This is a genomic window from Clostridiaceae bacterium (genome assembly GCA_012840395.1).
Lineage (GTDB): Bacteria > Bacillota > Clostridia > Acetivibrionales > DULL01 > DULL01.
Genome location: DULL01000034.1, coordinates 57672 through 104704 on the forward strand (window position 1 = coordinate 57672; position 47033 = coordinate 104704).

Sequence of the window (47033 nt, forward strand, 5' to 3'; positions counted from 1 at the left end):
TTATTGCCATTACTGCTGATGAAGACGGAAGCACCAAATATACATCACAAGTTATAAGTTCAATAGTTTCCGAAGGTGATCCCATAGGGGCAGTAATATTACTGTCAACTGACCCACAGATAAGCATGGGTGAAGTTGAAGAAAAACTGGCCCGTTCAGCAGCAGGTTTTCTGGGCAAGCAAATAGAACAGTAAGGAGGCAGGTGATAGGGATAAATTAAGGATATAATACAAAAGACAAAATAATGACATATCACATATGATATAACATATATTATAGTAAAAAAATGGCAGATACTTAAAAGCAATCTGCTATTTTTTAATGGAAAGTATTATGGTATTATAAAAAAGTAATAAATTTTTCATCATGTTAAGTTATTTATATGAATCTATTTAGATTGCAGCATTTTTTAACTGCTGCAATCTATTATTGATTCATGGGGGTAAGTATTATAATTGGGGTACATAGAAGATAGAGTAGAAAGAATAAAAGATGATAATGAGTGCATTGACCTCTTTGTAGAGGAATATAAGCCATTTATAGCTTCTTGTACACAAAATGCTATAGGTCGGTATGTGAAATTTGGAGAAGATGACGAATTAAGCATTGGACTAAGTGCTTTTGTTGAGGCCATAAAATCTTTTAACAAAGAAAAAGGTGCTTTTCTGAGTTTTGCAAATGCGGTTATAAGACGAAGGCTTATCGACTATTACAGAAAAGAGAAAAGGCATGAAAAGTCTGTTTACCTGAATGATTTAAAGGATGACTCAGGAGAAGAAATTGATCTAACAACTCAGATGTCTATAGAAAAGTATTCCATTGACGAAATTAGTTATTACAGGAAACTGGAAATTGAGGAACTAAAAAAGGAATTATCTGAATGGGGGATTTCTTTTTTTGATTTGGCCAGGTCTTCCCCTAAACAGGAAAAAACCCACAGAATGTGCGAAAAAATAGCCAGATTTATTTTATCATCTCCTGAACTGGTAGATAAGATAAAGAAGAAGAGATATCTACCAATAATGGAAATTGAAAGTAATTTAAAAATACCCAAAAAAAAAATAGAGAGAGTACGAAAATATTTAATAGCGCTAATAATAATCTTGACAGGGGATTATCAGTACATAAGTGATTATATAGACATAGGACGGGATTGAGGTCATGAAAGCTGTAGTTGTGGAAGTAGAAGAAAGGTATGCAGTTGTTTTAAACCAAAAAGGTGAATTTATAAAAGTCAGAAATAACGGAAAGTACCAGGTAGGATATGAAGTGGACATACCTGCACAGGTTACTGGTGCCGGTATGTTTGCTAAAATTTATAAAATAGCTGCGGCGATAGTAATAATGGTAAGCATAAGTACGGGAGCATACTGCTATGCCACTCCATACAGTTATGTAAGCATAGATATTAATCCAAGTATTGAAATCCAGGCTAATATTTTCGACAGAATAATAAATATTGAGGCTATTAACGATGAAGGGAACCAACTGATTTCCAATAGAGATTACAGGAACAAGAATTTAATAAAGGGTATTGAGGAAATACTTCAGGTTGCTAAGACTGAAGGATATATAAACGAAGGTTCTAATAATGCCATCGTATTTGGTGTGGCAGGAAAAAACCAAAGAAGAATTGGCAAAATTGAAGAAGAGATTTGCTCTGCAAGCTCAAAGGAGCTTGCCAGAGAAGAGGCTGATGTAGAAATTATAGTAGAAAAGGTTCCCCTGGAAAAGAGGAAAGAAGCCCAGGAACTTGGCATCTCAACAGCAAAACTTAATTTGATAGAAAAAATGCTTGAGAATGAACAGGCAAATTTAGAGAACCAGGATGTATTAGGTATATTAAACGAATCAGATAACTCGAAAAAATCAGAAAGTTCAGATAAATCAAATGATTCAGCTAAGACGAATAATTCAGATAAGCTAAATAGTTCCGGAGAGAAAGACAGAAAAAATCCTGATAAAGAAACCAAAGTGGAAAATAAAGAAATAAAAGAAAATAAGGATAATATCAGCGAAAGGGTGCTTAAACAGAGAATTTTAGAATTTATTAATTCACCTATAAATGAAATAATTAAGAAATCTAATGAAATAGCAAACAATAACAATAAAGAAAAGAGCAATAATGGAGAAAAGAATGTTAATAAGAACAAAGATAATGGCAAGGATAAGGACAAAAACAAAGATAGTGAAAAAGTTAAGGACCAGGTAAAAGAAAAGGAGACAAATAAGAACAATATAAAAGATACAATAAAAGATAAAGAGAAAAATGAGAGAGAGAACAAAAACAATAGCAATAAGACAGGTAACAGTAAAAATGAGATAAAATATGAAGGAGTTCTAAACAGAAACGACATAAAGGAAAGTGAATTTAATCAGAATCTGAAAAATAATAAGAATAATGAAGAAAATAAAAAAGATAATAAGATAAAAAACAATAGTAGCAATATGAAAAACAGTGACAAAAATAAAAATTATAAGGAAAACAATAAAGAGGACAGCCAAAGCAAAAAGAATGAAAATAAAAATAAGAATGAAAATGTGAAAAAGAAAGAAAACATAAAAAAGAGCGAAAACAGAGAAAAAACTGAAAAAGACAGCAATAAAGATTATAGTGAAAATTATAGCAATAGTAAAAACAATGGCAATAAGAATAACAAAAACAACAAGAACAATAGTAATAAAAGTAATAATAGTAATAAGAATGATAAGAACAGAAAATTACATACAGTAATAATATAAGATTATAAAGAAAAAATGCCGGTATATTACAAAAATATTACAATTTAAAAATACCCCTAATATTTTACCGATGCATTTCGAATATTTATTACAAAAAGGAAAAGTAAAAAACTAAATATCTGTCAAACAGCGATAGCTAATAGTGCCCCATATAAGAGAAATGAAAATGCTAACCAGACATTGCTCAAAGAAAAGAATCTGCGGTATTAAATACGCAGATTCTTTTCTTTATCGCCCATTCTTTCTATCATTCTTTCTATCCATGAATCTTATCAATAAATTTTAACTAAAAAAAAGTAAATTTATGTCATAAGGTGCTCAGAATTTAGTAACTAAAAGCGACAAACATTTTTTGGAAATTAATTTATAATAGTTACTGCGCTGTAAAATACATGCCTGGGGGTACAAAAGATGAAAATGAACACTTTAGAATACGGAAAAAACAGAAATTTTGAGAGTATCGCAGTTAGTTCTAAAGCAAACAAACGTCTGAGCTTAAGGATTACAGGAAAGGATTTATTATTAATGATTTCAGCATTTCTAATGGGAAGAACACCAATAGCCGCAGAAGCGTTACCACTTGGGGTTATTTTTTTTACCTCATCACGCAGGCAGGATATTAATAGATTTTTCCTTGCAATAATGATTTCTATAGGAATGCTTGCAGGGGGAAAAGGCAGACAGGTGTTTACTGCGCTTGCAGGTATAATACTTTTCAGCTTCTTTTCATTATTTATTAAGTGGGAAAAATCTAAAAAGGGATATATTTACTCTATTCTTGCATCTGTGAGTATACTAATTCCTCAAATAATTTATATATATTCACAGGGATTTCTGCTATATGATTTGCTAATGGCTTTATTATGTGGAGTAGCAGCATTTTTTCTTAATCATATCTTTAAGAACGCCTTTGATATTATAGAAAATATTAGCAGTAGTAGAATATTTAAGGGTGAAGAAATCATATATGTTGCTATTTTAGGTGTATTAGTATTTTCAGGATTAAGCGGTATAAAATTATTGGGCTTTTCCTTGGACAATATAATATGCATACTTTTTTTGCTTATGATGTGCTATAAATTTGGCGGTGTTATCGGTGCAGCAGTTGGACTGGTTTTCGGATTAATAACGGTTATCACTACAGATATTACGCCAATGGCAATAGGTTCATATGCTATTTGCGGGCTACTTTCTGGTTTGTTTAATAAGATGGGCAAAGTAGGTTCAAGCCTTGGCTTTGTGATAGGAAACACGCTGCTGACAGTCTATTTGAGTGGATCTGCTCATGCACTGAGTTTTCTAAAAGATCTTGTAGCAGCAACAGGTTTATTTCTGGTACTTCCTGTTAGATTTATTGAAAATCTGGTTATTCCATTTAAATCTGCATATACATTAAATGAAGGCAGTCTGGGTTATGAAATGCGCATCAGGGAGGCTACTGTGGACAAGCTCAATAAATATGCCAGCGCTTTTAGAGAAATGTCAAAAACTTTTGATGAAATCTCTGATTTAAAAACTACAATAGATAAGGAAGATTTATCTGCAATGTTTGACAGGGTAGCAGAAAAGGTATGCAAAGATTGCAGCCTTTGCAGGCACTGTTGGGACAGAAATTTTTACAGTACATACCAAGTTCTCTTTAAGATTATTGATGCCCTGGACAGTAAAGGAAGAATTAGTGAAGAAGATATACCACAATACTTTATTGACCGGTGTGAAAGGATACAGGAATTTGTAGAAGCAGTAAATAATACCTTTGAAATATTTAAGGTTGATCTGGTATGGAAAAATAGGATTGGAGAAAGCAGGGGACTTATATCACAGCAATTGTTTGGCCTTTCCAGAATCATTGAAAATTTATCCTCTGAAATTGCTTCAGACATTCATTTTAAAAAGGATTTGGAAGAAGCCATTGCTAAAGGATTGAAGAATAGTGGAATAGTAAAGACCTGCATTGTAAATGTATTTGAAAGCAAAGGAGGCAGATACAATGTAGTTATATCACACAAAGGTTGTGCAGGAAAAAGGTTATGCACGACTTCAATCATCAGGCAGGTTGAGAGAATTACAGGCAGAAGGATGGCTAAAGAAAGTGAAAATTGTAAATACAATCATAAGAATGGATATTGTAATCTCAAATTGGTTGAGGAAGAGCCCTTTGGAGTTATAACAGCAGTAGCAAGGGCACCTAAAGCAGGTTTTACAATATCAGGAGATAACTATGCTTTCTTGAATAACGGCGAGGGCAAATATTTTGTGGCACTAAGTGATGGAATGGGAACAGGTCATAAGGCACATCTTCAGAGCAAGGCAACGGTGAATCTACTTGAACAGTTTATTGAATCTGGTTTTGACAAGGATATATCTGTAAGGCTGATAAATTCTCTATTGTTATTGAAATCAGGAGATGATTCTTTTGCGACTATAGATTTATCTGTTATTGACCTTTATAGCGGGAATGTAGAATTTGTAAAAGTTGGAGCAGTACCTACATTTATTAAGAAAGGAACAAAAGTTGAGATTGTAAGGTCAGCATCCCTTCCTGCTGGAATACTAAGCAATATTGAATATGAATTAATCCATAAAAACATGGATGATGGTGATATCCTTATAATGATGACTGACGGGGTATATGATTCTTTTAAAGATGATGATAATGACAATGATAACATATTGATTGGGTATATTCAGTCTTTAAACAGTATTAATCCACAGGAAATTGCAGATAGTATTCTTGATCAGGCATATTACAGGAGTGGGGGTACTCCTGATGATGACATGCTGGTGGTTTCAGCCAAAGTATGGAAAAAGGCAGTCAGATGAAATAATATAACTTTTTTAATGATGCATAGTATATCATATTTTATCACAAACTATCTATGAGCTTACAAGTTTTACATGGAGGGCTTTATGGTAAGTAGTGGTACAAAGAGAGTAGTTGTAATTAAGGAGATACCTTCAAATATAATTGAAGAGGCAATTTTTATTCTCAAAAATGATACAATGACTATACCTGATAAAAGTAAGGGTAGAACGGATTCTAATATAAATAAGATCCGGGAAGATTTTTTGTTCAAGGAAGCAGAGCTTATTATTAATAACTACATAAAAGAATGTAAGCTTTTAAAGGAACGTTACTCTGAAAAGGATAAAGATTTAAGTATTATTAAGAATAAGTTTTATACAGGAGTAGCTATCAATCTTGCTCTTATTGGCAGCCTTGCCCTTTTTGTATTCCTACTTCTTCAAATAATTTAGCAGCCTTCTCTTAGGGTTATTTTTTTTTGAGAACATGATATTACATCTCGGGTGAAAAGTACATGTGAATTTATTCATGATTTTTTTATAATTCATGATATAATAAATAACTATAAAGCAGTATAATTTGAAAGCAGCATTATTTATTACGATATTTGCAGGAACGGAGAAGGATATGCTATGGAAAAGTTGCTGAATATTTTATTACTGCCTAAAGAATTATACAAAAAACTAACAGATAACAAATTTTCCCTTATAATGGGAATAGCAATAGTGGGACTTATAGATATGTTTTTGCCTGATGTGACAGGAACTTATACTAAATACTTCGTAGAGAAACCTGATAATGTTCTGCTCAGAAACATTGTGTTTTTTGTAGTACTGGTAGCACTAATAGGTTTTGTAGATGTGCTGGTTATTTCTTTGCCTTTGCGGGATATTTTTAAATTTTTTAAAAAAGAGTTTAATACTGAAAACAATAATTCAGTAATAAGAATAATGAAGATATATATTATATCTCATTTCATAATTATTCCTGTTAATATAGTGCTGTACTACACTGTCTTCAGAAATTTAAATGAATTAAGCAGTCCGGGTTTATTATTATTTGCGGTCCTGTATAGCTATATAATTATTTTTTGGTCTACTGCTATTATGTACAGAGGAATTAATGCAATATATAATTTTCAGCCTTTATTTAAGAGGTTGGTATTTTCGGTAGTACTTTTATGGGGATTTATTTGGAGTACTGTTCTCGACTATATAATTGGAATAGTGGAGCAATTACTTTTAGTTTAATACTATTTTCTTTTTTCATAAAAGGATGTATAATACAATAGAAATAATGAAGCTAAAGATGTAAAAATTTTCTGTCCCGGTAGTCTAATGGATAAGACGGTGGATTCCGGATCCACTGATGCGGGTTCGATTCCTGCCCGGGGCACCATGTTTATTTAGCCATACATATTTATTTAGCCTCAAAATAAAAGCACAGTTTTATTGCATCATGTTTAGTTTTTAGGATGACTATGTATATAGGGAATGTAAAACTTGACAACAATATTTTCCTTGCACCTATGGCGGGCGTGACTGATATGCCCTTTAGGATACTATGTAAGGAAAATGGTTGCGGCTTGGTTTATACTGAAATGGTCAGTGCAAAGGGAATGCACTATAATGATTTACGTTCAAATCAGCTGGCACAGATTTCTGATGGTGAAAAGCCGGCAAGCGTGCAAATATTTGGATCAGATCCGGATATAATGTCTTCAATAGCTGAAAAACTGAATTGTTCTGACGCTTCAATAATTGACATTAATATGGGGTGTCCCACACCTAAAATAACAAAAAACGGGGAAGGCTGCGCATTAATGCTTAAACCTCAGCTAGTAGCAGAAATAGTAAAAAAGGTTTCAAAAGCCTCAGTTAAGCCTGTTACTATAAAAATAAGAAAGGGATGGGATGAAAATAATATCAATGCGGTTGAAATAGCAAAGATTGCAGAAGAGAATGGAGCTGCAGCAATTGCTGTCCACGGGAGGACAAGAGAACAATTTTACAGCGGAAAGGCTGACTGGGAAATAATCCGTAAAGTCAAGGAAGAGGTATCAATCCCTGTAATTGGGAATGGTGATATATTTACGCCTGAAGATGCAGAGAGAATGTTGAAAGAAACAGGTTGCGACGGAGTTATGGTAGGAAGAGGGGCCCAGGGAAATCCGTGGATTTTCAGAAGGATAATACATTACCTGAAAACAGGAGAGTTACTGCCAAGTCCGTCCCCGGAAGAGAAACTTAATACTATTTTAAGGCATTTAAAAATGCTGGTGGATTTAAAAGGAGAATATATAGGAACATGCGAGATGCGAAAACATATTGCATGGTACATTAAAGGAATGCAGAATTCAGCGAAAATAAAGGAAAAAGTTTTCAGACTAAATTCCAAAGATGCAATTATTGAATTATTAAGAGAATATTTTGCTTCATTTTAAAAAGATTATAGGGAGGATCATATGGAGAATTCATTAATAAACTCCAATAAATTACCTGGCAAAACCCCAAGTGAGTCACAGGTGGAAATGACAGAGCTTGTCCTGCCCAATGACACAAACCTTCTTGGAAACCTGCTTGGCGGAAGACTTATGCACTGGATCGACATAGCAGGAGCTGCCGCTGCCTCCAGGCACTCAAACGGAGTTGTAGCTACAGTGGCTCTTGACAGCCTGGACTTTAGGCATCCTGCGCGAATGGGAGAACTGGTAATACTGAAAGCAAAGCTGACCTGGGTTGGCAGGACTTCAATGGAAGTAATGGTTAAGGCCTTTTCAGAAAATATAAAAACCGGCAAAATAATATTAACCAACAAGGCATATATTACTTTTGTAGCTTTAGATGATGAGGGAAGACCAAGGCCGGTGCCGTCTCTTATACTTGAAACAGAGGAAGAGAAGAAAGAGTTCCAGGAAGCTGAAAAAAGAAGATGTGAACGCTTAAAAAGAAAAAATCAGTAATAAATTATATAAATATCCCTACTTTGAGGGGTATTTATTTTTTCGGAAGTAATAAGTCAAGCTTTCTGAAAATAGTATTATTAAGGATTATTTTTGATACTATTCTCAGGAGCTGCCATGAAAAAGAAGTCATTTATTGGAAGTGCCATAACACTTATGATCGCAGGACTTATCGTAAGGGTTCTGGGATTTGTATACAGAGTCTATTTGTCAAATCTTATCGGCGCAGAAGGAATGGGACTTTTCCAGCTAATTTCGCCTGTATATTCCTTGATAATACTTACACTTACTTCAGGAATGTCCATTGCCGTATCAAGAATGGTTGCAGCTCAAACTGCAAAAAATAACAATATTAATTCCAGAAGAATAACAATTTGTGCTTTGCTCATAACCTGTGCGGCAGGTACTATAATTTCCCTTTTTCTATTAATGAACATAAATTTTGTTATAAATCAGATTATGAAAGACACCAGAACATATTATTCTTTCTTGCTAATACTCCCGAATATACCGATAATTGCAGCTTCATCAGCCTTAAAGGGATATTTTTACGGAATGCAGGACGTTACTCCCACTGCTGTTTCACAAGTTGTGGAACAAGTGGTGCGAATCAGTCTCGTTATGATTATTTCATCCCGTTATATAGGTTTAGGTATTGAATATGCCTGTGCATTAGCTACTATTGGTATGGTATTGGGTGAGATATCTAATTTATTGGTTCTGATCATTGTCTATAATCTCAGAAAGAAAGATGAATATAAGCTAAGGACTCAAAGGAATTTAATGAGAAAACGAGTTATTGTAAGTCAGTTGTTAAAAATTTCTGTACCTATATCTATGAACAGGTTTATTACTTCAATGATGTCCACAGTTGAATATATAATGATTCCCAGGATGCTACTGATGGGAGGAATAGATTATAAGGCCAGTATGGAACAATATGGCAGGTTAACTGGTATGGCTATGCCCCTGATTTTTTTTCCTTCCCTAGTAACCTCTTCTATAGCTACAACCCTTATACCTGCAATTGCCGAAGCAGTATCCAAAAAAAACATGAGAAGCATCAATTACAGGATAAATCAATCCCTGCAAATAACATTTGTTCTGGGATTTCTGTTTTCTTCTATTTTTATGGCCTACTCAAATGAAATAGGAAATTTGTTTTACGCCAGGGAGAATATTGGAAGCCTTCTATATACTTTATCTTTTACATGTATATTCATCTATCTCCAGCAAACCATGACAGGAATATTAAATGGTCTTGGAAAACAGGCAGTATCCCTGAGAAATGGAATTATAGGAAACGCTATAAGAATATGCCTGATATATTTTCTAATGCCGGCCTATGGAATTGAAAGCTATATATGGAGTATTATCGCCAGTTATTTAGTTGTAGTTTTAATGAATTTTTATGTTGTTGTAAAAACTACATCCTTAATTTTTAATATTAGGAACTGGATACTAAAGCCAGGACTTATTGGAATAATATTACTTATGACCAGTAAATACGTAAAGAGTTTTTATGAAATATTTTTATTGAATACAAAAATCACTGTATTGCTTTCTTTAGGGACAACTATTTTTGTAGGAATATTCCTGATGATAACCGCAGGAGTTATATCTAGAGGTGAAATAAAAAAGATTATAGGACTGAAATAATGATGTTTATGGTTTATAAAATGTATAAGAATGAGCAATTTTGAGTATTGGTAAATAAAAGCATAATATTACAATTTAATGCAAAATAATAGTCAAAGAAAGTCAAAATCAAGGATTGATTAATAGATAAATTACCTGTAAAATAAAGCTAAAGTCAAAGATAGTCAAAGACAAAACATTATAGAAAATATTAGCTTAACATAAATGTTATTAAACATAAAAAATTTTATGGAGGTGTTTGTATGTTCTATCTAACTCCTTTTAGAAGAAGTAGGAGCAGCTTGGTACGCGAAAACAACTGGTTCGATATGGACAAATTATTTGAGGACTTTTTCAGCGACAGTTACTTTCCTGTATTCTTACCGGGAAGCAATGCCATAAGAGCTGACATTCGTGAAACCGATAAGGAATACATTATTGAAGCAGAAGTTCCGGGAGTAAGTAAAGATAATATAAAGATTGACTTGAGAGATGACGTTTTAACAATTGCAGTAGATTACAATGAAGAGACTAAGATAGAAGAGAAAGGATACATCAGAAAAGAAAGAAGATCAGGATCTTTCTGCAGGAGCTTCCATGTAGACAATATTAAACATGAAGAAGTTAAGGCTAAATACAATGACGGAATACTCACAATAGTATTACCCAAAAAAGAGGAAGGAAGAAGAAACGGCCGCACCATAGAGATACAGTAGGATATATTACAACATGGTATAACAACACAGCTTCTCAACAAAGTATTACGACATGGTATTACAACTTGGTATTACAACATGGATTCACAACTAGATATTGCAACATGCTATATTGAGGCAGCTCTGGCTGCCTTTTTTTATGCGGCTTTTAAGCAATCAGGGATTTATAAATGAGAAACAATCAATGAAAATCTTATGCAGATATTGACATCATGGATTTTGATAACATGATAGCCAATACAGAGCACAATAATCCTGAAGTACCCACAAAGGAATGAATTATGTTATTGTTAATGGCTATATCGTTTATGAGCATGGAGAGCTTACTGGAAAAAAGAAAGGAAAAGTAATATTCAACAAGAGTATATTCATGTATGACTGTTAAAAAAAGGAGAGATAAATATTGAGTAGTTTTCTACTGTAAGAGACTGATGAATATTATTGTATTAACTAATTAAATATTATAAAATAATGATTCAAGTATATATAACTTATTTATAGTTTTCTGGAGGCACTAATGATAATATTTGAAGCGGCACAAAGTGTATTAAGTCTTGCAATAATCATTATGATAGGATATTTTCTGGCGTCTAAAGGGTGGTTTGATGAGAAGACCAACAAATTATTCGCAAAGCTGGTTACAAATGTTTCCCTTCCATTTCTTATGATATCCAACTTCGTGGCTAATATTAATAAGGAACAACTGGGGCAAATATCTTTCGGCCTTGTCAGGCCTTTTACATCAATGATTCTTAGTTACATTGTAAGTCTTATGTTTACCAGGTTGCTCAAGATTAAAAAGGGAAGGCAGGGCTTGTTTCAGGTCATGTTTTTTGTTTCAAATACTATGTTCATGGGGCTTCCCATAAACAATGCCCTGTACGGTGAGTATAGTATTCCTTATGTCATGCTTTATTATATTTCAAATACAGTTATTTTCTGGACTTTAGGTACATACTGTTTTCAGAAGGATGATATTAGCAACGCCAAAAGAAGCTTTCTCCAAATGTTAAAAAAAATACTGTCTCCACCTTTAATAGGTATTATAATAGGATTCTTCTTAGTGACTTTGGAAATACAACTGCCGAAGTTTATAATGGATACAAGCCGTTATTTGGGTAATATGACTACTCCCATATCAATGCTATTCATTGGTATCACTATACATTCTGTTAATTTTAAAGATATGAGGCTAACTAAAGACATGTTAGCTGTTATATTTGGAAGATTTTTTGTGTCTCCCTTAATTGCACTTCTTGTATGTTATTTAATGCCTGTACCTGTGTTAATGAGAAATGTGTTTGTAATCCAGGCGTCCATGCCTGTTATGACCCAAGTAGCAATATTATCAAAAGCATATAACTCCGATGATAAGTACGCTGCTGTTATGGTATCTATGACTACTTTATTGAGCATAATATTTGTGCCTGTATATGCTGCTGTACTGAGTCGTATTTAAACTTAAGACAATCCTTTTCCCATTAATATAGTAATATATGCTTAGGAATGGTATAATATTCCCTGATATTTAATACAGGGAGGACTTAGTGTTGCAAAAAAATAATTTTTTCAAATTAATAGTTTATATTGGCGTTATTTTACTGTTGTATTTGACTATTCTTTCAGTTTTTGTGAAAACTCCGGAAATGCTGAATATTCCCTCGTACATAGTTGTTTGTGTTGAGATTGTTTTCCTGTTTATTGTTATGGGATTATTATACTTTTTTTATAAGAAATGCAAACCCTTAAGCAGTAAAATATTTTCTATCGTCCTTGCTCTTGCAGCACTCATTCCAAGAATAATATGGGTTGTATTTATAGATACGGCTCCTACATCTGACTTTTACGGATACAACAATTACGCAATAAATGCAAGTAAAGGTTATTTCCAACTTTATGGGGATGTTTACCCTCTTTTTCCCTTTAAATTTGGATATTCACTTATTCTTTCAGTTTTATACAGGATTTTCGGTACTGATATTATAGTAGCTAAACTATTTAATGTAGCCCTATCCGTGGGCACGGTTTTTTTAGTATATAAGCTGGGAGAAAAGATATTTAATGAAAGATCAGGACGTATTGCAGGACTTATTTTTTCATTTTGGCCTGCACAGATTATGTATAATTCCGTTGCTGCATCAGAACATATTTTTATGTTGTTTTTCCTGTTGGCTGTTTGGTTCTTTATATTAGTAGAAACAAATGAAAAAAATGCAAGAAACTATATTCTGGCAGCGGCTTCAGGTTCCATGATAGCCCTGGCTTATTTAATCAGGCCGGTATCAATGATATTGATTCCTATCTTGATTCTATGCCTTTTTGTGTTCTGGAAAGAGGATAGACGTGGTAAGAGCAGTAAACAAAATAAGCAAAGGGTAAGTCCAGAAATCAATATTAATTCCTCAAAGGCAGCATCAAAGGGACCATCAAAGAGAGCTTCAAATACTGCTGCAAATTCAACCTCAAATAATACTTTAAAAAACGCATCAACAAATACAACATTAAAGAAGACATTAAACACTATATGGAAGCCTATAACCGGCAACAAAATTAAAATATCTTTTGCAGTTTTGGCAAGCGCGGTAATAACAGTAGCTGTAGTAGACCTGACGGTTGGAAACCTATTGGGTGTACGTTTGTGGAGATCATCCTCAGGCTTCTCTTTTTACATCGGAACAAATTATGAATCCTCCGGTATGTATAGCGCAAAGGATGAGGAGATAATTCAGGAGTTTGACTATGATTTCAAGGAAGTCCACGGGCAGGCAACCAAAAGGGCTATAGAAAGGATTGTTTCTCAGCCTATGAATTTCCTCAGGCTGATAGAAAAGAAATTTATTATCCAGTGGACCAATGAAGATTATGGTTATTATTGGAGTATGTATGAGCTTTATAGTACTAATGATATAAGCAGTTTTGTATTGAGCCATCCCAGGGCTTTTTTAGGGACCAGCCAGATTTATTATATAGCGATTATTGTACTTGCTGCGGCAGGAACCATATATATTAAAAGACACAGCATTTATCCCGCGGCGGCAATTCATCTGCTGTTTTTTGCATTTGTGGGTGCTCATACTCTTTTTGAAGTGCAGTCCAGGTATCATTATCCTGTAATACCTTTTCTGACAATATTAGGGGGTTACGGAGGGGAACAGGTCATTGGAAAGTTGCTGGCAAGAAAGCCTTTTAGTCCAAAAAGCTAAAAAAGCTTGTAATATGAATGATCCCAGCGAAGAAAGTTCATATAAGAGAAACTTTCATACAATGTAAACTTCTGATAAAGCAGACTTCTAACAAGAAGATTCTATGAATAAAATTTCTAAACAATAAAGAGGACAGGGAGATTAAAAGTTGGACAGGGAAATTAGCCAAAACATGAAAAGCACTGCCAAATCAATAGGAATAGTAATGATAATAACTGTTTTTTCAAGGTTGTTATCTCTTGTAAGCAGTATGGTATATATCACATACTATGGAATATCTCTTGAAATGGATATATATTCCTATGCCATCCAATTGCCCAATATTATATTTACAAGCCTTGGAAGCGCACTGGCATATATAGTTATTCCAATTTTTGCAGGGTACATTGGAACTGACCAGAAGGACAGAGCCTTTAAATTCGCTGATAATGTTATTACTATATCCTCATTATTTACATTAATACTATCAATAACCGGTATAATCGTAGCACCCGCTATACTGGCACTTACCCGGTTTCGGGACCAAGGATATGATTTTGCACTAATTTCTGTTAGAATTATGTTCCCGGTAATGATTTTCTATGGTCTAAGTTTCATATTCCAGGGGATGCTGCAATCCTTTGGTAATTATAATATGCCGGCGCTTATTAGTGTTCCAAGCAGTCTTACAGTTATATTGTATGTTTATATTTTTGGAAGCAGGTTTGGAATCAAAGGATTACTTGTAGCTACATTCATCGGACTTATGTTTCAGGCATTAATTCTTGTTCCTTCAATATGGAGAGCGGGTTATAGATACAAGCCTTCAGTTCAGTTCGGAAATAAGGATGTAAAAGAAGCATTAAGGCTTGCACCTGCAGTTGTTGTTTCTGCATCGGCCTATCAGCTGAATATGTTGTTTAATACAACTTTATCAGCCAATTTCAAGGATACTGTATCAATTATGACAACTGTACAGAACCTTGTATTATATGCAATTTTAGCTTTTGTATATTCAGTGACTTCAGTTGTTTTCCCGAAACTTACAATGATGGCGGCAAGGAATGATATGGAAGGATTTAAGAATAACCTTCTTAACGTTATTAATCTGATTATATATTTTCTTGTACCAGCAACTGCAGGCTTTATAGCTGTTAGCAGGCAGTTATTTGATTTACTTTATGGCTGGGGCAGGGTAACTGCCGGAAATGTATCCCTTGCGGGGAGTTTTCTGGCTCTATACGCTCTTGGGATAACAGGTATAGGAATAAAGGAGGTTATCGACAGAGCTTTTTATTCTTTAAAAGATACTAAAAAACCTGCTATAAACGGTGTAATAATAATGACAGTTAATGTTATTGCAAGTCTGACCTTGATAAAACTGGCAGATTTTTTCGGGTTGCCAAAGGCCTTTGGTATTCCGGCGGGGTATTCAGTTTCTGCAATTACTGGTGCTATAGTTTTGATACGTATGATTAAAAAGAAAATTGGAAATTTCGGAGGAAAAGAAGTAACTTTAACTTATATTAAGATTGTTGCTGCAAGTGTAATAATGTTTATAGCCATAATACCTATAAGCCATATGGTTAACAGTTATGCGACAGGCAGCACGGTGCTTCATAAAGGAATCCGGCTGATGGTACCAACTGTTGTGGGAGCGCTGGTTTATTTCACAGCTACATATTTTTTAAAAGTACAGCAAGTTACAAATATAATTAGCGGAATAAAGGGGTGGGCCAAAAAGGCACTGATAAATAAAAAAAATTAATATGGGGGTATTAGTTTGAAGAATAATGCTTCATACAGAAAAAGAAAATTAAATGTGCTGCACTTATTAAACTATCCTGGGAAAGGTGGTTCGGAAAGATATATACTGTCTTTAGCTGAGGGTCTGCATAATAAAAACTGTACTTTTTATGTGGCATACTCCCAGAAAGGGCCTATGCTTAAAGAATTAAGAAGTATGGGTATTGAAGCTGTCAGACTTCCTATGTTATGTCCCTATGATTTAAAGGCTGCATTGGGAGTTAAAAAAATCTGCGCTGAAAAATCTATTGATGTAATTCATACACATTTTTTGAGAGAAAATTATATAGGAATATTATCTGCGATAGCCGGAAATAAAGTTCCGGTTATTAACACAGTACATATGCTCCAACCGAAGAACCTTATTACCGGTTTGATTAATTCTATTGTCACCCGCAGGGATAGTGAAATAATAGCCGTAAGCAATGCTGTTAAGAATCAGCTTATTAAGGAAGGTGTTGATGCTTCTAAGATAAAAGTTATTTATAATGGTGTAGATGTAAATTACTGGTCTTCCGGTAAGTCTCGGTTAAAAGTAAGAGAAGAACTGGGTATTGGAAGCGGAGATTTTGTAGTTTGCTCCGTTGCAAGGTTTTCAGAAGAAAAGGGCCATATGTTCCTGATGGAAACAATTAAATATTTTAAAAAGTTGATAGAACATCAGGGAAATAAGGAAGAATTAAATAGGAAAATTTGGTTCCTTCTTTCCGGAGATGGAGAATTGTTTTTTCAGTGCAAAAAATTCACCGAAATGGCAGGAATATCAGATGATGTAATTTTTACCGGATACAGAGATAATATAAAAGAAATACTGCATGCCAGTGATTTATTTGTTTCCCATTCAAAGAGTGAAGCTCTTGGAATTTCAATTCTCGAGGCTATGGCTTGCGGTCTGCCTGTAATATCCACCAATTCAGGGGGTCCGGCGGAAATAATAAATGAAGACAGTAATTGCGGTAAAATTGTAGAATATGGTGATGTGGAGGGCTTTGCTGAAGGAATTTTGGAATTGATGAGAGATAAAAAGAAATATGATATGTATAGTAAAAATTCATATAATACTGTAAAAAATAAATTTAGTCTTGATAGAATGGTGACAGAAACTTATAATCTATATAGAGCTGCAGTTGCAAAAAATGAAATTCCACTTCCCACTTAATACTACTTATGCGTTATGGTTATAGAAAGAATTGGAATATGTCTTATTGAAATTGGGAAAGTGCCATTAATCCGGATCTAGTACAAAGAAAGTGAGATGTATAAAGTGATTATTGATGATAAGGGCAGATTATTTGGAAAAGTAAGTATAATAGATATTATTGCTGTATTAGTTCTTGTAGTGGTAGGAATATTGGCATATAAATTTATTTTACCTTCTTCTTCGGGCTATTTGGCTCCCAAAAATGATACATTACATATCGTATTTTATGAAGAAGAAGTAAACAGTTTTACCGCCAACAGGGTTAAAATCGGGGACGTTGCCAGTGAACGCCTTCAGAATGCTGATTTTGGCAAAGTGATTGATGTGAAGGTTGACAAGTCGGTATCCTGGGGAGAATCAAGCGAGGGAGAATTTATTATTTCCAACAAGGAAGGTTTTTCATCCATTTATATTACAATGGAAGCAAAAGGTATACTTGATCGAAACGGAATAATTATTGATAAAGCTCAGTATTATATTGGTCAGTATATAACATTGTATGTTGGAGATTGTGCATTATATGGAATCATATATAGTGCTGAGAAGAAATAATACGTTAAATAATTTAAGTATAGATAACCGGAATCATCATAAAGCGGAGGGATATTATGGTTGCAAATAATAGCAAAAGCAGGAAAATAGGAATAATAGATGTAGCTATATTAGTTGCTATACTCGCTGTTGTTGTAGGAGTAGGATATAGATATGTTAAGGGTAAGGCTGCTAGTTCTAATACTGTTAAAACACAGGATTTAATAATTGAGTATTACTGCGAAGAAGTTCCTGAATCGGCGGCCAAAGCTATAAAAGTAGGAGACCCGGTAAGAGAATCCCTTCAAAATGCCAGCTTTGGAAATGTTACCGATATTGTGGTTGACAAGTCGGTTTCATGGGCGAGAAATATCAAGGGTGAATTGGTAAAGACAACCAGAGAAGGTTATGCATCCGTTACCATTACAATGAATGGAAAAGGTGTAATAGGAAGCAATGGCGTAACAATAGATAAAGCTAATTATTATGTAGGACAGACGGTAACCCTCTACGTCGGGAATTCGATGATAAGTAATGGCAGAATTAGCGATATTAAGATAAAGGAGTAATTGATTTGAAAGTTGAGAGCGTAATCATAAGCTTTATTTTTTCAATATTATGCAAACTTCAGGATGCATATGAAAAATCATTTACTCATAGTCTCCTGGAGGGTTTTGCCAGTAAGTTCAAAAATTTTCTTGAATATAGTTTAATCTGGAGATTTATACGAAAAAAAGGGAAGATTGCCCAAAGTTGGGAGAATAGCTATACTTTGGGATTACTAAATAAATTAATTAATTTACCTTCAAGCTTATTGAGACGTGTTTACATAAAATATCAGAAAATTTTTGATGCAAGTATTTTTATAAGAGTACTAAAATTTTTTGTCAGCAAATACACTCTAATCTTGGGTGCCTGTCTTATAATAACTGTAATTATACCTGACAGTTACTGGTATAATAAATATAGTGTAATGATGGCTCTGGTTTTAGTCCTGTTATTTTTAATCAAGACGATTTTAGAGGATAAACAAAGTTTCAAAATAAAGACTTTGGAACTGCCAATTTTTATTTTCTGGCTGTCGGTTATCCTGGGAACAGTTAATTCAGTCATACCGAGACTTAGTTTAAGCTATCTTTTGTTGTATGTTATTTCTGCAATATTTCTTATACTCATAATCAGTTCTTCCTCCTTTTTTAAGGAGCTAAATATAATGGTGGATTTATTGCTGGTGGGAGTAACTTTCACAGCGCTTTACGGCATATACCAGTGGAAATTTATAGGGATACCTGTAAATCCCTCGATTACAGATACAAGGCTAAATCCAGGCCTCTCCAGAATATCTTCTACTATGGGTAATGAAAATGTATACGGAGAACTTCTTGTTTTAACACTACCCTTTTTTGTAACGGCAATTATTAATGCAAAAACTCTTATTAAGAGGCTTGTTTTCTCAGCAATGATAATACCTGTTGTAATTGCATTATTTCTAACAGGATCACGTTCTGCATGGATTTCTTTTGCAGTTTCTATATTCGTCTTTGTGTTTTTAATAAATAGAAAACTATTGCCCCTTGCTATACTGGCAGGAGCTTTGGCGGTTCCTTTGCTTCCTGATGTAATTTACAGAAGGATTATGACATTGTTTAACCCGAATGAAAATTCACTAAATTATAGATCTTTGATAATCCGGCATGTCAAGCCTATGCTCATGGACTATTGGGTTTCAGGAGTTGGATTGGGAATAAATGCATTTAGTTCGGTCTTTAAAAGGTACCTTTCTTTTGGACTCACTTCTGCAGTCCATACCCACAATCTGTATCTCCAGATATGGCTGGAAGCGGGGATATTATCCATAGCTTCATTTATCTGGTTTTTATTCAGACTGTTCAAAAACAGCGTGACAAGAATTTTCAAGCATGTAGGACAGAGTGATGCTAAAAATACACTTATAGCCGGAGTATCGGCTTTATTTGGTATACTTGTCATGGGACTGGCTGATCATGTATGGTTTTATAATAGATTAATGCTCATGTTCTGGGTTGTTGTAGGTATTATTCTCACATGTCTGAACATATTGGGCAAAGAGGGAGAGTATAGTGAAGGTAGCCACCCCCAAACAAATGAATCAAATTGACAGGATATCTATTGAGCAATTCGGAATACCAGGAATTGTACTTATGGAAAATGCAGCTTCCTGTGTTGTAAATGAGATTTCATCATTTATAGGTCAATTGCCTGGTAAGAGAGTTATAGTACTGGCAGGAAAAGGTAATAATGGCGGAGATGCCTTTGCTGTAGCCAGAAAGCTATTTAATAAGGGAGCAGAAATCAGGCTTTTTGTTACAGCAAAGAAAGAGGAAATTACAGGAGATGCTGCAATAAATATAAGTATAGTAGAAAAAATAGACATTGAGTATGTAGAGATTATTTCAGAAGAACAGTTAGATCTGTTAAAAGATAGTTTAAATCATGGAGATTTGGTAGTAGATGGTTTGCTCGGAACAGGTTTAAAAGGTAATGTAACCGGAATTGTTGCAAAGATAATTGATCTGGTAAATTTTTCGAGATTACCTGTAATCGCCATAGATATACCTTCAGGTATAAATGGTGAAACAGGAAAAGTAATGGGTGTGGCTGTTAAAGCTCACAGAACAGTTACTTTCGGGCTTCCAAAACCGGGTTTGCTGATACATCCCGGTTGTGAATATACAGGCAAACTGGTGACTGCTGATATCGGAATACCTCGCAAAGTTGTTGACAGCATGAATATTAAATTAAATACCATTGAGGAAAGCCTTGTTTCTAAAATATTGCCTTTAAGGCTTCCTGACACTAATAAAGGGAACTATGGCAGAATTTTTGTAATTGGCGGTTCCAACGGCATGACGGGAGCAGGGGGACTTACAGCAGCCAGTGCTTTAAGAGCAGGGGCAGGGCTGGTATATTTAGGGCTTCCCTCATTAATAGCTAATAAATACAATCCTCCTCTATTGGAAATTATTACAATACCTATTGAAGATAATAAAAGCGGATACTTCACAAAAGATGGTATACCCACAGTAGTAAAACAAATGGAAAACATGACTGTAACTGTTATCGGACCGGGATTATCTACAAAAGGCGACGCGGTTGAATTATTAGATGCAATTGCAGAGCATGCAAAAATGCCTATTATAATAGATGCTGATGGATTAAATGCACTGGCGCTTAATTTAAATATTTTGAAAAAGCTAAAAGTACCGACTGTTATTACACCACATCCGGGAGAAATGTCACGTCTTACAGGAATAAGTGTGCAGGAAGTGCAAAATAACAGAATTGATATTACCCGTGATTTCGCTGCAAAGTGGAAAGTTATTACGGTATTAAAAGGTTCCAGGACAATAGTTGCTTTACCGGATGGGGAGGCCTATATTAATCTTACAGGTAATCCGGGTATGGCAACAGCAGGTTCCGGAGATGTATTAACAGGTATTATTGCCGGTTTGATAGGCCAGGGTATTAAACCTGAAGAGGCTGCCATAGCAGGTGTATATCTCCATGGCTTTGCAGGAGACCGGGTAGCGGATGTTAAAGGAATATACGGACTGATTGCAAGTGATATTATAAATGAACTTCCATACGCCATAAAAGCTGTTAAAGAAGGCACATAGTATGTAATATACTTTTAATTTGACCTATGTATATAAACAAATATATAATTATATACATATTAGTAGGTATGTTAAAAAATTATAAATGAAACATAACCATTGATTATCATTCAACAGTAGTATTATTCATGGAAAATGAAGCATAATAATATGTAATATTATTACTTTATTAGCTTTATTAGTATTTTGCTGTTCGAATGAAGAAAGTGGGGGTTAACATTGTCCGAACTTAAAAAAGTGCTAATCAGTATACCAGATAACTTATTAAAAGAGATTGATTCTATAGTTTCTGTAGAGAAGACTAACAGGAGTAGGTTCGTAAGAGAAGCTATGAAACTTTATATAAGAGAGAAAAGAAAAATTGAAATGAGGGATGTGATGAAGACAGGATACCAGGATATGGCTGAAATAAATTTAAAATTAGTAGAATTATGTTTTGATGCAGATTGTGAACAACAAATAAAATATGAAGAAAGACTTAGGGAGATGGAGAAGTATTGGTTATAAAAAGAGGAGATATTTTTTATGCAGACCTAAGTCCTGTAGTAGGTTCCGAACAAGGTGGTGTGCGGCCTGTATTAATTGTACAAAATGACACGGGTAACAAATATAGCCCTACAGTCATAGCAACAGCGATTACATCACAAATTAACAAGGCAAAACTGCCTACTCATATAGAAATAAGTGCAAAGGAATACGGTCTTGCAAAAGATTCAGTTATATTATGTGAGCAAATTAGAACTATAGATAAACGCCGGCTTCGTGAAAAGATAGGACACCTTGAAGATGATATTATGGAAAAAGTTAATGAAGCCTTAAGAATCAGTTTTGGTCTTACAGATATATAGGTAGGTAAGTTGTTGGGGGTTACATAAGATGAAATTTATAAGAAATACAGATTATATACATAAAATTATAGTATTAGCACTTTTTATCAGCACCTTGCTTTTAATACATATGGTTCAGGTAGTAAGCGCCATACCGGGAGAAGAAGACCCTCTGGTATTGAAAAGTTATCTGGACCAGGAAAATGCTAAATTAAACGAAGAAATAAAGAGACTTAACGATATAATAAATGAGCTTAATGTAAAAGCAGATAATCTGGTCAAAAAAAATGAAAGTTTGTCCGCAAAGCTGGAGGAATTATCTTCTGCAAGACAGTTTGAAGCTATTGAAGTGAAAGCCGGCAGTAAAGTAATGTTAGGAGCAAGTACTGAGATTGTTTTAAGATCGGGCAAAGCCACCGCTATTGCAGGTACATACGGAGGACTGGCAGATTTAGCTGCAGGAGTGGATTTACAGACAGGTGACAATGTTACCCCAAATCATTTGCTTCTCATTGCCAGAGACGATGGTAGGGGAATTGTTGCAGAAACTGATATATGGGTGTTGATTAAAGGAAAGTATACTATAGAAACTGATGAAGAAAAAGAGGAAGAATAATTATTTTCCTCTTATTCTTGTCCAAAGTGTTAGTAAAATAAACTTTGGAAGATCAAGCATGCGAATAAACCTTCTGGGCTCTCTGTATAGCCTGTAAAGCCATTCAAGCCCGTTCCGGCGGAAAAATTCAGGGGCAAGTTTCGCTTTTCCTGCAAATACGTCAAGGGTTCCGCCAACTCCTATACAAACTTTAACTTTAAGTTTTGATTTGTTTTCATGAATCCACTTTTCTTGTTTGGGTGCTCCCAGGGCGACTAAAAGAATATCAGCATTAGAAGAATTAATAGCCTCTATAATATCTGGTTCTTCTTCTTTTTTAAAATACCCATGGTGACACCCCGCAATTCTGACATTTGGATAGAGCTTTAATATATTTATCCCTGCTTCTTCGGCTATACCAGGTTTACTACCGAATAAAAAGACATTGACGGGTGTTTTTCCCGGAGATTCAAAAATATTCTTTACCAGGTCTATTCCTGATACTTTTTCAGGAAGAAAGCGTTTTAATATTTTCGATGCCAAAACCACGCCAGCCCCGTCTGCCACCAGCAGGTCTGCTTCATTTAGAATCTTTTTCAAATATGGGTCTCTCTGAGCCGCCATCATAATTTCTGAGTTGGGTGTATATATAGCATGTACACTAGCTTCTTGCAAGAAAGCTCTGGTTATTTTCAAGGCTTCATCCATTGTAACTTTATCTACAAATACTCCAATTATATCTGCTGTGTTTCTCATAAGCTTAAGTCCTCCTGATTAACTCAACGGCAATTCTGGCATTTTCAAGGGCTTTATCTTTCAAAACTTCTACATTTAATTCAAGCTGCTTTTTAATTTCCAACCTGTTTTCCCATACTTTCTCAGCCAATTCCTTTAAATTACCGAAATCAAGGTTGGTAACATGGCCTGCTGAGGGTTGATTTATATATTCTAAAAAGCCCTTTATTTTAGGTTCATATACCAAGCCAATTATTGGTATACTCAAACTTGCTGCGAATATAAGAGCATGAAGTCTCATACCAATAAATATATCCATTTTGCTAATAATTCCTAAAGTCTGCTCAACAGAATATTTATTCTTAATTATATAGCCTTTTTCTTTCATTTTTGATACAACATCTTCTATTATATAAATGTCATCAGGATAGTGCATGGGAATAAATACAGTTTTAACACTGTACTTACGGGATAAGTGGTCTGCTACCTGAGCAATTACTTCAACATATTTTTCATGCCCTTGCCATTCTCTCACAGAAAAGCCTATATAGGGTCCAGAGGAAGGTATTCCTTCCCTGAAGAAAATATTGTCTGCTTCCTCCAGGGGACATGCTGTTATTGCCAGCGCCGGGTCAGCAGTTACTTCAATTCTTGGTTTATTTATATTTAAAGTTTTAAGTTCCTGTAAGGAAAGCTTTTCTCTTAATGTAATAACATCAACCTGATTTAATATTTTTTGGGTAAGTTTTTTATTTGTTCCTTTGTTTAACGGGCCAATACCATTTGCATAAAACATAACCTGCATATGCCTTTTTTTTGCCATCCAGATTGTACTAAGGTAATAGAGAAGTGATCTGGTGCTTGTGTTGTCCTGGATTATGTTACCTCCGCCGTACAAAAACAGCCTGGCATTTTTCATTATCCGGAATATATGCAATAGGCTTATACGGTTAATGGAATCAACTCCATAAATCATTTTTGTTTCAGCCGGATCCTTGGACAGAACCATGAGCCTTATATTGTTTTTATATTGACGAAGATTGTTTATTACTGCCATCAGCATTGCGTCATCGCCAATATTTCTGAATCCGTAATAGCCTGAAATAATAACATCGTATTTTTGCTGTAAATATAAAGTATTCTTATTATTTTTTATTATGTTTTCGGATTCGGTTCTTTCAAGTATTTTTTTGTAAATATCAAGCTGTGTTTTGCACATATTATCAAGGGAGAAAAGGGTGCTGGCCTTTTGATATATATTCCTGCCCATTTCATCCCTTTTATCTTTATCATCTGCAAGTTCCAGTATATATTCCGACAGCTTATTATAATCTCCCGGATTGAACAGATATCCATTAATATTATGGTCAATAAGATCCGGAATGCCTCCTACGCAGCTGCTTATAGTGGCTTTTTTAAATCTTGCTCCTTCCAGAATAGAATAAGGAAAGCTCTCACTTATTGATGTAAGTACACTTATATCCACATTACTCATAAGTTCATAGGGATCATTCAGCCATCCGAGGAAGAATACATTATTGGTAATTCCCAGAGCCTGGACCTTTTTCTCAAGGGATTTACGGTCTTCACCATCTCCTCCGATGAGGAATTTAACTTTTGGATTTTTTTCTGACACAATTTTTGCCGCGTCAATTAAAGTCCCAATTCCTTTTACTGGATATAGCCTTGCTGCAATTCCTACGAGAATATCTTCGCTGCTTAAGTTCAAATTATATTTCTTTGAAAGTTCTTCTCTGGAATAACTATTTAAGGGTTTATTAAAATCCATTCCATTATATAAAACAAATATTCTTTCAGAAGGGAATTTGCGCCTAATAAGCATGTCTCTGAAATTGCCGGATACTCCTATATAATACCCTATAAACCGCAGCGCCACAGTGTTAATTGAACCAAAAACAAGCCTTTTTACCAGGCTGTGCATATAGTCAAGCTTATAATCACTATGTACTGTGGTTACAGTAGGAACCTTTACAAAGAGCCTGATAATAAGTGAAATCATATTGGCTTTTGCACCATGGGAGTGAATTATTTCATAACCCCCTGTTCTGATAATGTTTAATACTCTTTTTATATCTGAAAAGATGTTTCCGGTTTTAACCACTTCTATATCTATACCCATAGATAGGGCATCTTCTGAAAAAGGTCCTGGCCTGAAACTTATTATTTTAACATCGATATATTTGCTTAACTCCTTGACCAGGGATAAAACGTGGACTTTTGCCCCGCCAATATCCCCACCACCGATTAAATGTAGGACTTTCATTGTACAACCGCCAATCTGCCACTTGCTTTTATAATTGTTTATTATTAATATGGCTTAAAATATTGATATATAAAGTTTAAGTTACCATATGGATATTGTCAATTTAAATTATATTTCAGCAATATTCTGGCCTGAGTACTGCATACGGTAAGTATTTGGCGATTTCCCGCAAATATTTTTAAAAGCGTAATGAAAATTCTGATAATTTTGATAGCCAACCCTCTTTGCAATTTCATTTATTGGTAAAGAGGAGTGGAGTAATAGTTTTTTTGCTTCATCTATACGGACTTCAGTAAGATAGGAAGAGAAATTTTTACCGGTTGTTTTCTTAAATAAATAACTTAAGTAACTGTAATTAATAAAGTTGGCATCTGCTATCTTATTAAGTTTTAAATCACTTTCTGTATAATTTTCACGTATATACAGCTTCACCTGGTTTACTATACGGGTGCTGTCAACGTTGCATAAATTGATTGCTTCTGCAAGAAAGCTTTCTGTCATATCCACAATATATTTATTATAATCTGCAAGATGTCTGAATTTAGGGATCGGAACAGGAATAAATGCGTCCTCATTCTTGCCACTAATCGACATACTGGTACGTTTTACGAAATTAAGTAAGGTGCCGTAAAAAGTATGTACTGCTGCCGGGGTGGTATGATTTTTCATGGCTAATATATATTTATATATATTTTCACAGTAATTGGAATAACTTTCTATATCAAGCTGCAAAAGAACAGGTGGAAGAATCTTTTTTGAATCATTCAATAAGGATGAAAAATCCTCACTTGCATGTTCGCTCCTGGAAGCAATACGGAAAAACGTGGACTCTGTCGTGAAAAAAACTTCCTCCTGGAAACTATTAAATGATTTCAAATAATCGGAGTGTGCTCCTGAAAGACCTGTAAAAGCCTGAGTAAGACCTATAATCACAGGCATACCTGTAATACCTGCAAATTTCTTTGTTAACAGATTGAAATCTATATTATGTATCGGAGAATCCATAACAAGGACAAGACAATCTTCCTGTCTGAAAATATTGGCACATTTTAGTTCATCAGTACAGTAAGAGGCAATTGTATCAATATGGCTCTTAGAACAAGGAGTATAAGTAAAATGTTCATTAAGCTGTGTACATATCTGTATATAACATAAATGAAAACTATAATTATACAATAACTCATCATAAAATTCAGGCTTGTCCTTTCCCTGGCGTATGAACCCGTCACATACGGCTTCTCTTATGATTTGAGATTTCAGAGAACTTAAATGATGCTGGATATCGAGCTGCAACTTGGTACGATTCCTATGTTCTTCCATCATGCTATAAATAGAGGTACGTACTAGTCTGAGGGCTTCTGATAGCTCGTTGTCATCTATAGGTTTTAGTAAATAGCGAAAAACACCTAATTGAAGGGCTTTTTGAGCATACTTAAACTGATCATGGGCAGAAAGGATTACAAACTTGGCATAGGGTAATCTGTCGCGCAGGGCATCAATAAGCTCCAGGCCTGATAAACCGGGCATTTCAATATCTACGATAACCAGATGGGGCTGGAGAGTTGGCGCCATGGCCAATGCCTCCTCAGAATCGGAAAAAGCTCCAGCAACGGTAAAACCATTGGCTTCCCAGTCAATGATTTTTAGTAGTCCTCTAAGTATTAATTCTTCATCGTCAATAAGTATGACTTTTAGCATAATTTCTAGACCACTCCTTCAAGAACTGGGAATTTTAGTATAACAGTGGTACCTTTTCCAGGGGAACTTTCTATTTGCAGTGCATATTTTTCGCCGAATGCCAGTTTTAAACGGTCATTTACGTTTATAATCCCTATGGATGAGCCTCCCCTCGGTTCATAGGGTGAAGCAGAAAGTTCCCTGCGAAGTGCCATCAGTTTTTCTTCAGACATCCCAACACCATTGTCAGAAATAATAAAACAAATATCCTCACCGTCCCGGTAACCGGTCATATGTATTTTACCGCCGGACTTCATAGAACGTACTCCATGGGTAAAAGCATTCTCCAGCAATGGTTGTAATATCAGTTTTAGAGTACGATATTTTAAAATGCTTTCATCAACATCAATTTTTATATCATACCGGTCTTTAAACCTGAAACTCTGGATACTGAGATAGTCGTTAACATGTGCCATTTCCTGGTATATATATACCTGTTGATTCAAGCCGTCAGGACTAATTGTATACCGAAATGTATCTGATAAGGTTTTTATCTGCGTAGCAACTTCCTGGCAATTATTTTCAAGAGCTACCATTCGTATGCTCTCAAGTGTATTGTAAAGAAAATGAGGATTTATCTGGCTTTGCAGGGCATGAAGCTCGGCTTCCTTCTGACGCAGATTCAATTCTGAGATATCCAGTCTCAAATGCTGAATACTATCAATCATATTATTAAGCTCTTTTCCTATCATGCTTATTTCATCATTGTATTTTACCGGGAAACGGCTGTGTAGCTGGCCTTTTTTCACTGCATCCATAGTCTGGCACATTTCACGGATACGAGTATATATACTCACAGTCGGGAACCTGAGAAGCAGGAAAAAAACCAATACACTAAATATTATTAATAGCATGAATAGAGTTTGATAAGGCTTTGCAGGGGCAAGTACTTTTTCCAGGGGAACAGTGATTGTAACCACCCAGCCCATATTATTCATGCGCATATTCATCACCAGGAGATTACCTCTTTTTGAAGATTTTATGTAATATCCTGTTTCAGGAGGTTCGGTGAACACAGGAGTTTTATATTCTTCTGGTGAAGCTGCAGGCATGCTGCATACCAGGTTCCCATTATAGTCTGATACAGTAAAAACTGAATCCACAACTTTTAAATTATAATATTTCTGAAAAATATTTGTGATAAAAGTCGGGCTGACATTGATGACGATAAGGGATTTTTCCAGCGTCACAAGGTCTAAATTCGGTACAGGCATAACATAGTGCAGGATACCATTTCTAATAAAGTTTTCCCTGGAAGGCAATATGTATTTAGGTGAATAGATAGTGTAGTTATTTTTGAAAATGGTAGATACAAATTCAGCAATATCCTCTTCTGTCATTGATGGATCAGGTTCAATGCAAATATAGTCTTCTTCATTTTTTATTAAGTAAGCACTTTTGGAAAAGGGTATAGTAGTATTTACCTCGTAATTGAACAAACGGGTGAAAGTTGACCTTACTGAAGCTTTGGCGCTGGAAGAAGTATCACTGTATAAATACCTTTGAACATTTTGACTTCTTATTATATTAGATACCGAATCTTCCATTTCATCAAGAGAGTTGGATATATCGTTGCTGATCATAACAATTGTTTGAAAATTATTATACAATATTTGCTTAATGAGAGCCTTCATCATAAGAGAATAAAGTATTACTATAATAAATAAAAAAGCAAAAACTATCGGAAGGAAAGTGATTAACACTCTCTCTCGTAATTTCATATTGGGGAAGAACACAAAGTTCTTGAACTTATGCATATCAGCACCTCGTTGACATTACATAAAAAATATACCATGTGTATGAGATAAAGTCAAATTGCATAAATATTGGATTGATTTATCCAAAAATTTAATATTAATTGCTAAAATCTTTTGATTGAGATTTATAAATAAGAAATGTTACATTTAATGAGGACTAATAATTAACCGTTATTTATAATATTTATTTTATGAAAGTTGTTTATTACCAATATTACTATTAACAGAGTTTAAGCAATAATTGTTGGCAGTATTATTTTAACCGTATCATAACAGTATTGTGTAAGTTCCTAAAGTGTAAAGCGTTCTGAAGTTGAAATTAGTAATTATAGTAACTCCTTAATACGATGAAGCAATATTTTTGTTCCTGTTGTTTTTAATAAAAACAAAATAAGAGCAAACTGTCTTAAACTGACAGATAACGGCCAATAACTGCTCAATAAATAAGCAGGAAGCTGCTTACATATAAATAAAAAAATAAGGAGGTAAACTATGAAAAAAAGAATTTTTGCAATACTGCTGTGCCTTTGCATGATAGTTGCTTGTTTTGCAGGTTGCGGCGGTAAGAAGGCAAATGATTCAAATGTACCTTCAACATCAGGAGGAGACAAAACCAGCACAGGAGACTCTGCTCCAAATTACAGCGGACGTGTATTGGATGTATTATTCATGGTTGGTGGACAGCGCCAGATGGCAGACCCCATTCTTGCCAAACTGGAAGAAGTGCTTCCCGGGCTTGAAACCAAAGTGGTATACGATCATAATGCAGCTGACATTTTAAGAAGCCGTGTTATGGCAAATGATGCTCCTGATATTTTCGACGTTAATGCTGGTATGTATGACTACTATGCTGCCATCGAAGAGGGAGTTATGAAGCCCCTTGATTTTCTCTATGATGTTCCCTGTGTAGATGACCCGTCAAAGACTTTAGGAGATATTTTAAACTTCTCAATGATGACATTTGGTTATGTTGACGGTAAACACTACTGTATAAGCGATACTGTTTATACTTCAGGACTTTGGTATGATGCCAACATGTTCAGAGAAATGGGATGGGAAGTACCTGAAACCTGGGATGAGTTTGTAGCTCTCGGAGAAAAGGCAAAAGCTGCAGGCAAATACCTACTTTGCTATTCAACAAAATATGGTCAGGAATATTTCTACAACTACTGGTTTAATCCATTGGTATGCTCAATTGATATTAACGCATTTGGTAAATTGCAGCGTTTAGAGGAAAATGCTTATAGTGATCCTGCAATCAGAGAAGCTTTGGAAAGAACCAAAATGCTTATTGATAAAGGATATGTAGACACTGTTTCCGGTACTCTGGAAATTACAGAAACCCAGATGGAATTCTGTAATGGAAATGTAGTGTTCTATCCCTGCGGTTCCTGGCTGGAAGCTGAAATGGAAGGCAACTGGCCGGACGATTTTGAACTTACTTATATGCCTTTCCCCGCAAATAAGAAAGGAGATCCTTCTTACCTGGCTGTTGCAGGTGTTGTTAGTGCTGTATCTGCAACCACTAAGAATGAAGATCTTGTAAAAGAATACTACCGTTATATGCTTTCTCATAAGGAAACTACCAGAAAAGTAGTAGAAATTACAATGAATGGACTTGCAATTGCTGATTTTGCAAAGAATTTCGGTGATTTGCTGCCACATTCAGTATCTTCATCATGGGCTGCAATTGACGCAGGAAAATGTATAGGTATCCGTGATTTGTCAAGGTCCTTCTATCCTGGAGTCAGAGATGTTATCACAAATTCAATCACTGCTTTTAACGCAGGAGAATTAGATGTAGATGGATACATTAAAGCACTGAATGAATTCTATAATAAAACACGCAATGATGATTCCATAATTAAGCGCGACTATGATATGTCAGCAATTATGAAAGCATTATCAGAGTACAATGCAAAAAAATAAATTATATCCATGGACTATAGAATAGGCTAGGACATTAAACTAAGACAATTGACTAGTAGCACGATGTAGTTTGGAAAATTTCAAGAGGTGCGGGTAAGAAATGTCTCGCACCTCTTGAAAAATTGCTGCTAAACATAAAGCCGCTTAACACAAGAAGGGAAGAAGGGAGGTAACCGAAGGATTTATTTCGGAATATATATGAGCAATATTTTTTCAAAAATCAAAAGTAATATTTCAGCGCAACAATCTGGTGAATTAGCAGCTTATTCAACTATGCGGAGCCGTAAAACACAACGAAATATTTTTCTGGCTATGACCATATTACCAGGATTGCTGCTATACACGATTTTTCGTTTCATTCCTGCATTTATCGGTCTTGGAATAAGCGCCTTTGACTGGAAAGGCGTTACCCTTAATATGAAGTTTGTGGGTTTTGGCAATTATGAAAGACTTATTCAGGATAAGGAATTTTTAATTTCAGTTTATAACCATATGTATTTATTTGTTTTTAATACATTAATTGTTTTTTCACTTGCGATTGCATTATCGGTGCTTTTGACAAGTAATAATCTGAGGGAAAGAAATTTTTACAGGGTTATGTTTTTCTTTCCTACTGTTGTACCGGCAGTTATCATTAATATTTTGTGGATGAGTGTTTATAATCCGAATATAGGTATGTTAAATGGTATTCTTGAGTTGATTGGCTTGACTGGGAAAAATTGGCTGGGAGATGGCAAAATTGTAAAGAATTCAATACTTTTTGTTATGGTGTGGAGGTCATTGGGATTCTATATGGTGCTATTTATGGCAGCCATATTAAATATTCCAGTATCGTTATTTGAAGCAGCTCATATAGATGGCTGTACAGGAATTAGAAAAGTATTTAAAATCACCATACCTCTTATGTGGGAACAGGTAAGAACTGCCCTGATGTTCTTTGTAGTTACATCCTGCGGAGTTGGTTTCAATGTAGTCTTCATGATGACCAAAGGCGGGCCTAATCTTGCATCGGAAATTATGACAACGTATATGTACAGAATATCCTTTGGAGGTCAAAGCAGGTTTGGTTATGCATCTGCTGTGGCAATGGCTATTTTATTTATTACAACTACTCTTACACTGATAATTATGAAGGTTACCGAGCGTGAATCATTTGAAATGTAGGGAGGTACAGATTAATGAAAAAAATAAGATCGGCTAAGAGAACTCAAAGGTTAATAAATGGTATAGTACGCATCCCTATGATTCTTTATCTTACCAGTATTGTTGTTCCTTTTTTCTTCATGCTTATGAACTCATTTAAAAGCAATAGGGAGTTTTATAGTAACTTTTGGAGTATACCTCAAAAGCTTCTTATAGAAAACTATGCTAAAGGTCTGGAGTTATCGGGAATTTTATACCTTTTTAAAAATACTGTTTATGTGGTAATTTTTGCGTCAATAATAAATATTTTTTTCGCTTCAATGCTTTCATATTCCATATCCAGGACTGGTTTTAAGTATTCCGGTGCATTATATAAATATCTTCTTATAGGAATGCTTACACCAGGTATTATATGTATAATTCCTGTGTTCTTTGTAGTTAGGGTTTTAGGTTTGTATAACACAAGGGAAGCGCTTATCATAGTGTATTCGGCTTTTAACATGTCCTTTTCGGTTTTTGTAATGTACTCTTTCTTTAAAACTCTTCCCAAAGATTTGGAAGAATCAGCATATATCGATGGTGCAACCTACTTTCAGACATTTTGGAAGATAATGTTTCCATTGGCAAAACCCGGAATTATTACTATAGGTATTTTTGGATTTCTTGATTATTGGAATGATTACCTCTTGGCAATGGTTCTCGTAGTAGAAGAAAAATTAAAAACTGTATCTCAGGGAGTTATGAAAATGCAGGCAGCTCAAGCGGTAAAAACCGAGTGGGGCCCACTTTTTGCAGTTTGCATGATGGCAATGCTTCCGGTTCTCCTGGTATATGCTTTTGGTCAGAGTAAACTTACAGCAGGCCTCACCGCCGGAGCGGTAAAAGGGTAAAAAAATGTCCATGAATGGTAATGGACAGGAATTGCTTAATATATTGTTTAAGGCTATAATGATATAGAATAAATATATAAGGTGTTTTGAAATATTAGGTGTTTTATACAACATTGTTTTAGAAAGAATATTGAAGTAACAGACAGGCTGATAAAGGGCTGATTGGACTGATAATAACTAAATACCAGCCAGATTCATTGAAAAAAAGGGAGGTTTTTTTATGAGCAGTGATTTTAATTTTAAACCAGCAGATTTTTGTCCAATAAAGGACAGAGAGCTTCTGGAGAGATTGGCCAGGATGACCCCGGAGGAAATAGAAAAACATCCAAATCCTGATGTTAGAATAAAGATTTTAGATAACTATGGTTCTGTAGTACTTGCTGAAAAATTTATGGGCATAAAGGAATCTTTTGAACAGAACAAGAAGTTTTCAACAATATTTGGTAACCCAAATCCAAATTCCCATATGCCTCTGGCTGAACTAATTAATATTAACCGTATTGATTGTAAAAACTGCGTTTTTATTACAATGGATGAATGGGCGGACCAGGATGGAAATATAGCGCCAATTACATACAGAAAAGGATTTACTTATTCTTTCTTTAAATATTTTATAAACAAGATTGATCCTGAACTTCGTCCTTTGCCTGAAAATATTCTTTATCCTACAAATGAAAATATCAGCTATTATTCTGATCTGATTGATGAAAAGACAGATGGAGGAATTGACCTGTTTACATCTGGACCGGGATGGGCAGGACATATTGCTTTCATCGATCCGTGCCCTGAATATACTCAGGTAAACAGCATAGAGGAGTATTTGCAACAACCTGCCAAAATAGTTACCTTGCACCCATTGACAATTGTTCAGAATTCACTTCATGGTGTTTTTGGATGCTCAGGAAATATTGCAGATGTTCCACCAAAGGCTGCAACCATTGGTCCCAGAGATGTATTGCATGCAAAGAGGAGAATAGAGGGACATGGAATTAGTACAATGGGAACATTCTCATCGTGGCAGAGGATGGTCTCAAGATTGATAACCCATGGGCCTGTTACACCTATGGTACCTGGCTCTATTTATCAGGTATTACCATGTACTATATATCTTACTACCAATATTGCAAAACCCATTGAATGCCTGGAAACTGTAGGATATTAATTCATTATGGCACTTTATTTCAATACTAAATAAACAACAATATAAATGCATAAAATGTTATAATATAAACATCAATGGTATGGGAGGCCTGGCAATAGGCCTCCCATACTAAAGTTAACAAAGTAAACTTAAAGTTAGCATATAGTATTTGATTATGATATTTATATTAAAAAAACAGGAAGGGCCGGGAGGTTACAGGACGTGTATTTATTAGGTATTGATTTGGGGACAACAGGATGTAAGAGCATGGTTTTTGACCTGGGAGGCAAAATTCTTGGAGACCATTATATTGAGTATGATTTAATATTCACCCCTGAAGGTGTTGAACAAGATGCTAACCTTTGGTGGGAAAATATTAAGACAGCAGTTAGAACTGCAATTAATAAAGCGGGTATAGATGGGAAAAAAGTATTGGGCTTGTCTGTTAGTTCACAAGGGATTTCTTTTGTTCCGGTAGATAAGAATGGAAATACGTTAATGAACGCTATCAGTTGGTATGATTCAAGAGCTGTGGATGAAGCAGATCTTATTCGCAAGGATTATGACAATTTCCAGCTTTATTGCCGGACAGGCCGGCAGATAAGTTCTCTTGTTTTCCCTGAAGTAATGTGGCTGAAAAAGCACCGCCCGGAAATATATAAAAAAACCTATAAGTTCTTAATGGGCCTGGATTTTATAATATATCGCTTCTGTGGTGTATGTGCTACAGACTATACCATGGCAAGCGGTACTTTATGTTATGATGTTGTAAACCGCAAATGGATAGATGAATTATTCAAAGTTTATGATATTGATATGGACAAATTTCCTCAAGTTTGCTGCTTTGGTGATGTAGTAGGAAAGGTTATGCCGGATGTCGCAGTAGAATTAGGATTAAGTACCGAAACTAAAGTAGTTATGGGAGCACAAGATCAAAAAGTTGCCGCTATAGGAGCAGGCATAGACAATGGTGTTATAACATTATCCATGGGTACGGCCAGTGCCATATCTTCAATAACCAATAAACACTTGATCGATAATACAATGAAAACTGCATGTCATGGATTTGACCGCCAGCGTTGGATTATGGAAAACGCTGTGGGGACATCAGGTTCTGCGCTGAAATGGGTAAAGAATACAATGTTTTCCAACATGTCTTATAAAGAAATGGATGAGCTGGCTTCTCAGGCCCCTCCGGGTTCAAAGGGTGTATTCTTCTATCCGAGCCTGTACAAAGGAAATAGAAACAAAAATAACGGTACTTTATACGGATTAGGCCTGGAAACCACTCAAGGTGATATTATTCGTTCTGTACTTGAGGGTATAGCCTACAAAATAAAAGAGTGCATTGATAGCCATAGACAAATAAACGAAGATGTTCGCAATACTAAAGAAATACGTATATTTGGAGGTGGTGCCGTAAGTCCGGTATGGTGCCAGATTATATCAGATATAACAGATATGAAAGTTGTTGTGCCTCGAACTCACGAAACAGGAAATCTTGGAGCTGCCATTTGTGCAGGTATTGGAGCTGGAGTATATAAGAATCTCAAGGACGCTCAGCAGATAGCAGGAGGAGTCGGTTCAGTGTATATACCCAGAGAGGAGAACAGGGAAGTATACAGGAATGGATATGAAGCTTTTTTGGCATTAAAAGACATGCTTGAAAAGAATTAATGAATTAAATAATGCAATGCAAAAACACTGAAATAAATTTTGTAAACATAGATGATAAATAAAATCAATATAAAGGAGCTGTTATTATGCTTTATGCAGGAGTAAGTGAAAGAGTTATTACACCCGATTTTCCAACATTGTTAGCTGGTTATCCATTTCCACAGGACCGCTACCATACATCAGTGCATGATGATTTGATGGCTCACTGCTTTTATTTAAGAAATGGTGAAACAGAAGTTGCTATTATTACTCTTGATTTAATATGTTTTACAAAACGCAGAGTAAAAATGGTGAGAGAACATATAAGGAGGACTTGTGGTATTCCGGAGAAAAACATCATAATCTCAGCCACTCACACTCATTCAGGGCCTGTTTGCGGCAGCGTGCCTTTTGAGTTCTGGGACGACAGGAAGGAAATGTATCCTTATTTTCTTGACCAAGTTTGCATTAAGATCATAAACGGAATTAAAGAAGCTAAATTGAATGCTTTTCCTGCAAAAATAGCCATGGGAAAAGGATATTGCGGCAAGGAGCAGGGTGTTGGAGGAAACCGCAGGCATAAAGATGGCCCTGCAGATCCGGATGTCTGGGTAACAGCAATCAAAGACCAGAATGACAAATTAAGAGGCGTACTGGTGAATTATGCATTACATCCTACTTTCCTTCATGCTGAAAGCAAAGTCATTACAGCAGATTATCCCGCTTACATATATGAATATTTCAAAAAGCAGGATAATGAACTGGTAGTAGGATTCCAAACCGGTGCAGCGGGCAACCAGTCCTCACGCCATTTCCGTACAGGACAAACTTTTGAGGAAGCAAAGCGTGTCGGTTATGCAATTGCTTCTGAAGCTGAAAGGGTAATAGCAGAATTATTTTTTGATAATAATCCGAAGCTATTTACAGATTGTAAGGAGATAATGCCTTCACTAAAGCACATTCCCTCTCTTGAGGAGGCAAAAGCCAAAAAGGAAGAAGCAGAGAGAGGACTTGAAAATTCAAGGAAGAACAATGAACCTTATGCTATCCAGCGTACCTGGGAGTGCACAACATTTGGGGCTAACAGAATGTACAGGATAGCCAAGGCTGGAAAAGAAGTTTTAGAGGGAATGCTTACAAATTCGCCCTTCGAAATATTTGTCCTGGGTATCGGAGATAACAGAATAGTAACAGTACCGTGCGAAATCTTCGTAGAGTATGCACTGAGATTAAAAAAAGAATCACCCTATAAGAACACTTATCTGGCTTCAACTTCCAACGGTTATGGAAGCGGATATGTTTATACTCCGGAATCTCTTAAAGAGGGTGGTTATGAACCATTAGGGTCAATTTATGCAGATACGGTCGGGGATGAAATAGTAGATGCAGCATTGGAATTGCTAAGAAAGTGATTATTAGATAGTAAGAGTTCATCTTTGCTTTAGTACTATGGAGGGGAATTTTTTGAAAATTTTAGAATCTGAAATTACAAAGCTTGCCGGCGAATACAGGGATAAGGTGCTTGAGCTCACAAAAGAGCTGTGCACCATCCCCTCTCCTTCTGGAAATGAAATTTCCAAGGTGCGTTTTATAAAAGTGCTCCTGGACAAGACCTATGGTGGCGGGGCAGTAATTGATGAGGAAGACAACCTGGTATATAAAATGAAGGGCAGGAATTCAGAAAAGTGTATCCTAATTTCTGCTCATACCGATACAGTTTTTCCTGAAAACACACCACTTGTAATCCGTCAGGAAGGTAACAGGCTTTACTGCCCGTCTATTTTGGACAATTCAATAAACTGTGCAGCCCTTTTCTATGGAATTGGTGTTTTAAAAGACATTGGTATTATGCCTGAATATGACATGATATTTGCTTTTAATTCCGGAGAGGAGGGGACAGGCAATTTAAGAGGCATCCGGAAACTGGTGAAAACTTATGGCAAAAGCCTTCTTCTTGTTATGTCGCTGGATTTGGGATATCAGGAGGTTATTACCCGCGCTGTAGGCTCAAGCCGTTACCGTGTAACTGTTAAGACTGAAGGAGGCCATAGCTGGTTTGCATCAGATAGAGTAAACTCCATTGCTGTGCTTGCGCAGATCATTAGCAGGATTTATGAAATACCCATGGGAAATAATCCAAAAACCACATATAATGCAGGGGTAATTTCCGGAGGCAGGAGTGTCAATACAGTTGCACCGGAAGCAAGTTTGCTTCTGGATATTCGTTCAGAAAATAACCAATCTCTCGAAAATTTAAAATCAATGATTATGAGTATTATTGATGAGGCAAGGGGACAAGACAGGACTATAGAGGTTACAAATATTGGTGACAGACCCTGTGGTGATGGCAAAGTTTCACCTATAGTTAGCAATATTATTAATTATGTAAACAAAAAGTTTGACATGGCTCCTGAAGAGATTGCTGCCTCCACAGATGCAAATATTCCATTGTCTTATGGAATACCGGCATTCGTAACAGGTGTTGCTGTTGGAGAAAATGCACATTCGATGGATGAGTACATTGAACAGGATTCGGTGGAAAAGGGCCTGGAGATATTTTTTACTTATTTATTGGAAATAGGGAAGGGGACATTCCTTCCCTAAATCACTTTCCCTGGATTTAAGATATGCAACGGATCAAAGGCATTCTTTATTGAACGCATTAACTCTATCTGCCTTTTTCCCACGGACTCAACAAGGAATTGCTTTTTAGCGTGACCTATTCCATGCTCACCTGAAACCTGTCCGCCTAATTCTGATGCTTTTTTGTACATAGCATTCATTACTGTTTCAAGTTTTTGTTGCCAGACTTCATCTGAAAGATCATCCTTGCAGACATAAACATGTATATTACCGTCTCCTGCATGTCCAAAGCTTCTGATTCTTATTTCATGTTCTTTTTCAAGAATCTTGATGAATTTGACAAATTCAGTAATTCTGTCTCTGGGGACTACAACATCGCACTCGTCCATGTCAGGTGTAGAGCTTTTTATTGCTTCAAGGAATGCTCCTCTTGGAACCCATATGGACTCCTGGCGTTCTTCGGTATCTGAAATAAAGACATCAACAGCTCCTTCATCAAGGCATATTTTTGCTACATCATCATAAATACTCTCGATGTATTCCTTTGAACTGCCGTCAAATGAAAGAATAAGATAAGCTTCTGCGGATTTATCAGGGAATTTTCTTCCTAAATACATTTCTGCTGCTTCAATAACTTCTTTTTCCATGAATTCAATGGCAGTTGGAATAACTTTGGATTTAATTATTTTTGGAACCGTATTAATACATGATTCAAGATCTTTAAAAGGAACCAATAAACTTATCGTTTTCTTGGGAACCGGTAAAAGACTTAACAGCAGCTTTGTTACAATCCCAAGGGTACCTTCCGAGCCAATGAATAAGTTCTTAAGGCTGTAGCCCGAGCTGTTCTTGGCAATTTTGCCTCCCACTTCAATTATTTCACCGTCAGGGAGCACCACTTCCATACCCATCACATAATCCCGGGTTACGCCATATTTAATTGCCCTCATCCCTCCTGCATTGGTCATTACATTTCCACCTATTGTGGCCGATTTCTCACCGGGATCTGGAGGATAGAGCAGGTCTTTATCTAAAGCTGCTTTAGCGAGATCCATTAGTAGAACTCCGGGTTCAACAGTTACAGTCAAATTGTTTTCATCAAATTCAAGGATTTTATTCATTCTGGACAAGGATAAAAGAATTCCTCCATATATTGCAACAGCGCCGCCGCAAAGACCGGTTCCGGAACCTCTTGGAGTTACGGGAATTTTCCTGCTATATGCATATTTCATAATCTTTGAAACTTCTTCTGTGCTAATAGCTTCTATAACCACTTCGGGCATGAATTTTCCATATATGGCCATTTCGTCGTGACTGTAATCATCATTTATTTCTTCTCCTGAAAAAACCCTGTCAGGCGAACATATGCTTTTGAAATAGTTAATGTCAGATTCTGTTACCTTATTATATTGCATAAAGATTCATCTCCCTTCTTTATTCTGTTAATTAACTCAGGGACTATTTGATATAAATCACCAACTATGCCGTAGTGGGCAACCTTAAATATCTGTGCATTTTTATCAATATTAATTGCAAAAATATGGTCGGAACCGCTCATACAGGCGGTAAACTGGATAGCTCCTGATATACCGCAGGTTATTATAAGTTTGGGCTTGACAGTTCTTCCGGAAAGCCCAATCTGCTGGGTATAATGAGCCCAGCCTGCTTCTACCAGAGGCCTTGTAACAGCTACCTGCCCACCTAATAGACTTGCAAGCTCCCCCAGCATGTCCAGATCTTTTTTGTTTTTCAGACCTCTTCCTCCAGCCACCAGCACATCTGCATCTGATATTGAAGGGAGTTTTTCTTTTGGAACAGTATCCAGCACTTTTATTCTTGACTCAAGTTGAGAAGGGGAGATGCTGCAAATTTCTATTGTCCCCTTGTAACCAGGCACACATTCGGCTCTGTTCATGATTTTGTACCTGACCGTTGCAAATTGAGGCCTTGTATAGGGAGTTATAATTTGTGCCATAATATTTCCGCCAAAGGCAGGACGTATTTGCACAAGATCTGTATTATCCCTTACTTCCAGAGAAGTACAGTCGGCGGTTAATCCGGTTCTGAATCTGACAGAAACCCTGGGTGCCAATGATCTGCCCACAAGGGTGGCTCCCACAAGTACTATGGAGGGTTTTGCCTTTAGTATGCAATCTTCAAAAGCATTGGCATATACATCGGCTCTATAATGTTTAAGTTCTTCATGTTGGTATACATATACCTTATCTACTCCGTAGTTGAGCAGTTCTTTGGCTTTGCTGTGGATATTGTCTCCAATGAATACACAGGAAATACTATGCCCGAGTTTTGCTGCCAGTTCTTTTGCTTTTCCGATTAATTCAAGTGTAACTGGATGGATGTCTCCGTTAAAGTGCTCAACATAGACTAGTATTCCCTTCCATTGGTTCTTATCAACCATGGTTCTCTGACTTTCAACAAGTGAGATTGCCTTTTCAGGACAATTCTTTATACAAATTCTACACATTTTGCAGGCAGAATTTATTTCAATGCGGTTGTTTTTTAGTTCTATTGCATTAAAGGGACAGGCCTGCACACACTTGTTGCATAAACTGCATTTTTCATGATATATTACCAACTTCTTCATATCCTAACTCCTTCAAAAAATATTTGCACTTTTCTTACCTCTTTTTCATTAAATAAATCTTAGCTTCTTTAAGGTTTCAGCCATTTTATCCGCCAGGTCAGCGGCATTTCCTTCCCATATAACATGCTCTGTATCTGTAGGAGGAGGGAATATTCTTTCTACAGTGGTGGCTGACCCCATAAGGCCGTATTTGGTTTCATCCTTATCGGATAAATCTTCAAAAGTCAGAATATTTACAGGTTTTCCGGCTGTCTGAAGTTTTCTTTTGTAAGAAGGAAGTCTTGGCTGCATAATATCTTTTTCAACAGTAATCAGGCAGGGATATGTGACTTCAAGAAATACCGCGCTTTCCGCCATATCTTGTTCCAAAATAATTTTCGTTTCATCAACATATCTTATGTCTGTTACCCATGTTACAAGAGGAATCTGAAGTAGTTCAGCCAGTGAAGGCCCTACCTGGGCAGTATCACCATCAGTGGTTTGTTTACCGCATATAATAAGGTCAAAATGGCCGATTGCTTTTATCCCCTGATAAAGAGCATAAGAAGTGGCAAGAACATCTGCACCTGCAAATTTTCTGTCAGTGAGAAGAAATCCTTCATCTACTCCCATCATATAGGCTTCCTTAATAATTTCCGATGCCTGTGGTGGTCCCATAGTTAGGACTGTTACTTTACCCTGGAGTTTTTCCCTGATCTGAAGAGCAGTCTCGATTGCGTACAAATCATAGGTGTTCATTTTACTTTCAACACCATCACGCTTTAAAACACCAGTTTTTTCATCCACCTCAACCTTAGTGGTTCCTGGAACCTGTTTAATACATACAAGAATATTCATACATACCTCCCTCTAAAATAGCTAGCTATTACATTATCTTTCTTACAAGATTTAAATGTTTTTCCATAATATCACAAGCAAGATCCGGATTATTGTTTTTTATAGCTTCATATATCTGGATATGCTGGTTTAGAAGCATTTTTGTATTTTCTCTGTTGTACAGTATCTTTTCCCTGTTAAATCTTATAGAACTTTCGAGTATATAGGTCATGCATTCAGAAGCTTTCAAAAGAATATAATTACCACTTATCAGGAATATGGCCTTATGAAATTCAATATCAGCTTTCGCACCTAGAACGGGGTCGTTCTTTTCCAGAGCACTTTCCATTAACTCCAGTGATTTTTTTAATAGTTCTAAATCAGAATTCTTGGCATTATTTGCTGCAATCTTAACTGCATTAACCTCTAACAGAGTTCTGAATTCAAGAAGGTCAGTTTCCATACTTTCGTTTTTTACAAATAAGGGTGCTATAGCATTAATAAAAGGAGCTATATTAAGATCTGATATGAATGTACCTTCTCCTGGCCGGACTTCAATAAGTCCAATTATTTCCATTGCACTGAAAGCTTCCCGGATTGATGCCCTGCTTACATTGAACATTTCCGCAAGTGTTCTTTCAGGAGGAAGCTTATCTCCTGCCTTAAGCTTACCTTCCTTTACCAGCAGGACTATTTGCTCTATTATTGATTGATATATTTTTTTCATGCTTATAGGATTTATATTCATAAGTATGCTCTACACCATACCTTTCTTCGAATTAATAACTAAATATGAATTTGTCAAATATATACAGTGGCTGAATTATAAACCAGCAGGTCAAAGTCTTGTAGTCATCTAAAGCCATCAAATAAAGCCTAAAGCCATAAAATGTTGAACAAAAAATGGCATAAATGCGGTATAAACACCTGGTGGTCAGACCACTAATAATATATATACGCTATAAATTTTAAAAATCCTTCTTTTTTTACAAAATAAATTGAAAAATTTTATTATATACCTATATCCGGCTGTATCTCGAATTTTTTACCCTTTAGATAATCCAGCATGCCTCTGCCTTTAAAATCAAAATAAAGTTTGTAGGCCCAGAGAGCCTGATATTTAACTTTGTACATACGATTAATGTCGTTTGTGCCATATTTTCCATCTCCTATGATTGGATGGCCTATATGGGCCAAGTGGGCTCTTATCTGATGGGTTCGGCCTGTAACCAGTTCAACTTCCAGCTTACTGACATCATTCTGGGGTTCATAGGAAAGAATTTTATACCTTGTAATAATTTCCTGATATCCAGGTTTTTTTTCTTCACTTATAAAAACCCTGCTTTTATTTTGATCTTTCATAAGATAGGCTTTTAACTCTCCCTGTTTTTTCTCCAGTTGTCCCTTTACAAGGCATAAATAGTATTTTTTTATTTCCTCTTTCTTTATTTTATCCAGCATGATTTTTAAACTTTCCCTGTTTTTTGCAATAATAACCAGCCCTCCGGTATTCCTGTCCAGTCTGTGGCACAGGGAAGGTGGGAAGGAATTAACATTTCGCGGATAGTATTCTCCTTTATCTATGAGGTATTGTTTGACCTGATCAATCAATGTATTTTCTGCTTGTTTCCTGTCGGGGTGTACGGGTACTCCTTGCTCCTTATTAACAATTAAAATATTTCTGTCTTCATAAACAACTGTGAAGTTTATCCTTGGTTTGCCGCTGTTTTCTATGGGTGCACCCATCAATATTTCATCAATAATATAGATATCAATTTTATTTCCTGAGTATACAATACAATCTTCTTTAACCCTTATGCCGTCTATTTTAATATCTTTCTTGCGTAAAGCTTTATATAATGCACTTACAGGCATATTAGGAAAACTTTCCTTTATAACTTTGGTTAATTTCATATTATTTTGTTTATCGCTTACAATAATTGAACGCATACTATTCTCCAAAATTCTGCATTATTTATTATTTATTATACATGCCAATAGCGCTTATGAATATATTTGAAGAAAATATAACCATCATTTTTAAATAGTATTATTCACCATGTTATAAAATGATATAATGCACATATGAGGAATTCTTCCATTTATATTATGATTGAACAAAATCTATAGGAGGCCTTTAAGATGATTCCTGAAATGATAAAAATTAAACTGGAGTATGAAGATAATTCGCTGCAAGATGTCGAAAGTAAACTGATTCAGGAAATTGACAGTTTAAAATTAAATATAAAAAAAGGTTCAAGAATAGCAATTACTTCTGGAAGCCGTGGAATAGACAGAATCCCATTATTGCTCAAAACTGTTGTTAAGAAAGTCAGGGAGCTGGGAGGAGACCCTTTTTTGGTGCCCTCTATGGGAAGTCATGGGGGCGCTACTGCTGAAGGACAGCTAAAAATACTCGAAGAGCTTGGAATTACTCCTGAAACTGTAGGAGCAAAGATTCTGTCATCCATGGATGTAGTTGAAATTGGGAAATTTATACCTTCTGATAAATCCGGAAAGAATACTTCAGAAAAAGTGGAAATACCGCTTGTAATGGATAAGAATGCATGGGACTCAGAGGGTGTAATAGTAATTAACAGGATAAAAAAGCATACTTCCTTTACCTCTGAAATAGAAAGCGGAATCCTTAAAATGATTGTAGTAGGTCTCGGCAAAAAAGTCCAGGCTGAAACCATCCATAGTTTTGGAACAAAGGGTTTAAGAGAATATTTGATACCTATGGCTGAAAGAATCCTGGCTACAGGGAAATTAATCGCAGGGATAGGAATTGTGGAAAATGCCTATGACAAAATTGCAGATATTAAGGCATTTAAACCTGAAGATATTGTTGAAGGGGAGAAAAAGCTCCTGAAAAAATCCCTTACATATTTGCCTTCGCTGCCGGTTAAAGAATTAGATCTATTAATTGTTGAGCAGTTAGGAAAGAATATAAGTGGAACAGGAATGGATACCAATGTTATCGGGAGGATGAAAATTCAAGGGGAGCCGGAGCCTGAAACTCCGAAGATAGGGAAAATAGTGGTACTTGGACTGACAAAGGAAACTGAAGGTAATGCCTACGGAATAGGACTGGCAGATTTTATAACAAGGTCTGTTTTTGAAAGTATTAACTTTAAAGCTATGTATGCCAATGCCATGGCATCTACTTTTATTGAAAGGGCTAAAATACCTGTCATAGCTTCATCAGAAGAAGAAGCAATTGATATGGCGTTAAAGTCAAGCGGTATAAAAGATTATGATAAAGCAAGAATAATTAGAATAAAGAATACTCTGTCTCTGGATGAGATGTGGGTGTCTCCTTCAGTATTCAGACAGTTGAAAGAATCCGGCCATAAGGTTAATGTGGTTAATGATTAATAAAAATAATGTAAAATGAATTAGGTTGGTGAATGGGAAAAATTCAATATTAATATTTTTTCTACATTGTGGTACAATATATCTAAATAGTTAAAAATTTCTCAAACATTATTTACAATTATATTTACTTAGGTTATGCTATTATTGTATTTACAAGTGTAAGATGGAAGGGAGAATTACTTTATGAAGGAATATTTAGCAATTGAAACTATATTTGCAAGAGAAATACTCGATTCAAGAGGAAATCCAACAGTTGAAGTGGAAGTTTTAACTGAGGGCGGCTATATAGGAAGGGCAGCTGTTCCGTCAGGTGCATCCACAGGCGCTTTTGAAGCAATAGAACTTAGAGACGGTGATAAGAGCAGATATTTAGGCAAAGGTGTTCAAAAGGCCGTTGAAAACGTAATCAATATAATTGCCCCGGAAATTGAGGGAATGAATGTATTTGACCAGGTTGCCATTGACAAGAGAATGCTTGAACTGGATGGCACACCTAATAAGAGTAAATTAGGCGCAAATGCTATACTGGGAGTATCCCTGGCAGTTGCTAAAGCTGCAGCTGAAGCTCTGGGTATAGGACTTTATCAGTACATAGGCGGTGTGAACGCAAAAACCTTGCCTGTGCCTATGATGAATATAATTAACGGTGGAAAACATGCAGACAACAGTGTTAATATCCAGGAATTCATGATTATGCCTGTTGGTGCAACCAGCTTTAAATCTGCTTTACAAATGTGTGCAGAAGTATTCCATAATCTTAAAAAAGTATTGAAAGAAAAAGGCTATAGCACAGCTGTAGGTGATGAGGGAGGATTTGCTCCGGATTTGAAGACTGATGAAGAAGCAATACAGGTAATTCTGGAAGCAGTTGAACGTGCAGGATATACTCCTGGAACAGACTTTAGAATTGCCATTGATGCAGCTGCAAGCGAAATGTATGGCGCTGCAAAAGCAAAAGGACAGGAAGGCAAATACTATTTCTGGAAGAGCGATATTATGAAGACAAGAGAAGAAATGGTTGATTTCTGGGCCGAATTAGCTGAAAAATATCCAATAATCTCTCTGGAAGATGGATTGGACGAAGAGGATTGGGAAGGCTGGAAAATGCTTACCGAGAGACTTGGAAATAAAATTCAGCTGGTTGGAGATGACTTATTTGTTACAAATACCGAAAGACTTGAAAAAGGTATAAATCTTGGAGTTGCTAATTCTATACTTATTAAGGTTAATCAGATTGGTACTCTTACTGAAACATTAAATGCAATCCAGATGGCTAATCGCGCCGGATATACTGCTGTTACATCACACAGATCCGGTGAAACTGAAGATACTACCATTGCTGATATTGCAGTTGCTACAAATTCAGGCCAGATTAAGACCGGAGCACCTTCAAGAACTGACAGGGTTGCAAAATACAATCAGCTTCTGAGAATAGAAGAAGAATTAGGAGAAGCAGCAGAATATCCGGGACTTAAAGCATGGTTTAATTTAAAGAATAAATAATAGTCTGTCAGCAAGTTAAAACGTTAGATAAGAATTAAACAAGTCCTTTTATATCTGCTTTAGAGTGAATTTATAGTATTATAAAAGGACTGTCAATAACTTTTGAAAATGTCACCTAAAAAGACTAAAAAAACGAGTTAATTATCTTGTGAAAATGTCACTTAAAAATAAAAAAAGTGGTGTTGGAATCTGTAAAATGAAAAAGCATTATTGA

Annotated in this window: 39 protein-coding genes and 1 tRNA gene (1 of these 40 only partly in view); 31 read left to right on the forward strand and 9 right to left on the reverse strand. The window is 35.7% G+C overall.

Annotated features, from left to right (window positions below; all coding sequences use genetic code 11):
- The 22 genes from spoVT to GXX20_04575 all read left to right on the forward strand — a co-directional run.
- A protein-coding gene (gene spoVT, locus GXX20_04470) for a stage V sporulation protein T (protein ID HHW30917.1) crosses the window boundary here: on the forward strand, positions 1–194 show its 3' portion. 361 nt of this gene lie to the left of the window's left edge; only the last 194 of its 555 coding nucleotides appear in the window; its start codon lies beyond the left edge, outside the window; the stop codon is at positions 192–194.
- Between the two features lie 261 nt (positions 195–455).
- The gene (gene sigI, locus GXX20_04475) at positions 456–1157 is read left to right on the forward strand and encodes an RNA polymerase sigma-I factor (GenBank protein HHW30918.1); all 702 of its coding nucleotides are present in this window, start codon (positions 456–458) and stop codon (positions 1155–1157) included.
- Between the two features lie 4 nt (positions 1158–1161).
- On the forward strand, positions 1162–2742 hold the full coding sequence (locus GXX20_04480) for an anti-sigma factor domain-containing protein (GenBank protein ID HHW30919.1): 1581 nt from the start codon (positions 1162–1164) through the stop codon (positions 2740–2742).
- A gap of 411 nt (positions 2743–3153) precedes the next feature.
- Entirely contained in the window at positions 3154–5565 is a 2412-nt protein-coding gene (gene spoIIE / locus GXX20_04485) for a stage II sporulation protein E (protein ID HHW30920.1), read from the forward strand.
- Between the two features lie 87 nt (positions 5566–5652).
- Positions 5653–6000 (forward strand): hypothetical protein, encoded by a 348-nt coding sequence (locus GXX20_04490; protein HHW30921.1) that lies wholly within the window; start codon positions 5653–5655, stop codon positions 5998–6000.
- Between the two features lie 180 nt (positions 6001–6180).
- Entirely contained in the window at positions 6181–6798 is a 618-nt protein-coding gene (locus GXX20_04495; GenBank protein HHW30922.1) for a hypothetical protein, read from the forward strand.
- Between the two features lie 73 nt (positions 6799–6871).
- Positions 6872–6946 (forward strand) — tRNA-Arg (locus tag GXX20_04500).
- An 82-nt stretch (positions 6947–7028) separates the two neighbouring features.
- Positions 7029–7991, forward strand: coding sequence for a tRNA dihydrouridine synthase DusB (dusB, locus tag GXX20_04505; protein ID HHW30923.1), 963 nt, complete (start codon positions 7029–7031; stop codon positions 7989–7991).
- Positions 7992–8012: 21 nt separating this feature from the next.
- Positions 8013–8510: an acyl-CoA thioesterase gene (locus GXX20_04510; protein HHW30924.1), complete on the forward strand. Its 498-nt coding sequence runs from the start codon at positions 8013–8015 to the stop codon at positions 8508–8510.
- Between the two features lie 117 nt (positions 8511–8627).
- Positions 8628–10169 carry a stage V sporulation protein B gene (spoVB, locus tag GXX20_04515; GenBank protein ID HHW30925.1) on the forward strand — a complete coding sequence of 514 codons (1542 nt, stop codon included), beginning with the start codon at positions 8628–8630 and terminating at the stop codon, positions 10167–10169.
- A gap of 242 nt (positions 10170–10411) precedes the next feature.
- A complete protein-coding gene (locus tag GXX20_04520) occupies positions 10412–10864 on the forward strand; it encodes an Hsp20/alpha crystallin family protein (GenBank protein ID HHW30926.1) in 453 nt (150 codons plus the stop codon).
- A gap of 517 nt (positions 10865–11381) precedes the next feature.
- The gene (locus GXX20_04525; protein HHW30927.1) at positions 11382–12323 is read left to right on the forward strand and encodes an AEC family transporter; all 942 of its coding nucleotides are present in this window, start codon (positions 11382–11384) and stop codon (positions 12321–12323) included.
- A gap of 91 nt (positions 12324–12414) precedes the next feature.
- Complete coding sequence (locus GXX20_04530; protein HHW30928.1) at positions 12415–14067, forward strand: hypothetical protein; 1653 nt, start codon at positions 12415–12417, stop codon at positions 14065–14067.
- A gap of 172 nt (positions 14068–14239) precedes the next feature.
- Positions 14240–15814, forward strand: coding sequence for a murein biosynthesis integral membrane protein MurJ (murJ, locus tag GXX20_04535; protein ID HHW30929.1), 1575 nt, complete (start codon positions 14240–14242; stop codon positions 15812–15814).
- A gap of 15 nt (positions 15815–15829) precedes the next feature.
- Complete coding sequence (locus GXX20_04540; GenBank protein HHW30930.1) at positions 15830–17011, forward strand: glycosyltransferase; 1182 nt, start codon at positions 15830–15832, stop codon at positions 17009–17011.
- A gap of 105 nt (positions 17012–17116) precedes the next feature.
- Positions 17117–17605, forward strand: a complete 489-nt coding sequence (locus tag GXX20_04545; GenBank protein ID HHW30931.1) for a DUF4330 domain-containing protein — start codon at positions 17117–17119, stop codon at positions 17603–17605.
- A gap of 56 nt (positions 17606–17661) precedes the next feature.
- A complete protein-coding gene (locus tag GXX20_04550) occupies positions 17662–18153 on the forward strand; it encodes a DUF4330 domain-containing protein (GenBank protein HHW30932.1) in 492 nt (163 codons plus the stop codon).
- 5 nt (positions 18154–18158) lie between these two features.
- On the forward strand, positions 18159–19721 hold the full coding sequence (locus tag GXX20_04555; protein ID HHW30933.1) for a hypothetical protein: 1563 nt from the start codon (positions 18159–18161) through the stop codon (positions 19719–19721).
- A complete protein-coding gene (locus tag GXX20_04560; GenBank protein HHW30934.1) occupies positions 19684–21240 on the forward strand; it encodes an NAD(P)H-hydrate dehydratase in 1557 nt (518 codons plus the stop codon). The genes GXX20_04555 and GXX20_04560 overlap by 38 nt, the downstream gene beginning before the upstream one ends.
- A gap of 219 nt (positions 21241–21459) precedes the next feature.
- Complete coding sequence (locus tag GXX20_04565; protein ID HHW30935.1) at positions 21460–21747, forward strand: ribbon-helix-helix protein, CopG family; 288 nt, start codon at positions 21460–21462, stop codon at positions 21745–21747.
- On the forward strand, positions 21738–22088 hold the full coding sequence (locus GXX20_04570; protein ID HHW30936.1) for a type II toxin-antitoxin system PemK/MazF family toxin: 351 nt from the start codon (positions 21738–21740) through the stop codon (positions 22086–22088). Before GXX20_04565 ends, GXX20_04570 begins: the two co-directional genes overlap by 10 nt.
- Before the next feature lie 28 nt (positions 22089–22116).
- A complete protein-coding gene (locus tag GXX20_04575; protein HHW30937.1) occupies positions 22117–22683 on the forward strand; it encodes a hypothetical protein in 567 nt (188 codons plus the stop codon).
- Here GXX20_04575 and GXX20_04580 read toward each other — a convergent pair whose 3' ends face one another.
- The 4 genes from GXX20_04580 to GXX20_04595 all read right to left on the reverse strand — a co-directional run bounded on the left by GXX20_04580 (position 22684) and on the right by GXX20_04595 (position 29175).
- The gene (locus tag GXX20_04580; protein ID HHW30938.1) at positions 22684–23418 is read right to left on the reverse strand and encodes a WecB/TagA/CpsF family glycosyltransferase; all 735 of its coding nucleotides are present in this window, start codon (positions 23416–23418) and stop codon (positions 22684–22686) included.
- Positions 23419–23422: 4 nt separating this feature from the next.
- Positions 23423–25681, reverse strand: a complete 2259-nt coding sequence (gene csaB, locus GXX20_04585) for a polysaccharide pyruvyl transferase CsaB (GenBank protein ID HHW30939.1) — start codon at positions 25679–25681, stop codon at positions 23423–23425.
- Between the two features lie 108 nt (positions 25682–25789).
- A complete protein-coding gene (locus GXX20_04590) occupies positions 25790–27379 on the reverse strand; it encodes a response regulator (protein ID HHW30940.1) in 1590 nt (529 codons plus the stop codon).
- A 5-nt stretch (positions 27380–27384) separates the two neighbouring features.
- Positions 27385–29175 carry a sensor histidine kinase gene (locus tag GXX20_04595; GenBank protein HHW30941.1) on the reverse strand — a complete coding sequence of 597 codons (1791 nt, stop codon included), beginning with the start codon at positions 29173–29175 and terminating at the stop codon, positions 27385–27387.
- Positions 29176–29667: 492 nt separating this feature from the next.
- Between GXX20_04595 and GXX20_04600 the strand changes: the two genes are divergently transcribed.
- From GXX20_04600 to GXX20_04630, 7 genes are all read left to right on the forward strand, one after another.
- Complete coding sequence (locus tag GXX20_04600; protein ID HHW30942.1) at positions 29668–31104, forward strand: extracellular solute-binding protein; 1437 nt, start codon at positions 29668–29670, stop codon at positions 31102–31104.
- A 198-nt stretch (positions 31105–31302) separates the two neighbouring features.
- Complete coding sequence (locus GXX20_04605; GenBank protein ID HHW30943.1) at positions 31303–32268, forward strand: sugar ABC transporter permease; 966 nt, start codon at positions 31303–31305, stop codon at positions 32266–32268.
- Positions 32269–32282: 14 nt separating this feature from the next.
- Positions 32283–33137, forward strand: coding sequence for a carbohydrate ABC transporter permease (locus GXX20_04610; protein HHW30944.1), 855 nt, complete (start codon positions 32283–32285; stop codon positions 33135–33137).
- A gap of 220 nt (positions 33138–33357) precedes the next feature.
- Entirely contained in the window at positions 33358–34299 is a 942-nt protein-coding gene (locus GXX20_04615) for a hypothetical protein (protein ID HHW30945.1), read from the forward strand.
- Positions 34300–34500: 201 nt separating this feature from the next.
- Positions 34501–35955 carry a hypothetical protein gene (locus tag GXX20_04620; GenBank protein ID HHW30946.1) on the forward strand — a complete coding sequence of 485 codons (1455 nt, stop codon included), beginning with the start codon at positions 34501–34503 and terminating at the stop codon, positions 35953–35955.
- An 86-nt stretch (positions 35956–36041) separates the two neighbouring features.
- Entirely contained in the window at positions 36042–37346 is a 1305-nt protein-coding gene (locus tag GXX20_04625) for a hypothetical protein (GenBank protein HHW30947.1), read from the forward strand.
- Positions 37347–37398: 52 nt separating this feature from the next.
- Positions 37399–38538, forward strand: coding sequence for a M20/M25/M40 family metallo-hydrolase (locus GXX20_04630; GenBank protein HHW30948.1), 1140 nt, complete (start codon positions 37399–37401; stop codon positions 38536–38538).
- Here GXX20_04630 and GXX20_04635 read toward each other — a convergent pair.
- From GXX20_04635 to GXX20_04655, 5 genes are all read right to left on the reverse strand, one after another.
- Complete coding sequence (locus tag GXX20_04635) at positions 38535–39932, reverse strand: FAD-binding oxidoreductase (protein ID HHW30949.1); 1398 nt, start codon at positions 39930–39932, stop codon at positions 38535–38537. The genes GXX20_04630 and GXX20_04635 overlap by 4 nt on opposite strands.
- Entirely contained in the window at positions 39914–41122 is a 1209-nt protein-coding gene (locus GXX20_04640) for an electron transfer flavoprotein subunit alpha (GenBank protein ID HHW30950.1), read from the reverse strand. The genes GXX20_04635 and GXX20_04640 overlap by 19 nt, the downstream gene beginning before the upstream one ends.
- A gap of 48 nt (positions 41123–41170) precedes the next feature.
- Complete coding sequence (locus GXX20_04645) at positions 41171–41959, reverse strand: electron transfer flavoprotein subunit beta/FixA family protein (GenBank protein HHW30951.1); 789 nt, start codon at positions 41957–41959, stop codon at positions 41171–41173.
- A 28-nt stretch (positions 41960–41987) separates the two neighbouring features.
- Positions 41988–42686 (reverse strand): FadR family transcriptional regulator, encoded by a 699-nt coding sequence (locus GXX20_04650; protein ID HHW30952.1) that lies wholly within the window; start codon positions 42684–42686, stop codon positions 41988–41990.
- 263 nt (positions 42687–42949) lie between these two features.
- The gene (locus GXX20_04655; GenBank protein ID HHW30953.1) at positions 42950–43888 is read right to left on the reverse strand and encodes an RluA family pseudouridine synthase; all 939 of its coding nucleotides are present in this window, start codon (positions 43886–43888) and stop codon (positions 42950–42952) included.
- Positions 43889–44080: 192 nt separating this feature from the next.
- On the opposite strand from GXX20_04655, the gene GXX20_04660 reads away from it, so the two are divergent.
- Both GXX20_04660 and eno read left to right on the forward strand, forming a co-directional pair.
- Positions 44081–45316: a DUF2088 domain-containing protein gene (locus GXX20_04660; GenBank protein HHW30954.1), complete on the forward strand. Its 1236-nt coding sequence runs from the start codon at positions 44081–44083 to the stop codon at positions 45314–45316.
- 183 nt (positions 45317–45499) lie between these two features.
- Entirely contained in the window at positions 45500–46819 is a 1320-nt protein-coding gene (eno, locus tag GXX20_04665) for a phosphopyruvate hydratase (protein HHW30955.1), read from the forward strand.
- Positions 46820–47033 lie beyond the last annotated feature (214 nt).

What these genes read in the sequence shown, in the direction of transcription:
- GXX20_04480 (HHW30919.1), top strand. Translation starts at nt 1,162, where the DNA reads ATGAAAGCTGTAGTTGTGGAAGTAGAAGAAAGGTATGCAGTTGTTTTA.
- spoIIE (HHW30920.1), top strand. Translation starts at nt 3,154, where the DNA reads ATGAAAATGAACACTTTAGAATACGGAAAAAACAGAAATTTTGAGAGT.
- GXX20_04490 (HHW30921.1), top strand. Translation starts at nt 5,653, where the DNA reads ATGGTAAGTAGTGGTACAAAGAGAGTAGTTGTAATTAAGGAGATACCT.
- GXX20_04495 (HHW30922.1), top strand. Translation starts at nt 6,181, where the DNA reads ATGGAAAAGTTGCTGAATATTTTATTACTGCCTAAAGAATTATACAAA.
- dusB (HHW30923.1), top strand. Translation starts at nt 7,029, where the DNA reads ATGTATATAGGGAATGTAAAACTTGACAACAATATTTTCCTTGCACCT.
- GXX20_04510 (HHW30924.1), top strand. Translation starts at nt 8,013, where the DNA reads ATGGAGAATTCATTAATAAACTCCAATAAATTACCTGGCAAAACCCCA.
- spoVB (HHW30925.1), top strand. Translation starts at nt 8,628, where the DNA reads ATGAAAAAGAAGTCATTTATTGGAAGTGCCATAACACTTATGATCGCA.
- GXX20_04520 (HHW30926.1), top strand. Translation starts at nt 10,412, where the DNA reads ATGTTCTATCTAACTCCTTTTAGAAGAAGTAGGAGCAGCTTGGTACGC.
- GXX20_04525 (HHW30927.1), top strand. Translation starts at nt 11,382, where the DNA reads ATGATAATATTTGAAGCGGCACAAAGTGTATTAAGTCTTGCAATAATC.
- murJ (HHW30929.1), top strand. Translation starts at nt 14,240, where the DNA reads ATGAAAAGCACTGCCAAATCAATAGGAATAGTAATGATAATAACTGTT.
- GXX20_04550 (HHW30932.1), top strand. Translation starts at nt 17,662, where the DNA reads ATGGTTGCAAATAATAGCAAAAGCAGGAAAATAGGAATAATAGATGTA.
- GXX20_04575 (HHW30937.1), top strand. Translation starts at nt 22,117, where the DNA reads ATGAAATTTATAAGAAATACAGATTATATACATAAAATTATAGTATTA.
- GXX20_04580 (HHW30938.1), bottom strand. Translation starts at nt 23,418, where the DNA reads ATGAGAAACACAGCAGATATAATTGGAGTATTTGTAGATAAAGTTACA.
- csaB (HHW30939.1), bottom strand. Translation starts at nt 25,681, where the DNA reads ATGAAAGTCCTACATTTAATCGGTGGTGGGGATATTGGCGGGGCAAAA.
- GXX20_04590 (HHW30940.1), bottom strand. Translation starts at nt 27,379, where the DNA reads ATGCTAAAAGTCATACTTATTGACGATGAAGAATTAATACTTAGAGGA.
- GXX20_04595 (HHW30941.1), bottom strand. Translation starts at nt 29,175, where the DNA reads ATGCATAAGTTCAAGAACTTTGTGTTCTTCCCCAATATGAAATTACGA.
- GXX20_04600 (HHW30942.1), top strand. Translation starts at nt 29,668, where the DNA reads ATGAAAAAAAGAATTTTTGCAATACTGCTGTGCCTTTGCATGATAGTT.
- GXX20_04605 (HHW30943.1), top strand. Translation starts at nt 31,303, where the DNA reads ATGAGCAATATTTTTTCAAAAATCAAAAGTAATATTTCAGCGCAACAA.
- GXX20_04610 (HHW30944.1), top strand. Translation starts at nt 32,283, where the DNA reads ATGAAAAAAATAAGATCGGCTAAGAGAACTCAAAGGTTAATAAATGGT.
- GXX20_04615 (HHW30945.1), top strand. Translation starts at nt 33,358, where the DNA reads ATGAGCAGTGATTTTAATTTTAAACCAGCAGATTTTTGTCCAATAAAG.
- GXX20_04625 (HHW30947.1), top strand. Translation starts at nt 36,042, where the DNA reads ATGCTTTATGCAGGAGTAAGTGAAAGAGTTATTACACCCGATTTTCCA.
- GXX20_04635 (HHW30949.1), bottom strand. Translation starts at nt 39,932, where the DNA reads ATGCAATATAATAAGGTAACAGAATCTGACATTAACTATTTCAAAAGC.
- GXX20_04640 (HHW30950.1), bottom strand. Translation starts at nt 41,122, where the DNA reads ATGAAGAAGTTGGTAATATATCATGAAAAATGCAGTTTATGCAACAAG.
- GXX20_04645 (HHW30951.1), bottom strand. Translation starts at nt 41,959, where the DNA reads ATGAATATTCTTGTATGTATTAAACAGGTTCCAGGAACCACTAAGGTT.
- GXX20_04650 (HHW30952.1), bottom strand. Translation starts at nt 42,686, where the DNA reads ATGAATATAAATCCTATAAGCATGAAAAAAATATATCAATCAATAATA.
- GXX20_04655 (HHW30953.1), bottom strand. Translation starts at nt 43,888, where the DNA reads ATGCGTTCAATTATTGTAAGCGATAAACAAAATAATATGAAATTAACC.
- GXX20_04660 (HHW30954.1), top strand. Translation starts at nt 44,081, where the DNA reads ATGATTCCTGAAATGATAAAAATTAAACTGGAGTATGAAGATAATTCG.
- eno (HHW30955.1), top strand. Translation starts at nt 45,500, where the DNA reads ATGAAGGAATATTTAGCAATTGAAACTATATTTGCAAGAGAAATACTC.